A 54,314-nucleotide genomic window follows, 5' to 3' on the forward strand; every position below is an offset into this window, starting at 1 on the left:
CACCCCGACAACCACCTGCCCCCACGCACCGTCATCACCGGCAGCACCACCCCGCCGGCTTACGAGAAGGCTGCGACTCGCCTCTTCCACGCCCCAGACCCTGCCGCCCGGCTGAAAGGTGCCCTCGACCTCTTCACGCTGCGCACGTTGTGGCCGGTGACCCGGCTCTACCCCGACACCCACGCCTCGGGCACCGAAGCAGCCTCCCCATGAGCGGAGGCGCCATCGAAGCGACGGGCAGCCCGGGACCCGCCCCCAGCACGTCGGCCGACAACAGCACACAGGCCGCTCCAGCTGCAGAAACACCTGCCAGTTCGAGTCGCGGAGACTCAGGAGACAGCCCTGCCTCGGCAGGTCAACCAGTTGCCGAGGCGCCATCGCCCGTAGCCGAGGCTACCCTCGAGCCGCCACCGTTTCCCGGCCCGCGATCAGGAACCGACAACACCACCGCTCCGACCCTGGCTGAGGCGGCGATCCCACCCGCCCCGCTTCCCGGCCCTACCGCGATCGCAGCAGGAAGCTCCGCGGTCCACGGCTCCGATAGCTCATCGTCGCTCGACCGCGTCGGCGAAGGCGCCGCATCCGCTGCTACCCAGAGTCCTGTCGCCCAGGTCGTTGCCGAATCGACCTTCGCACCCCCGCCAGTTCGAGACCTGGCCACACCGGATGCCAGCCGGGCCGACACCGGTAGCCGCAGCGAGAACGGTTCCCCATCAGTCGAGGCAACGACCGACGCCCCTACCCACAACGACGTCAGCGGCAATAGCGACACCAACAGCCTGATCGACTCCACTGGCACACAGGCGGCTGACACCGCCGCGACACCCGCGACCGATACCCCGGCTGGCCATGAGCCCGCGGCCGACATCGCCGAGCCAGCCGGAACCGGTGCACCAGGCGGCGACAGTCCGCCTCGCGCTGAGATACCGACAACCGTCGACGGCACTCCAGGCGAGACCAACTCCGCGTCGCCAGAGCCGACCCACGCAGGTGTCGACAGCCATGGCGCAGACCCACACGGAACACTGGACATAGGCGCTGACGGAACAGCCGCAGCATCCGACCGCGACGTCCTGAACGACGACCCAGTCGTGGAGCTGACAACCGGACAGGTGCTGACAGAAACGGCACTTGGTGACGAACACGCTCGCCCGCTCGACCCCACAGCAACCACCGCCGACAGCAGCCTCACACCAGCCGCGTCATCGACACTAGATACAACTGCGGGCGATTCCGCGACGACCGGCACAGCTGTAGATCAGAACACCGGCGAGCACGACAACCAGGATTCTGGCGACACCGATGGCGTAGAGCGGTATAGAGCCGAGGACCTTGGCGCCTTCGTGGCCCACGGAACGGCTACCAACCACGCGCTCTACGAAGGCCCCGACGGGCGGTGGCACGCAGTCGGCGACGCAGTGGGACAAGGCCTGCATCGCGAGGGAACGGGCCGTCTGCGAGACGCCAGAGGATATGTCACAGACGACAACAAGCTTCCGCCGAAAGGCATCGATGCGCATGCCGAACGCGGCCAGTCCCTCGACCAGATGCCTGCACCGACAAGTCCCGACCAACTCGCCGACCTTGAGGCGGTGCGCGCCGCAACGCTGGCCCGGGCCGAGAAGCAGGACACGAAGAACGAGATCTGGGACAACCAGGTTAAGCCGCTGATCGACAGCCTTGAACAAGCCGGGCTGACCATCGACCGCAACACTTTCGGCAGCGCGAACTTCAAAGACGAGCTGCGCGAGGCAGTACCGAACCTGCCCCGTAACCTCCGGAACGCTGCCGTAACCGCCGCAGCCGATTACGCGCAGGCATCGCAAGCCCTTGTGGATGCAAGTGAGACGCTGGGGGTGGCCGGAGGTAGGTTCATCGGCTCGCTACTCCACCCGGACGGGCAGACGATCACCAGCTCAGACGGGACCCGGGGAGTGAAAGGGACCTTCGACCGCACCATCTATGACGGCTCGGCTACCCCCATGCTGATCATCATCGAGGAGAAGGGGGCCGGATCGACGCTCGGGGTGAGCAAAGTCGACGACCCGAACAACTCTGGGCCGAAGATCATCGCCCAGCAGTGCAGCCCCGAGTATGTCCACCATCTTCTCCAGAACGACGATAGCCTGGCAGCGGCGCTCCAAGCCGACCCTCAGCTCTACTACAACGTTCAGAGCACTATCGAGGGAAGCAACGGCGGCGCCGTGAAATGCCTGCTCGTCCACACTTCCGCCGACGGTACCGTGAACGTCGTCCCACACCTGCTCGACCCCGGACGCTTCCGGCGTGACACAATACGCATACCGTCCGATGAAGGAACCCAGTAGCGATGGCCCAGCCGATACTTTCCGACGACGAAGCGAGAGCTTTCTTCGCGACGCTGCATGACACCACGTTTGATTGGACCGTCGAGCAGTTGCCCGCCCTGATGGCCGAACTCGGCTGGACGATCGATGAAAGCTCCGCGATCCCCGGCAAGGCCGCGATCGCAGATGTCGCATGGGACGTTCCTCAAGTCGACGTCTCGATGTCGTTCACCGACGGCAAGGTGAACGAGTTCTCTCTCGGGTTGTCGTCGCCGGCCAAGGATCCCGCCTCGCAACTGGCGGCTGCCGATGCCTTCGTCCGGTTCGCCGACATGGTTCAAGAGATCTTCGGGGCCCCCGGCGGGCGCGTTCCAGGGAAGTACCCGGGGCTCCAGTGGCGGCACCGCGGCCATGTCCTGACGATGAAGAACCTGCCGAGCACGATCACCGTCTACTGGGCCACGGAAGACTTCCAGGACGCTGTCGACAAGACGGGCACGGCATGAGCTCCGCTCTCCGGCAGGCGAGCGCGTGGCTCGCCGCGGATCTGGTACAGCTCCGCGAGCACGATGTGATCGTCGTCAGGCGCGGAGGGAAGTATGTGCACGGTCGAGGGGATGCCGACTGCCTCCTGATCGAAACCAGCAGCAACGTCGACCTGGTGGGCTACCTGCGCCTGACACCCGACGACGAGGCGGCTCTACGGGCACGCGGATGGTCGCCCCCCATTCCAGGGGTGCCTGGATGGTTCCGTACCTTCCCTTGGCCGGTCTCCGGCACCGAGGCGCTGACCGCAGCCGAGATGATGATTGACCTGATCGAGCAGTTGCCGCCTGCAGAGGACGAACCACTCGAGGTCTTTGCCTTCAACCTTAAGACCGACGAGCCACTCGACCTGGAGTCCGTGCGTCGCATTCGCGCGATCTGATACCGAGTGCAGGATGTGATCGCTGTTCAGCGTCGCCTCGGTTGCCAGCCGAGCAGATCCCGGGCTTTGGCGGTGCTCCAGCAACGGCCGGAGCCGTCGTCCCCGACAATATGGAACGCCTCGAAGCCAGGATCGCTGCGATCCAGAGCGGCGAGCACTGCGCTGGCCAGGTCGCTTGCCGCCAGCGAGGGCAGGAGCGTGCCGTCCAAACAGCGGATTTCCGCCGGTGAATCGAATATAGGCAGCGCCCACAGCGGCCACGCCGCTTCGGTCGTTGGCCAAGCGATCCTCAGCGCCGAGACAGTTAACTGGTGTACTGCGGCCGCGGCTTCGGCAACGGTTTCGGCGAGCCGTTTGACCAACCCGTATGCGTCGGCCGAGTCGGGAACGGACCGTTCGTCCAGCAGGCGGTCGGTCACGGGGGTCGGCACATTGGCGAACACCGAGATGCTGGAGATCAGCACGGCTCGCCGTACCCTGGCCGCCCCGGCGGCTGCCAAGGTCAGGTGGACCGCGGCGACGTTGGTCTCGTAGCTGCTGCGCACGTCGAAGTCGCCGTCTGCGCCCCGAGGGCCGAGCGCGGTGAAGACCACGGCGTCGACGCCGGCCAACGCCGAGCTCAAGGCAGCCGGGTCCAAGGCGCTTCCGCACGCCCACTCGACCGCGACGTCACCAGCCGGCTCGACGGGGTCGAGCACCCGTACCAAATGCCCGGCCTCAGCCAGTCCGGGCACTATCAGGGAGCCGACGTAGCCGCTGCCCCCGACAATCAGGACCCTCATCATCCGGCGACCGTAACAGCGCGCCTGCACTCGGTCACAGCGATTTACTCACCCCATTCCCCCGCGGTCCGGGCCTTCCTACGCTGGAGCCGTGAAGCGACGATCCAAACCCGACGAGCACGCCGCGGCGCCGCCTTTGCCGCAGCCGACGCCGAGGCAGTTGGCAGAGGACTGGCTGCGGGCGCTGACGCTCACCGTCACCGCCGACCGCGGCACGACCCTGGAACAGCTGTACCAGTCCATCGCCGAGGCCAACCAGATCAGCGCGGTCCAGGTGGAGCTCGGAACGCCCCTGCCGCCGGCCGACGCTCGCGCCTTGGACGATGCGATGGCGTGGACCTCCAGGATCCGCAGCGACCAGGCCAAGGCGAACATGCTGATCGACGCGCTGCTCATTCAGTGGCTCGCCGAAGCGACCGGTCAGGACCGCGCTGCCGTGGTCCAGCGCCTGGCTCTGGAAGTCGAGGCACTGCTTCCGCCGGCATGATGGCGCGGCCTCGGTCCGACCCGCACGTCGACCGGAGCCGCCCCTGCCCGGCCAGCGCGATGAGGTGGCTGAGACAGGCCGCCGCAGTGTCGGGTGCCGTCCGCCGCTCATCGACATCCGGTAGGCAGGTGGAAGTAGAGTCGATCAGGGTCTGCCTCCACCAGTTCGGCGCCGCAGTTCTCCAGAACGCGGCGGCTGGCGCGATTGCCGGGGCGGACGGTGATCAGCGCCGGATCGATCCCCAGCGCGCCGATGACCGGCAACGCCGCGGTGAGCATCGCGGTGGCGTGGCCCCGCCCGCGTGCTGAGGGACGGATGTCGTAGCCGACGTGCCCTGATATGGCCCGCGTCCCCGACAGGGTGTGCCAGATACCGATCCGTCCCAGGTAATCGGGCCCGTCGACCCACCACAGCTGGGTCATGGCCGACCAGTCCGGCGCCGGATGCCGACGGGGGTCCCCTCGGAGCTGTTCGGCGTATGCGGCAAAGGCGGCAGGATCGTCGATGTCGAGACCGTCGAAGTCGGGGTAACCGCCCTCAGCCTGGTATTCCGTGACCGCGGCCAGGTAGGAGGGGTGGACGGTGACGGTCGGGGGAACGAGCTCCGGCATGACCGGCTCCCATCGCAGAATCTTTTGAGATCGGCGTTCGACGGCCGGCACCTCGTGGGCGCGGCCGGCCTGCGCCGGCGAGCAGCCGCTCCAGATGGTCGCTGCTCTCGACGAACTTCGGCAGCAGGTTCAGCGGATGGTCCGCAGCTAGCCGGTCCGGCGGGGCGGTGGCGGCATGCCAGGTGAACAGCTCACGCAGCGTGAACGTGAGCTGATACAGCCACAGTCGCCCGATAAGGTTCGGGGACGCGAACAGGCCCGGATAGGCGCCGGCCAGCCAGCCCAGCAGCTGCGACACCTCGTGTTCCGGCATCAGCTCCGGCTCCTGGCCGCTCCAGTCGACCGCGCGAAGGAACGGCTCCAGCTCCAGGTCCCGCAGACCGAGCCGGACCCATTCCAGGTCAAGCAGCGCGACCAACCGGCCGTCGTTCCACAGCACGTTGTTCAGGTGTGCGTCGCCGTGCACCACGACGTGCCCTGCCGTGTCGATGTAGGGATCGTGAACGGCCAGACCCCGCAGCCGCTCCAGCAGGTCATCCACCAGTTGAGGCCGGACGAAGGGCAAGCTGCGGGCGTGTCCGGCCAGAGCGGTCGCGCGGTCCAGAGGCAGAGGATTCAACGTCGCGCCGACCACGGCGACTGGATCAGACAGGTCTACCGCCTCGCGGGCATTGACGAGCTGGCTTGCAGGCCCGCGAGGAGTCCATTGGTGCAGCGCCGCCAAAGCCTGCGCGAGTTGGTCCACGGCGCCTGCCCGGTCACGGTCGCTGAGCCGTGGCCAGACCTCGGCCAGCGGCACGCCTTCGACCCATCGCGTTACCGTCCAGGCCAACTCTCCGCTCCGGCCGGCAGCCACCAGCGGCGGGTAGCGCACCTCAGGCGGTAGGTCGGCGGCAACGGATGCTTCACGCTCCAGGCGCTGGACGTCGCCGTTCCAGCAGATCCGTAGCACGTGAGAGCCGAACCGCCAGGTGTCGTTGGAAAAGCCTGACAGCGGCACTGCCGCGGCCGCGTGTCCAAGCTTCGTGTCGGCCAGTACCCGTTCAAGCCGCTCCGCGCGTGCGTCGTGCTCCATCCCGGAAGCGTGTCAGCCGCTATCAAGCGGCGCGAGCGGATTTCCTATTACAAGATCGCCGGATTCCGGCTACCGGAAACCCCTCCCGATCGCGGTGCGGCCGTACGCGGCGATGCCGGGAACGATGTTGCGCATCGGCGGTAGCTTGGGCGCCATGGCCACCGACCCGGGATCGCTTCAATGAGCCATTCCCGGTAGCTGCGTCTCACGCTGTGTGACGGGCGGGTAGGGGTCGGCCGTATTCGAGGTGGAGCAGGACGATTGCGGCCTTGGCGATCGCGCCGATCCGCCACGGGCACACACTGACCCGTCGCAGGGCTTTGAAGGTGGTCTTGAGCAGCGAGTTCGCGCGCTCGGCGATGGCGTGGACGCCGCGGACGAGCAGGTTGTACTGCCGCTGGTCCTCCTTGAGTTCGACGCCTTTGAGCTTCTTGATCGGCATCCGCAGGGCGGGTCCGGCCAGGCCCTCGTAGCCCAGGTCGGTCAGCGTCGGCATCTGCTCGGCGGCGGCCTGCTCCAGCGCGGACATCAGACCGGCCGCGGCTTTGGCGCAGGTGGTGTCGTGCTCCCGGCCGGGCCGGACGGCGGAGATCCACAGCGGCCAGCCGTCGGTGTCGGAGAGCACCTGCAGGTTCCCGCCGTGGTGCTTGTGCTTGCCGGACCACCACAGGTCCGCGCCGTTCGGGCCGGGCGCGGCGCACCGGTCGATGCGGATCACGGTGCCATCCAGGTTCAGGTGGGTGTGGCCTGCGGCTTTGGCGGCAGCGATAGCCTCGGGCAAGCCCGGGGCGGCCGCGGCAAGGGCGTCGATACCCTCGTGCAGCGCCCGGTAGGCCGTGGACTTCCCGATCCCGTTGTCGCAGGCCAGCTGCGCGATCCGGGTGCCGTCCAGGAACCAGCGCAGGACCAGCACCGCCTGCCGGTAGCAGCCAAGAGCCCGCCGTCCCCGGCGGGTGCCCAGTTCAGCCCGCCGCAGGCACAGCAGTCGGGCCAGGAAGAACACCGTCTCCTCCCGGACGTCGAGCACGGCGGTGTATGTCACCATAGAGTCCACGTGAAGCCTCGCGGTATGAAGTTGATCCTTAGACAAGACCTACTTCTACCAGGGGCTTCACGCCGTTTGATCACAGGGTTCGCATACGACTCGACACGAAGTCAGACCCCGGTGCGATCACAGAGAGCTGCCGGCAGTTACCGGGAATGGCTCAATGCCTTGAATGAAGACGTCTCCCATCTCGCCATAGGTGTACAGGCCGTGGGCGCGTTCCCATTCGATGGACAGGATGCAGTCTTCGCGGCAGGCCCAGTTGAAGGCACTGACGGACACCTGGGCTGTGGTCCTTCGGCCCGCCGTGCTCGATGGTCGGCAGGGGTTTGGCCAGGATCAGCAGACCGTACGGGACAGGAAGTCGTGTTAGTGCAGGTTCATGGCCGCTGCTGCCTCTACCCACAAATATCACCGTGACTACGGCCAGGGACCCGTGCGACAGTCAGCGAGTGATCGAACCCCCGAAGCTGGACGAGAAGACCCTTGCCGACGCCATCGCCGACGCCTGGGTCCTGGACGTCACGGGATTGACTTTCTTGCCAGTCGGCCTCGAGGGCTGGACCTACCGCGTGGACACTGTCACCGGCGATTCCTACTTCCTGAAACTGAGGAAAGAGGCCTCGGACGCGGCTGCCCTCGAAGTGCCCCGCGCGCTGGTCAAGCAGGGCATCGACCGGGTCGTGGCTCCGATCGCTGCCGACACCGGCGAACTCAATTTCCCGGTGGCGGGCCACTGGCTTCTGCTCTATCCCTACATCGCCAGCAGCAACCTTTGGGACACGGGCCTCACCGAACCACAATGGATCGAGTACGGCCGCCTCATGGCCGCCATCCACGCCGCGGCTCCTCCGCCGGACACCGCAATGCCGGTCGAGAAGTTCGCCACCACCGCCCCGGACTCTCTGCGCGCGATGGCTGACGTCGCGCCGAGCGTCCCCGACCTCGCCGATCTCTGGGCCGCCCGTGGCACCCGCCTGCTCCACCTGGCCGACGAGACCGAACACCTGGCCGCCGCAGCTGCGGACATCGGCGCCGACCTCGTCCTCTGTCACACCGACATCCACCTGGGCAACTTGCTGGCCGACCGCACGGGCCGCCTCAATACCATCGACTGGGACGCGCCGATACTTGCGCCGAAAGAGCGCGACCTGATGTTCCCGTTCAGCTCGGCCTTCAGCGACGCTCCTCCCGATCCCCGCCACAAGCACTTATTCCGCACCGGATACGGCCCGCTAGACCTCGATCCGACCCTCATGGCCTACTACCAGACCGAACGGACCATCGACGACATCGCCCAGTTCCTGGCCGCTGTCGCCGACCCCGCCGTCGGTGCGGCGACCAGGGCCAACGCCCTGCACTGGCTACAGGTGGCGGTCGGCGAACGGACCTGAAACAGGTCGCGCACACCACATAGAGCCGGTTCACGCGGACGTGCCGAGCTTGGCCGCTGAACACGCGGGGGCAGCCGACAGGCGTGCTTCACGATCACTAGGCATCGAGTCTCGTCACACCCCGTGGCGCCTTCGCGACGCCCGCGTCGCCGCAGAACTGACCGACCTCGGCGACCGTGCCCGGGTCTGGCGCGTCAAGACCGGCGACGGGCCGGTCGTGGCGAAGCTGACCTTCGACCGGCCCGGAGCCGTCGAGCCTGGGCTGCGGATCGCCGAGCTGGTCGAAGCTGCGGGGATCCCCACCGGAGCGCCGATCCGGACAGCGGCGGCAATATGAGCGCGACCGTGGACCGGGCATCCGGGCGGCCGTGGACGCTCCCGCTGCACCGGTTCGTGCCAGGGACCCCGCTGGACCGCGACGCGACCGACGCTCCGGAGCTGGCCGGCGGGTTCCTCGGCCGGATCCGCAGCATCCTCGCGCAGTCACCACAGACCCCGGTGCCGGCCGGTCGGCTGCTGGAGTACTACGCAGGCGAGGCGGCTGGCGGCACCGGCCCCGCAGTACGGCGCTAGCCCCATAGTTCGCACGTCACTGAATCGGGTGTCGTGGCGCGAGACGGGCGCTCGCCGGTTTGAGGTTTTCGTTCCGCGCCAGGGCACGGACAATGCTGGCATTTCGGGCGGCGCGGGCGTAGGCAGGGACGGCAGATGACCCAAAGCGCGTCCACGGTCAAGCGTGCCCCGCACTTGCTGCGTGGGACTCTGGATATCGCCGTCGAGAACGGCGCACTCGCCCGCAATCCAGCCTGGTCAAACAGCGTTCGACCGCCGAAGCACCGAAAATCGGAGCTGACCGTCTTCAGCGACGCCCAACTGCTGGGACTGCTTGACTTCCATCGTGACGGGCTGCGAGCGGTACCCGTGATCGGCATGTCGTGCGGCCTGCGGCAGGGAGAAATCTTCGCGCTCACTGCCGACGACATCGACGGCGAATGGCTGCACGTCCGCCGACAGACTAAGGAGCTTGCCGACGGGCACAGGGTGTTCGCCCTCCCGAAGAACGACAAGACCCGCCGCGTCCCACTACCGCAGGAGGCCGCCGCCACTCTTCGCGCCCACGCCCGGAACGCCAATTCCTGTGCGGCGACGCTGCCGTGGGAGACCGCCGACGGCGAACTGGTGACGTTCAATCTGATGTTCGTCTGGCATGGCCAGTACCGTGGCCCCACGTTCATCGATGCCCGGCTGTACAACGAGCTGGTCTGGCGCCCTGCCCTGGTTCAAGCCAGTCTCGCCCCGCCACCGACCGTCGACGAGCGGGACCGGTGGCGCTACCGGAACTCGCTCCGGCACGGAATGCACGCTCTGCGGCACTACTACGCCAGCGCGATGCTGGCCCATGGCGTACAGATCAACGAACTGGCCGAGTACCTTGGCGACGCCGATCCGATGGTGACACTGCGGACGTACGCACAACTCCTGCCGTCGGCCCACGGCCGGGCGATCGCCGCAGGCTCCAGGATGCTGTCGGAGTTCCGCCTACAGTTCGGCTCCATCGACTGACACTCATTTCGGATCGCCACTTGGGGATCACCGGATCGGTGTTGACCGCCCTGGCCGCGGTACCCGTGTGCAGATCGGTCAGTAAATCCTCACGCCCGATACCAAGATGGACAGAACCCACCGCACCGCGACCAAGGCCTTGCTTCGCACGTAGAGCAGCGGCGACGGAGCAGGGACCGATATCCCCTTGACATCACCCTGGACCACGCTGGACGGCACCCTGGACCATGCCTTAGCTAAATCACGCCGTTGAGAAGCTGGCAACCAAAATCGCGAGTGATACGCCTATCGTGGTCCAGGGATGGTCCAGGGTGCGCTCGGAACTGGGACGGCATCCGGCGTCCTGATACGTATTGACAGGGGTGCAGGAGTCGGACAAGCTGACATCAGGTGGTCGGAGACGGACCGCCATGTTGTGTTCCGGAAAAACAGCAGGGGACTCATAATCCCTTGGTCGTCGGTTCGAGTCCGACACGCCCCACTCCTAACAGAATGAAAATTTGCGGCCTTGACCAGGAGATTGCCAGGTCAAGGCCCTTTTTCTTACCTCAACCTGTTGATTCCGAACGAGACCCCGCCATCACGAGCTACCCGGCTCTGCCCGACTGTTCACGATCGTTTACGGCCGTCCGCGGCACATACGCGGCACACGATCTTGAAGGGCACCGCAGGTCAGCCACGTTCTAGATCTCCACTCGGGACTCCCAGCCACGCGTGCCGGACGGCGCGGGCTGTACCGCGAGGTCAAGACAGGGCCAGCGCAGCCACGACGGCGTACGGAGCGGACCCGCTGGCGTTCACATCGAGGCCGGCGCCCTGGACATACCATTCGCTGGCACGACCGCCTGTCCTTCCCGGCACCCTGGCCACGTAGCGTCTCCGATCCGGACGAGTGGCCCACGGGCGCTCATCGGGCCTGTTCGGCCGCAAATCCACCGCCCAGCCGGCGACGCGCAGCGAAACGACCAGATCGGCCTCGGTGTCGCGCGTCTCAGCGCAGGCAACACGGGAAGCGGCCTGAAGTCCGCCGACTGTCGGGCCGATGATCATCACCGACCACGGGTCATTCACGTCGTCACATTCAAGATCGCAACGGGTCGGCCGCCCGGGTCTGTCGACGATATACAGACGCAAGCGCCGTTCGGGGTGCTTGAAGGTAACCCCGTGCGAGCCCATGAGGAAGTCGTGGACCGGCTGCCCCCAGCCTTCGCCGACCAAAGCATCCTCAAGCCCGGCAGCCAGGACTCCGGCCGGAGCCGGGAGGTCATCGACGACGATGGCGGGATGATCATGCACAGCGCGTTCACCCATCTGTATTCAGCACTTGTCAGGAGGTCGTCAATCAAGCCAACGAAGCAGGTCGACTTTCGTCACGGCCCGCTCCGAGCTTGGACTCGACTCCAGCTCTCGCTGACAAGCATTGCGCAACGCACGCTCGCCTCGACCGCTGCCGCAGGTCAGCCGCCGCCCGGATCTGCACTCGGAGTTCCGGCGCCATCCGCGCCGGACAGCGGGTCGTACATCCGGTCGAGCAGCCCTCGCAGTACCGCCTCGTTGTCGATGACGTTCACGTAGGTCGCGAGCAGCACAGGCACGGAGTTCCCGGCCCAGGAAGCGACGTTCGCCGGCGGAATCCCCCGGTTGAGCCAGTTCGTCAGGCACAGATGACGCCAGTCGTACAGGGTCTTGGCCAGCGTCGAGGCGACTTGCTCCTCGCTGAGGACCTCCCGTCGCGCTCTCTTGAGGGCCTTGTCGAGCACGGAGTAGGCGAGCTCGCCGCCACGAAGCCCACTGAACATGCGCTGTCCCGGCCTGAGCTTCTTGTTTGCGATGTAGTCGGAGAGCCTGCGCTCAAGGACCGGGTGCACGGGCACGCGACGGCGCTCACCGCGGGCACGACCTTTCAGCCCGCGGCGCTGACGGCGCGAACCGTCATCCGTCCAGCGTTTGGCTGTCTCGGGAGCCGCCTCGTAAAGGACGAGTTCGCCCCAACCCCCGGCTGTCTTGGCCCGGATGAAGTCCCCGACTTCCAAAGCCACGATCTCTTCCGGACGCGGCCCAGCCCGGTACATCACCTCCATCGCCAGCTCCAACACCTCGCCGTTTCCGCTGGTGCGGCGTACCGCGGACAACAGGGCCTCGGCAGTGGCCTGGTCTGTGAGGCGCCGCTTGTCGACCGGAACGATCGCCTTGGTCGGCCGGCTGGCTTTGCTGTCGGAAATCTCCATCGCCGCGAGCGGGTTGGCGTCCAGCTGCTTGAGGCGGACGCTGTAGGCGAGGAAGCTGTTCATGATCGCCCGATAGCGCTTATAGGACGACTCCGCCATGGGTTTGCCGTCGAGCTTTCGAACGATCTTCGAGAAGATCTCTTCGAAGGTGTCGGCGTTGTTCAGATCGGCCACGGGCCGAGTGTGCTCGCATACCCAATCGATGATCGCGGCGACGCTTTTCGGCATGTTCTTTCGCTGGGTGACGGTGAACTGCCAGTTCTTCAGAGCCGCTCGCACCATGGGGCCGGTGATGCGCGCGGGCGGGGTTTCGGTCAGCATGGCGACGGTGAACGCCATCATCGCTTTCGCGATGTCCACTCGGTAGGTAGCTGCAGCGTCGTCCCACTTGCGGTCCACGAACGCGGTAGCCAGGTCGAACGCGCTTTGCATTTTCACAGCGGGCTCGGCCAGAGCCTCGGCTGTCTTGTCGTGGGAGAGCGGCAAGCCGGTGATGAACGCGAAGGCTTCGCCTTTGCCCACTGCGGCGACCAACATCGACCGGTGACTGTCAGCGGCTTTGGCCTTCGTGAAGGTCTGATTGAACTCCTGGCCATCGAGGAACCAGCGTGCCTGGTAGTGGGTACCCGTCGCGCGTTTGAGAGGACGGTTGTTCCATACCTTGACGTTGAAGGTGGTGCGGGTGTCTTTCAAGAACAGGCCTTTTCCAACCCGATGAGCCAGGCTTCTATGACGGCGCGGCGAAATCGCCACTGGCCGTTGGGGAGCTTGAACCCTCTCGGCGCGGACCCTTTCGCGACCCAGTCGTCGAAGGTCGAGCGCGGGAGAGGAGTGCCTTCGTCTTCGCCGAGTTCAGCCAGCAAGCACTTGAGCGAGACGAGGCGGTCGGTTGAAACGCAGGCGCACGCTGGCACGCCCGCGAGGACATCGACCGTGTCCCGCTGGGGCCGCAGACCGGCAGCAGTTCGCGAGCTCATCGCGGCATCACAAAGTGGGCGTCCGAGGCGGGGCGGTAGCTGGCCTTCCACGGCACGATGCGCCGTTGAGCCGCGGCCAAGGCGTTGGCGTGCTTCTCGGGCATGTGCAGACCTCCGAACCCAAATGAACGAGGATGACCGGTGAGGCCGACCGTGTTCACAACAGCTAAAACTATGCTCGGCTGTCAGCTAACAAGCGGCAACTTGTGAAGCCTCTATGAACGGCGACGACCCGGGCATCCGCGCCTGCCGCAGGCCGGTCCCGCCAACTGAGAACGGGACAGAGCTGCGGACGGCGCTTGGATGACGTCGGCGTGGGCCTAAAGCAGGTAGGCGCCGCAGTCGGTCACGATGTCGCTGTGGCTCAGCACGGCTTCGGCGACCTGGCGGCACCATCCCTCGCGGCTGGCAGCTTCGGCCGGCGTCTGAGCGAATGCGGCGCGGACTGCCCGAGTCAGCCCGTTCCAGTCGCGATGTGCATGTAAGGCCTTACCGACGGCCTCACGCACCTGAGCGCTGGTCAGGGCTGCGCCCGCTTCCAGGTCGGAGCAGAACAAGGCGTCGGTGATGCACGCCAACGCGAGGTGGCCTTCGTCGAGATCAGACATGACCGTCACCACCCAGCAGTGCGGCGCGCTGCTCCGGCATATTCACGCGGGGCATGACGAACTGAGACACGGGATCCTCCTGTGCAGGGGTGTCCGAGCTCGGCCGGTGCGGTAACACCGGCCGAGCGATTCCTTGATCGGGTCGAGCGCCAACTCGACCGAGACGGCGGGAAGCTTGAAACCGTCAGCGCGGGTCGCTCATCGGCTCCACCACTTTTCGGCATCGATCCCGGCCATCAAGGCGAAGATCACGAGGGTGAAGGTGAGGTCTTTCGAGACGAGCGACAGCCCGAGCGGCTCGATGCCCTCAGCGAGCATCATGTCGTCGAGACCGGGGACGGGTTCGTCCTCCAAGGGCAGGAACTCGTCGTCGGGACTGGCAAAATGGGTCACTGGATTCCCTCCTGTGTAGGGGTCCTGGCCCGGCCGGTGCGGTAACACCGAGTCGAGCGTGTTAGGAGGGGGTCGGGCGCCAACCCGGCCCCCTCTCGCGTTTCCAAGACCACCGTAGCTCAGAACTCTTAGAGTCTTAGACCTCCAAAAGAGTGAATCTTTTTGGATTTGAGCTCATGGCGGACTACAAAGGTAGGAACAACCGCATGCTCCTGACTCGCTCCCGTTGAAAGGTATGAGATGACGCCCCTGGGCCGTGATGCTCCGCAAGGCTCGGATGAACGGCCCAAGACCCGCCCGAAGCAGGCGCTGATCCGCTCCGACCAGCAGACCGGGTTGGATCACTTGGCTCGCCAGCTGCATGACGACCGAAGTGTCAAGGGCGAGAGGATCACTGCCAACACGCTGCTTCGGGTCGCTATCGACGGATTGGTCGAGTACGGCGACCGGCTGCACGGCGACAACGAAGTGGAGCTGCTCGCCTCGTGGCGCGAGTTCCTGAGCCTTGCCGCGTCGCTGGGGAGCCTTGAGGCAGTACTCACGGACCTAGCCGACGATCTTGCTGCTGCCCGGAACGGAGTGAGCGATCCGATCACCGCGAGCTCACTCATCCGGGTGGCCGTGGCCGGCCTCGCCCGGCATCCGGACGCGCTCCACGGCGCGACCGAGGACGAGCTGCTGGCGTCCTGGTTGCAGTTCCTCGACGAGCATGAAGCAACCGCGGGCCGCTGAACACGAAACCCAGACGGCCCCGATGGTGAAGATCTTGGCGGATCCCATCGGGGCCTAATCAGAGGAAGGCACCCCTGATGTCTCACCAGAATACGGCCTGGCTTGTACACCGAACCGCACCGTCGGACGCGCCAACCACACGTACGCCCAACACCCCTCAACCGCCGGCCTGGATCACCAATGGGCTGCTGACGCTGTCCGGAGTCGTGCTGTTCGCCCTCGCATGCGCCTCCGCGTGGCTCTCGTACCACGCACAGTTGGTGTACGTCCTGGCCCACAATGGCGACCTGGCGGCGGAGGCACGAGTCTGGGCCCTACTCCTGGACGCCGGGACGGCTGGCGTCTCCCTTCTCCGCCTCTACGAGACGCTTCAGGGCCGCAGGAATGTGGCTTCCAGAATCTCGCTGCTCGGCTGCATCACCGCGAGTGTCGCGATGAATCTGCTGCACACTCCTTCTCACTCACTGGGCGGATATCTCGTCGCAGCGGTTCCGCCCGTGATGTATGCCGTGTTTCTGGAGCACCTGCTCACCAACCTGCGCGACGTCCTAGTGCGAGACGAGGCGCAGCGCAGCATGTGGCGCACGTCCACGTTGTGGGTCAACTTTCCCCGACTGATGTGGAGCAGGCGGCGCGCTGTGCTGCGCCACGAAGCTGAAGGCGCGCAGAGTACGACGGAGTCCGCATCCCGCGCCGACGACGTCTCGCAACGCGCTACTTCGGACGCGGAAGAAGAAGCGCAGCAGGGGACAGACGCCGAGGGCGCGCCGCGCGCGAAGGCGTCCGCACTAGCGTTCCGCCGCGGTCGAGGCCCAGGCCCGAAGCGCGTCGCCTTCGAAGCCGCGCTGAAGGATCAAGTGCGGTCCGGTGATCTGCGCCTGTTCTCCGAGGACGAGCGCGAGCGGAACGCGGCTGCGTATCAGGCTGCCGCGTCACTTCCTGCGCCACTTTCCCGGGGGACGGCGCGGCGCTACGTGGTGCAGGCACTGCCGCGCTTGAACAAGAGTGGCGCGCTTTACGAGCTACCTGTGCCAGCAAGCTCGACGAAGTCTGGCTGACACACCGACGCGGCGCAGTTCTGCCTACCGGCGCGGATGCTCTTCAATCTCCGGCACGTACGGCCGGCATGGCGGCAGGTACTGCGCCTTCGAAGGCTTCGATATCCGGCTGGCGTCTGCGCCGCGCCAGTTCGTCGGCAAACGGCGCATCCGGTGCCGGCGCATTCGAAGCCTCGTCAGAGAGGCAGTCACGCACTTGGGGCAACGAAAGGCCAGTCAGCCCCGCAATGCCGGCGCGGGTCTCGCCCAGGCGGTCGAGGGAGCGCACAGATTCGCGAATCGTAGCTTCGAACGGAGCAGCTGCTAGGTCGGCGCCTTTGTGTATCCGCTCAACCTCTCCCTGCGCCTGATAGAAGTCCGCCAGAGCGGCTTCGAGCTGCTTCTCCCGCTGGATACGTTCCGCATCTCGCTGCGCCACCGCTTCCTGTGCTTTGGTCAGGGCCAGGGTCCGCGCCGATGCTCCGGTTCGTCGTGCCATGTTCACCAGGGTAAGCAGGCGTCCAATTACTGGCGACTTGGGCACACATCAGCTAACAGCTCGCGACCTCCGAGGCGCCCTCACCCACGCGAGTGAATTGCGCACTCCGGGCCGCCCAACCCCGCATCGCGTGATCCAACAAGGATATATTTGACTTGTCGCCGAGAGATGGAAGCCGACGCGACGAACCAGGTCACAGCCTTGAGAAGGGACACGCATGAACAAGTACACAGCACAGGTCATGCCCAAAAGTGAGCAGAAGGTCGTACTCATGACCCTGCTATCGATCGAAGACCGCGCAGCTGCCGATCGGGTCGTCCTCAGCGAGACCCCAGGCCACCTGGTCAAACACCACCCGTCGTCTGCGAGTCTGCTACGGCGAATCGGCGAGGACGCCGTAGTACGGGACTACCTCGCTACGTTCGCCTCCAGCGAAGAGGGGGCGCGCCGGGTACTGATGCTGACGCTCGGCCTCGCCAAGATGGCTCGCTACGAGGGTCCAGCTGCCGCCGCTGCGCTGGGCGTCGCGGCATGGTGCGCGTTAAGCCTGGGCCGGTGGGAGGGAGCCGACAGCCTGGCACTGCTATCCCTGGACGCGGCTCACAACACGCTCGCTGAACGCGTCCGGGAGATGGTCGCGGGCCAGTGGTTCGCCGAGGTACTGAACATCGAAAGCGACTTCGACACTGCAGCAGTCCAGCAGTGCTCAGCACGCGTTCTGCACGAGCTCACCGAAACACGGGTGTACATCAGACTGTACTGATCCGCCGAGCGAAGCGTGGGAGCTGGAGAGCGATACTCCGGCTCCCACGTGTTAATGCCCTGGTCTTCCAACGCTCTCCGTGATGGCAAGCCACCGGGTGAGGCTGGCTTGTCAGGGTCACCGAGGACCTATGGCCTACCGGCCGCTACCCGGCAAACTGCTGCGCCAGCTTCTCGATCTCCTTCAGCCCCGGAGCGAACAGGTTCGCCACCGGGAAGGAGACGTACACCGGCTTGGTGGTGATCCCGGCCGCCTCGGCGGTCGGCAGCAGCACGCCGTCGACGAAGGCTTCGAACTCGGCGAGTTCGTCCCACAGCTCCACGATGCGCACGCCGCCAGCCGTCGGGCCCGCAACGTGCACATGGATGCCCTCGGCCGGCGTGCCCTGCACCCCCATACGGGAAACGATCCCGAAGTAGTCAGCTTCGCTTTCGTCCCAGTCCATCACGATCAAAACCGCCATGCTGTCTACTCCTGTTTCCGCCGGCCGCCGGTCACGGCCGCGCATTCCAAAACTAGGAGTCATCCGCCACCGCGCCGGATGGCCGGAGGCGACAGGATGGGAACCGAACGCGACAACGCCGACGATGGCGTGCGTCGCCGCAGGCGCTATCCCCGGGGGTGGATCAACGTGGCCGACGATAATCCCGCCGTCGTCACCGGGACTGTCTCCTCCCACGTGACGAATCTCGTTCTGCGAACCGCGCGGGACGCGGGGCTGAATGAAGCCGAAACCGCCCGCCTGCCGGGACTGGCCGACGAGGTGCTGGCCGACGAATTCGCACGGCCGCCGACCGCGTCACTGCTACGTCTGTGGGAACTCTTCGCTACCGCGGCGCCGACGCCGGGCGCCGGACTACGCGTAGCCGCCGGCGCCGACTTGGGCCGGTTGCACGTCTGGGACTACCTGTTCACCGGAGCCGACAACCTCGCGGCCGGTGCGCGGCTCGCCGCCGAGCACCTGCACCTGGTAGTCGACCCCTCGGCCGTGATGACCGTGCAGGACGACGGCGCCCTGCTCACTATCGGCTACAGCTCGGAGGCGTCCTGGACCCAGGCTGCCGACGGAATCCACGAGTTCATCATGGCGCTGATCCTGCGCCGCAGCCGCGAAGCCCTCGGCGTGCCCCTGAGACCGGTCCACGTCGGCTTCGCCCACCACGCGCCACGCTCGCACCAACACCTCACCGACGCATTCGGCACCAGCCACCTGGACTTCGGCCGGCCCGCCAACACGGTGACGTTCCTGGCGGCCGACGCCCAGGCCACGAAGCCCGCCGATCCCGGCCTCACCCGGATCCTGTCCCATTACGCCGACTTGCTGGCGGCAGCCTCCCGACCCGCTCCCGACTGGTGGAAACACTTCGAGCAAGTGCTCGCGCTGGCTATCGCCGACGGCACCCCCTCGCTCGCCCAGATGGCACAGCGCCTGGTCCTCACACCTCGCACCCTTCAACGCCGACTGAACGACCACGGCACCACCTGGCAGCGCGAGCTCGACAAGGCCAGAAGCACGCACGCCACCGCTCTGAAGACCACCGGGTTGCCCATGGCCGCCGTCGCCGCCCGCGTCGGCTACAGCGACCCGCGCTCGCTACGCCGCGCCGTGCACCGCTGGGCCGCCAGCGAACAGAACCGTCCTGATGCACCATCGTCGAGAGCTGCCTCCCCCGACGTCGGAGAGCCGTAACGCCCTCCGCGCGACGTCCGAGATACCAGGTCATCACCAGCGAAGAAGGGAAGGAATCGGGGCCGGCGGAGACGTCCGCTCGCGCGGTGGAAGCTCGCCGACCCCGACCGGTTACAGCCCTTGAGAGGCGCTGTGGTGTTGAGTATAGGTCGGAGCACTCCAGCTGCCCGGAAGCTCGGAGCGGCTCGCCACCGACGCCTATAAGGAAGGACCGTTGAGGGTGATTCCAGCCGGCGTCGAGCCCGTGGACGCAGCCGGCGTCGCTCGCGTCCGCGGCGTCACGCTGGGAACACTGCGCAATACGCAGGTGCTCAAGGACCCTGACTTTCCGAAGCCACTGAATCCACACCGACGGCGGGACCACGTGTGGGATCCGGCCGATGTCGAAGCGCACAAGGCTGGGCAGATTCCTCCCGCGAAACCGCAGCCCTCCCCCGACGACCTACTCGACGACTTCGAAGCTGCGGCCGCGGTCGGCGTATCTGTCGACGTATTCACGGACCAGGCCATCCGGCTCGGCCTCACCGCGCACAGCATCGAAGCGCACAGCCTGCGCTACTGGCGTCGCGGGGACCTGGTGCGACGCCACAAGGAAGCACCTGGCAAGCGTGGCAAGCCGACAGGCGCGAAGGACCTCACGCCAAGAAGGAAGCGAGGAAAGCCGGCTCCCGTGGCCGACAGGGCCAACCAGAAGGCGGCCTCCTTAGTCGCTTACCTCGCCGAGCTCGACGACGCGGGATCCGCGAGGCCGGACACAGCTGAGCTGGCCAGTCGGTACGGCGTAAGCGCACGGACCATTCAACGGTGGCTCGCGCGCGAGGGAAGCTGAGGCGACCGCCCACGCCGCTTGGCGCCCGCCGAAGAACCGCTGACTTCTCACTGGGCATTTACTGGGCAAAGTGCTGGGCATTTACTGGGCATCGGTGGTTAACTGATGCCATGACCAGCTTCTTCACGCTCACAAGGTGCCGCCGGTGACCGCCGCGCCGCGGGCATCAGGAGCGGTCCTGCGTGATCTGCTGCGTGCCGGGCTGCCGCTGTCCGAGTACGCCTCCGTCGATCCGGTCCTGCTCGATCTGCGCGGTGTGGTCGCCCGGGCCGCGTGGCCGGACGACCCCGCCAGCCGACTGCGGGCCCTGGAATCGCTGCTTCGGTGGCAACTCGCCCGTTTCGCCCACCACCGCCTGGCCGTCCCGGCTCGACTGCTGTTCGGTGCCGCTCCCGAGGTCATGGGGCTGACTTTGACCGAGCGGCGAGAGAAGGCCGCGGCGTCGGCCGACTACGAGGTTCATCACTTCCGTAAGCGCATCGAGCCGGAGATCTGCGAGCAGCTCGCGGACATGCTCAACGCCGACAGCGAGGACTTGCGCAGCCGCGCGATCCCTCCGGCGCTCGGCCAGGCTCGCAGACCTCTGCGGCTGCCGGCCGATGTGTTCGCGTGGGAGGCAGCCGAGCACGAGCAGGCGCTGTCCTCACTGTGGTCTGGCGTCTACGCGCTACGGGCCGCACTGCTCGCCGCCGCGGTGGCCACCAGCACCAGCGGGCCAGATTCCGCACAAGCGACTGATGCCGCCCGCACCGCGTTGTGGCGGCTGGCCCAGACCCTGAGCGCGGCCGCCGCTTACGCGGCCGCCTACGGGGCGAGCGTACTCGGAGCTGATCCGCCGACCGAGCCTGAGGAGTTGGCGTTGCTGGCCGGCTGGTACCCCGTCCTGACCGACGAACTCGCCGCGGAACTCACAACAGCGGCCTCCCGGTCCGAACAGCCCAAGCAGTTCTGGGCCGCCGTTCAAACCAGCTCCGCCGCCAGCGAGGCGAACGCCTGGTGCACCAACCTGGCTGTGTCCGCAGCCCCCGCCGAAGAAGGAGTGTCCTGATGGACCTGGCCGCACTGATCGACCCGTCCGGACCACCCCGCCGCTACGTGATCACCGGTGGGCCATCCGCTGGCAAGGAGGCCGTGCTCGACGAGTTGGCCACCCGCGCCATCCCTGCGACCGAGGGCGAACCTGCCCGCGAGATCTACCGAGCGCACCGTGAACGCCTGGGTCGGCACCTTCAGGTTGGAGACCGTCGCGAGTACTCCCGTGAAGTCCTCGCAGCGTTCGTGCAGGAATACACCGCTCACAAGCACGGCCTGCGGTTCTACAACCGCGGCATTCCCGACGGCTACGGCTGGGACGCCTTCTTCGGCCTGTCTCCATATCCGGAACTGGAGGAGTCCGCCAGGATCTACCGCTACGACGCCGTGTTCGTCCTGGACCCGCTGGACTCCTTCACAGCCGAGGACGACCTGGTGTTCGCGCAGGACCGGGAGATCCGCCGCGTCCATGAACTGATCGTCCAGGGCTATTACGACACCGGGTACCGCCCGATCTTCATCCCCGCCGACGAGCCCGCCAAGCGCGTCGAGCAGATCCTCGCCAACGTGTCCGCGCCCACCGCCTAGCAGCGTAGGAGAACGCTCTCATGGCCCTCGAACAGACCGTGGAGATCGTCAGCCCGAACAACGTCCTGGCCAACGCGATGCTGCGCAGCATCGACATGATCCGGCCCCGCCTACAGGCATCCCGGCCCGAGCGCGTCGCGTTCTGCGTCGGCACCCAGATCAACGGCGCCCCGCACCTGGGTACCTCTTTGGTGCAGACAGCCGCATTCCTGCTGGCCAAGGCCGCCAAGCGCACCTTCAACGTCGACGCGATAGTCCGCTTCGGCGCTCTGGACAACGCCCCCTACGACGTCGTGCTAGACCCCGAGACACACCACGCCTACCAGCAGACCTACCACCACGCGCTGGGCGTACCTGCCGTCGACGGCTTGATCGAGCAGTACTACCGGGCCTTCTTCGACTCCCTGGCCGACGCCACCGGCGTCGACTATGAGGTCGAGACCTACACCGCCCAGCAAGCCGACCCGGTGTTCCGGTACGAGTTCCTGGCGACCCTAGGTCATCTAGAGACAATCCGTTGGCCGCTGGCACCCTCCCACGGCCAGGTCCACCTACGCTTCCCATGCCCCGCGTGCGGATGGGCCGAGAAACGGGCCGAGCGCACCCGTCTGGTTACCGCCGGCTCCGGCGGCGCCGATTTCGCAGCGGTCTGCATCGACCACGGCGACTACAAGGTCACGATCACCCCGGACAGCCATGCCTACCTGGACCTGGCCACCCTGTACCGGAACCTCGTCAAGGAGCGTGTGGCAGCCCGCGACGCTGTGACGCTATCTGTGATGATCAAAGGTGGCGACTGGGCGTTCGGTTGCCAACTCGTCGACGAAGCCTTCACCCAACTGCCCGGCCTCACCCCGCCGCCGCGCGTATTCACCCCCATGGTGCTGACTGACACCGGTGCCAAACTGTCCAAGTCCCTCATTCGGGAAGGCCGGATGGCTCCCCCGCCCGGCGCCCGGCCCTGGATGCTGGACGCGACCGCCTGGACCGGCGCCGTGGACGACTACGTCGACGCGATGGTCTGGCTGGTGGGTCGCATGCTGTCGGACCCCAAACACTTCTACCGCTCATACACGACCCTGGAGATCGACCGCCTAATGAACGCCCGCCCCGACACCGAGACCGGCGTGCGCGCCCGCGAGATGAACCTTTACCGCCGCTACTTCGACCTGGTCGCATCCGGCCGCAAGACCATCGAGGTCCGGGTCCAGTACCCCAACCTGCGCAGCCTGGCCGCCGGCGACCACATCCGCTTCATCTGCGGCACCGACGACGCCCTGACGCGCGTCAAGCGCGTCGCCCGCTACACCTCCTTCGAGCAGATGCTCGACACCGAGGGCCCGGCGCGGGTCAACCCTGACAGCCCGCGCGAGCAACAACTCGCCAACATCCGCCGGATCTACGGCCCGGAGAAGGAAGCCCTCGGCGTCCTGGCCATCGAGATCGAACTCGTCTGAGACAGGTCAACCTCGCCGCAGCTACCAGTACGTTCTCTGCACTTCGCTCGATTGGGTGAGGGCAGTCCGGACCCGAGCTCTTCTGATGTAGGCGACAAGCGGGGCAGCGATCCGTAGCCCGCGAAACCCTGTGCCGGACGGTCTATAGGACTTGAACTCGCGAACCGGCACCGCATTCTCGAACCACACCGCCCACGCGTCAGCCAGCGGCCGACGCAGTTCCTCACCTGACGGCTCGATGTATCCGACCTCGAACCCCACCGCCGGAGAGCTCGTAACTCTTCCAGGCACGACGCTCAACACGCGCGACATGACCGGCAACCCCACCCCTTGATGCAAGGTCACCGTGACCCGGGCAAGATCGAATGCAGCATAGCGCCGATCGACGTGGAGTTGATCAAACCACTCAATGCGTGATCGTCAACCAACGGCGACGAGCCGCCTCGTATGTTCGCCGCGAAACGCTTCGTCAGTGGCCTGGCGCAAGCACGGCAGCAACGGTGGCGAAGTCGTCCAGAGGCAACTCGACCAGACTGTGACATCCGCGCTCACCACATTCGCAGGCGAACGGGTAGCCCGCTGGCTGTGAACCGTCTCGTTATTCTCCTGGGCTCGCGTCACGTAATGGGCCGGCCCCGGCTAGCATGGCGGCCTATGAGCGATCGTCCGAACGCCAGTCCGGGTGAGGTTCTTGCTCAGGTGGTGAGCTGTGACCACGACGGCTATGAGCCGGATCTCAGCGATGGCCGCCGGGTTGAGTACGTCGTCACCGCAGTGCGGAGGGCCTTCGCGCATGCCCATGCCGTTGACGATCCGAACGACAAGCATCGCGAGCTTGCCGACGTCCTCGCTCGGAAGTTCAAGGTCGGCATTGAGACGCTGCCTGGTCGCCGTTTCAGCTATCGCGTCGTCCCTGCCGAGCACGGCAAGTTCATGGTCGACTTCGAGCTGGTCGGCGGACCGGAGGCTCAAGTCGTTGAGTGAGAGCTCTCGTCGGGTAGTGTGCCGACGAGAGCATCGATGCGGCGTGTCTAACTGGCCTTGGGCGAGCCTTCCCTGATCGCGCTCTTGGAGCGCTTGTTCGGCCGGCAGCTGGGGCCGTTCATGATGACCTGATGACTGTTGTTGATCACTCTGTCCAGGAGGGACTCGGCGACGACGGGGTTGGGGAACAACAGATACCAATCGACGCCACGCCGTGACGTCGCGGTATCCGGGCAGGTGGTCCGGCAACGGCCGACCGAAGTAGTGCCACTGTCCCCACCGCCGACGCCAAGGCCCGAACGAACCGGACTACAGCCAACAGCGTGCTCACAACCGGTGCTCTCCTTCCCGTTCCCCCTTCTTCGCCGCTACAGGCTGAGTACAGCGGTTTCAGGCCTGGCGGTCGCGTCGGCCGTCATGGCAACCGAGTCGATGCCGACGATCGGCAGGATCCTGGCTGCGGCGAACACCGTCACCGAGGTGCTGGTCGCGGTCACGGTACCGGTGGGCCGCTGGCCATCGAAAACATCTGCTCGACGCGGCCTTGGCTTGGTCTGGTTCCAAGGCCTTGATCTGGCCTCGATGCACGGCGGCGACGCCAAGTTGCTGCGCCCCCGTGCACGCAGCCTCACGCCGTCTCCGCCTCGGCCAGGTAGACCCTGGCCGCCTCCTCCTCCGGAGCGCCGATGCGGCGGTAGATGGCGATCGCCTCCCGGAACCCGGCCAGTGCGGCGGGGCCGGCGCCGGCACGGATCTCGCAGCGGGCTGCGCCCTCGGGGGCCTGCGCCTCGTAGATGAAGCTGCGGACCTCACGGGCGAGTCGGAGCGCCTGGCGGTACAGGGGCAGCGCCTCGTGCGGTCTCGCGGTGCCCGCGAGGATGCCGGCGAGGCTGTTGAGGATCTCCGCCTCGCCCTGCCGGTCCCCCACCACTCGGATGAGGGCCAGCGACTGTTCGTGGAGGTCGGCCGCGGCCGCCGTGTCGCCAGTGGCCAGGCGGAGGCGGCCCAGGTCGTAGAGGGCGATCGCCTCGCCGTGCGGGGTGCCGAGCTCCCGGCACAGCGCCAGGACCTGTTCGTGGAGGTCGGCGGCGGCCGGGTAGTCCTCGGCCGCCAGGCTGATGGCCCCAAGCCGGACAGGGCACTGGCCTCGCCGTGGCGGTTGCCGATCTCCTGGAAGATCGCCAGGGCCCGCTCGTGCAGCCGGGCCGCCGCCGGGAGGTCGCCGATCGTATGGTGTGCGCGGGCCATGTCGTTGAGGGTGTTGGCCTCGCCCAGGCCGTCGCCGAGCTCCAGGTAGATCGCCAGCGCGCGGTCGTGCATGCCGGCCGCGGCCGGGTACTCGCCGCGCATGCGGTGGACGCGGCCGATCTCGAAGACCGCGCTGGCCTGGCCGCGGCGGTCGCCGAGTCGCTCGAACAGTGCCAGGGCCTGCTCGTGCATGCCAGCCGCGCCCGGGAAGTCGCCGGTGTGGAACCGTGCCCGGGCCATGTTGTTGAGGGCGTTGGCCTCGCCCTGGTGGTCACCGAGGTCCCGGTAGATCGTCAGCGACCGCTCATAGAGATCGGTCGCGGCCGAGTAATCGCCCATCATGTGGCAGACACGGCCCAGGTCCCAGAGGGCGTCGGCCTCGCCCCGGCGGTCGCCGCCGCGGTGCGCGGCCTGTGCCGCGGCGCCGTGCAGGGCGGCGGCCTGCGGCCACAGCCCCTCCTGGATGAGGAAGGCCGCGAGTGTGGGCGATCACGAAAATCCGCACGATCTCATGATCGCGATCACGTAATTCCCCAGGTCGGCGTCGTTCGTCCCTGCGGGGTCGAGGTCTGACGTCTATCGGTCTTCGACGGGCTGCGTTCCCGCCTGCGGGTGGTTTCAGTGGTTTGTCATACTTCGTAGCGCTCGTTCTTCGGTCCCCTAGGTAGCACGGCCTCGGGTCGGGAGGGACGGGGTCGCGAAGTACGCGTTCTTCATCCCCCTGCACTCACGGTTCGACGGACCGATGGGCAGCTGGATGGGAAGGAGGACGTCCACTGTGGTCGACATCATGGAGATCTTCGTTCACTGGTATGCGGGCCGCTCGAAGACGGAAGTGGCGATGTCGCTGGGTGTGGATGCGAAGACCGTCAGGAAGTACCTCGTGCCGGCCGAGCGGTCCGGGACCGTGCCGGGCGGGCCGCCGATGAGCGAGGAGGACTGGTCCAAGCTGATCAAGAGCTGGTTCCCGGAGATGAGCGACCGGCGGCTGCGGCAGATCACCTGGGGTGAGATCGACCCGCACCGGGAGTTCGTCAAAGAGCTGCTGGGGACGGTGAACATGTCCACGATCCATCAGCGGCTGCGGGACGAGCACGGTCTGACGGCGTCGGTCGCGACGTTCCGGCGCTGGGTGCGGGCCACGATGCCCGAGCAGTCGGAGCGCTCACGGGTCACCGTGCTGCTCGATGAGGTCGAGCCGGGCTCGGAAGCGCAGATCGACTACGGGTTCCTCGGCCAGTGGACGAACCCGCGCTCCGGCAAGCGCCACCGGATCTGGGCGTTCGTGATGGTGCTGCCGTGCTCGCGGCACATGTTCGTCCGTCCGGTGGTCAGCATGGACCAGCACTCCTGGACCGAGTCGCACGTCGCCGCGTTCGACTACTTCGGCGGTGTCCCGCGCCGGCTGGTGCCGGACAACCTGAAGACCGGCGTGGACAAGCCCGACCTCTACGACCCGAAGATCAACAAGGCGTATGCGGAGCTGGCCAGGCACTACGGGACCCTGGTGGATCCCGCTCGGGCTCTGCATCCCAAGGACAAGCCAAGAGTCGAACGTCAAATGCCTTATATCAGGGACTCCTTCTGGGCCGGGCGGGAGTTCGTCTCGCTGGAGCACATGCAGGCCGAGGCGATCGAGTGGGCCCAAGTAGTGGCCGGGCGCCGGCAGTGCCGGCCGCTGGGCGGAGCGGGTCCGGCCCAGGTGTTCGCCGCCGTCGAGGCCGAGACGCTGCTGCCGCTGCCGGAGACGCCGTTCACGCTGGCCCGCTGGTCGACCGCCGTCGTGGGCCCGGACATCCACATCCGCGTGGGCCGCACCCTGTATTCGGTGCCGTGGGCGCTGATCGGCCGCCGCGTCGACGTCCGCTCGACGGCCACGATGGTCCAGGTGTTTCTGGACGGCGACATGGTCAAGACCCACACCGCACTTGAGCAGGGCAAACGCACCGACAAGAACGACTACCCGCCGGAGAAGATCGCCTTCCAGATGCGGACCCCGGTCTGGTGCCGCACCCAGGCCGCCGCGGTCGGCGAGGCCTGCGGCCACGTCATCGACGGGCTGCTGGAGGTCAACGCCCTCTACCGGCTGCGCGCCGCCCAAGGCGTGGTCGGCCTGCGCAAGAAGTACGGTGACCAGCGCCTGGAGGCCGCCTGCGCCAAGGCCATCGCCGTCGGCGACCCGTCGTATCGCACCGTCAAGGGAATCCTGATCGCCGGCACCGAGACCGAACCGGAACCGGAGACCGGGGACGCCGGGGCCGCGGCGTTCCTGCACGGCCCGGCCGGACTGTTCGCGGCCGCCGCGGCACCGGACCCGACGAACGACGCCGCTCACCCCGAGGTCCCCGACGACGACGAAGGCGGTGCCCGATGAACCCGGTCAACAACGCCCTGCGCGAATCCCTCAAGGCCCTGCGTCTGTCCGGCATGCTGGACACTCTGGACGCCCGGCTGATGCAGGCCCACGGCGGCGAGCTCGGCCACCTGGAGTTCCTCCAGGTCCTCTGCCAGGACGAGATCACCCGTCGGGAGACGGTCGCCTTCCAGCGCCGTCTGCAACGAGCCCGGTTCGAGCAGCAGGTCACGCTGGAGGAGTTCGATTTCACGGCCTCCTCCAAACTGCCCGCCGCCCAGATCCGCGACCTGTCGGCGCTGCGCTGGCTGCATGCCGGAGAGTCCGTCATCCTGTTCGGGCCGGTCGGCGTCGGGAAGACGCACGTCGCCCAGGGACTCGGGCACCTGGCCGTCCGCCAGGGCGCGAACGTCCGGTTCGCGAAGACCAGCCGCGTCCTGGCCGACCTGGCCGGCGGGCATGCCGACCGCACCTGGGATAAGCGGGTCCGTGAGCTGGTCCGTCCCGACGTGCTCATCCTCGACGACTTCGCGATGCGCCAGATGACCGCGCCCCAGGCCGACGACCTCTACGAGCTGGTCAGCGAACGCCAGGGCAGGAGCCTGATCGTCACGAGCAACAGGGCACCATCCGACTGGTATCCGCTGTTCCCGAACCCGGTCGTCGCCGAGTCACTCCTGGACAGACTGATCAACACCAGTCACCAGGTCATCATGAACGGCCCCAGCTACCGGCCGAACAAGCGACCGAAGAACCCCGCCGCCAAGGCGGAGGAGCCCACGATCAAGTAGGGCAACCGGTCACGGGCGATCATCGGGCGCCGCATACTCTGGCCCGATGATGCGTGACCTGATCAGCGCCTTCCGTGCCGCAGCCAAAGACCGGATGACCGCGGCCGGATGGCGCAAACGCAGCGGCGACATCTACACCCTGGATCTCGGCGACGGCTTCCATGCCTGGCTCGGACTGAACAAGGCCACCCGAGCACTGCCGCTGCAGGTGAACCCGGTCGTCGGCCTGCACTACGAGCCGCTGGAACAACTCGTCGCCGAACTCCTCGGGACCCCGCCCACCACCGGCACCTTGAGCCGCCCGGTCGGTTACCTCACGCCGGAGAACCGTTTCCTGCAGCTCGAAATCGCCACCTCAGAGCAAGCTGAGCCGGCGGCCGGCCGCCTTCGAGACCTGGTCGATGCCTACGGTTTGCCGTTCGCGCGCCGCTACGCCGATTCCGACGCCCTGCTGGCGGCACTGCGCACGACGCATTTCGTCGCCAACCCCGACCGCAAGAACCTGCTCATCCCGGCCCTGCACCTGCTCCGTGGTGAGCTCCAAGAGGCCCGTGACCGTCTCGCCGACGGATTGGCCGCCTACGGGAACGACGCGACGATCCCCATCGCAGCGGAGTACCAGCTCTTCGCGAACCACCTCACCGAACGCCTCACCGCGGCCTCCCCGCAAGCCTAGATCCCTTGGACGCCCAGGGAATTACGTGATCGTGAGCCTCGGGAATTACGCGATCGTCCACAGGGATCACCTCGTCCTGGCGGCCCAGCCGCAGCTCGGCACCGATCCAGCCCTCGGCGGTACGGCAGCGCAGCTCGTCGAACCGGCTGGCCTCGTCGGCCAGCCAGCCCTCGGCGACCACGTCGGCCAGGAACGGCCCCCGCCACAGGTCGAACGCGGCCCGGTAGCCCCGGCCGGGGTCCGCCCAGCGGGCCGCATCGAAAGCTCGAACCCGTCCTCTGGCCATCCTCCCCCCCGCAGCGTGGAGACATTCAGTGGTGGGCGTCGTCGTCAATAGACTCGCCTTCCAAGCCCTCGACCGCAACGGCATACACTCATCCGCGAGGGTGCGGAACTACCCACCGCAGCACCGTCAACCACCAAGACCGCTTGGTGTAAGGCGGCTCAACGGCGCAAGGTTCAGGAGGGCGCGGAATGGCCCGAATGACATTTATGTCGGATTCTTTCAAACCCAAGGATTGCTGCACTGCGTTCAGGTAGGTCGGCAGGTCAGGCAGTGCGGTCCCCGCGCATACGGGGCTGGTCCCGGCACGCACGCCTGGAGCCTCCAGACCCAGTCGCGGTCCCCGCGCATGCGGGGCTGGTCTGCCGACGGCACTGTGACCGCGTCGTTCAGTCCTCGTCCGTGCACGCCAGCACGAGATCGACTCCGCTCCCCCGTGCGACGACCGCGCGATCGAAGGTCGCTGTGGTGATCGGCCGCCAACCCTGCGACTTCCCGGCAGGGACGAAGCCGGGCAGCGGATGGTCGCCGTTGGCGTGCCACCGCGCCTCCGGCCCGAGCGCCGCGATCACGTCGGCCTCAAGAGCGCACAGCTTGGGATCGGACAGCGGGTCGGTGGCTGCCGGGTAGGCCAGCGAGCCGCTGAGGATTCCGGCGATCCAGCCGGTGGCGGCGGTCGAGTCGAAGGCGGGTAGCCAGGTGAACCGCTCGGCTAGGGCATCGGCGTTGGCGATGTCGAATAGATCGGATCGCCTCAGGGCGTCCCAGGCGACGTCGAAGAGCGACCGGTCTTCGACGGTCGGGGCCAGCAGCGCGGTGTACACGCTAGAGTGCCGGTCGGCCTGATGCCGCGCCAGCCGGTTCCGGAGCGGGGAGGGCTTCTTCGCCATGGTGCGGTCGAGACTACTCGGTCCTTCGGCGCGTCTCTTCGACCCGCCCTGACAAACCTGACAGGACAGCTCCGGACTGAAGTGCCCGGCTCGTGGTTCATCAGATCAAGCGCCGCACAAATGTGCGCCCGAAAGCCGCCCGGTTCGAGACGGGGAGTCTGCCTCGGCACGTACCCCGCCGAGCTCATGGCGGAAGTCGTCAGCCGACCCCCTGCCTCGGCCATGCGATCCCACACCGTTGGCGCAAGATCAATCTGACCTGCGCAAGATCACGTGCAAACTATCTCTAACCAGTGCATAGACATCGCGGCGTTAGCCCACGTGAACAGAATGCCCTATATTTCTGCTAACACACCTTTTGCAGACAATCTGAGCATGGGTTCGCTGCGCGTGACGAGCTGACGCAGCCGCTCGCGAAGGACGGTGATTCGGTCGTGATGACGATCCACAAGATCACCGCTGGCGACGGCTACACCTACCTGACCAGGCAGGTAGCCGCAGGAGACACCAGTCCTGAACGGGGCAAGGCCGCAGCGAGGTATTACACCGAGACCGGCAATCCACCGGGGATCTGGATGGGTTCGGGACTGACCGACTTGGGGTTGGCCGGGCAGGTGTCCGAGCAGCAGATGACGGCCCTGTTCGGTCAGGGTTTGCACCCGAACGCCGCGAACATCATCGCCGACTACCAGCGCGAGCACGTCGAAGCCGGCATGTCGGAAGGACAGCTGGAGAAGGTCAACCAGCTGGCGCTGAAGGCAGCACGCCTCGGCCGCCCGTTCCCCGACTACAAGCATCTTGAGCCGTTCGACGAGCGAGTATCAGGCCGGTTGGAGACGATCCGCACCGAGGTCGGCCGTGCCCCAACCGCAGCGGAGGAGAAGAAGATCCGTCGGGAGGAGGCGCGACGCCAGCGGCGGGCCGTGGCTGGCTTCGACCTCGTGTTCACCCCGGTTTCTTCGGTCTCCCGGCTCTGGGGTCTCGATCCGCGCCCATGGGTACGCGACGCGATCGAGCAGTCCCACTACGCCGCCCGAGACACCGCACTGAAGCTGCTGGAAGAGAATGCCGCGCTCACCCGCACGGGCTCCTCGGGCCAGGCCCAGATCGAGACTCACGGCCTGATCGCCGCCGTTTTCGACCATGCGGACAACCGGTTGGGCGAGCCGAACCTCCACTCCCATGTCGCGGTTTCCAGCAAAGTCTTGGGGACCAACGGAAAGTGGCAGGCACTCGACGCCCGCAGCTTCTACCGCATCACTGTGGCTGCCTCCGAGCTCTACAACACGGTGCTGGAAAACGAACTACACGCCCGCCTCGGGCTCGAATTCGAGCCCCGACCAGACACCCTGGACAAGCGCGAGCCGGTGCGCGAGATCAAGGACTTCCCGTCGAGAGTACTGTCGCACTTCACCCGCCGGCGCTCCGACATCGAGGCAGAGTACAAGCGGCTGGTGGACGAGTTTCGCGCCACGCATGGGCGTGATCCGTCGCTGCCAGCGGCTCACGAGCTCGCCCAACAAGCGACGTTGGCGACCCGCAATGGCAAGAAGCCTCCGCGAGCGTGGTCAAAGATGCGAGATGAGTGGCGCGCCGACCTGGCAGAGACCTTCGGTTCGAAGGCCCTCACCAAGGTGACGGCGATCGTCCCCATAGGCGGCAGGCGCAAGTCGAAGCCGATCAACTGCGCCCAGCTGGACGTCGCAGAACTTACCAGCCGAGTCGTGGCCGAAGTACAGGAACAGCACGCGACATGGACCCGCTGGAGCGTCCTGGCGCAGGCGCAACGAGAACTCCGAGGAACGCGGTTCACGACTCCGACTGAGCAGGAGAGTGCGGTCTCGGCGATCGTGGACGCGGCGCTGTCCACGTGGTCGATCTCCACCGAACCGCCGGAATCGGTGGCCGAGCCGACCGCACTGCGCCGCTCGGACGGATCGTCGGTGTTCACGCAACACGGCGCCGAGCGATACACCAGCCAAGCCGTGTTGGACGCCGAGGCCCGGCTGATCGAGGCCGCCAAGTATCAGACAGCGGTCGCGGTGGACGGGCAGACCACCGACTTGGTGGTGGCCGACCGTGAACACCGGGCCGGCGAAAGTCTCGACCCAGGCCAGCGTGCGCTGGTGAAGGCATTTGCGTGCGACGGACGACTTCTAATGGCGGGAATCGGCCCGGGCGGAGCCGGCAAGACCACGGCTATGAAGGCCCTGTCGGAGGTGATCGATGCTGGCGAGAAGCGACTCGTGCCGCTGGCCACCTCCGCGTCCGCGGCAAGCGTGCTGGCCGCGGACTTGGGGGCCGATGCCGAGAACCTGCACAAGTTCCTGTGGGAATGGACTAAGGGGCCACACGCCGAAGCGTTAGCACGAGGGCAGAACGTGCCGCGTGAGGTCGGGTTCTTCGCCCTGAACCCGGGCGACGTCGTCTTGGTCGACGAGGCCGGCATGGCCGGCACTATGAACCTCGATCGGCTCGTGACCATCGCGGCCGAACGCGGTGCGGTCGTGCGCCTGTTGGGCGACTACCGCCAGCTCGGTGCCGTGGAGTCGGGTGGCGCGCTGAGGCTCATAGCCAACGAGTGCGGGGCTGTGGAGCTGTCCACGCTCTACCGCTTCGCCGACCCGATCGAGGCCGAGGCAACACTCAAGATCCGCGTCGGCGACGCGGCCGGGCTCGACTTCTATCAGGACGCGGGACGGATTCGGCACGGCTCCCGCCAGGGCATGACCGAGCAGGCGTACGCAGGCTGGAAAGCGGACATGCTGGCCGGGCGCAAAGCACTGATGGTCGCCACGTCCAACGCGAACGTCGCCGAGCTGTGCGCCCGAGCGCGAGCCGATCGAGTCGCCGCGAGGCAGGTCGAGGCCGAAGGCGTGCGTCTCCACGACGGCAACCTCGCAGGGGCCCGGGACCTCATCGTCACCCGGGACAACGACCGGCGGCTCCGCTCCGGGGTGCGCGACTTCGTGAAGAACGGCGATGCCTGGGAGGTAGTCGAGCGCCACGAAAACGGCGCCTTGACCGTCCAGCACTTGGAGCATCGCGGCCAGGTGCTGCTCCCGCCGGGGTACGTCGCAACCAACGTCGAACTGCTCTACGCCACCACCGCACACCGCGCCCAGGGCTCAACCGTGGACGCCTGCCACGCTCTCATCACCGAAGAGATGGGACGGGAGAACTTCTACGTCATCGTCTCCCGCGCCCGCCAAGGGACGGTCTTGTACGTCGCCACCCACGAGCTCGCGAGCCTGGATGAGGACGAACACGTGGACGCTGTGAAGTTCGACCAGGACGCCTATGCCGCTCGCGAAATCCTCGAGCATGTGGTCGCCCGCGAAACCGCGGAGCTCTCCGCGACCGAGCAGATCCGGACCTCGTTCGCCGAAGCCGAATCTCTGTCCAGCCTCGTGCCCCGGTACGACCACGCGCTCGACGTGGCCACCGACGCCCACTACCGGCAGATGGTCGAGAGAGTACTGCCCGACGTTGCCGAGGAGATCACCAGCGACTCGGCATGGCACGCCGTGCTGCGAGCTCTGCGCGACGCCGATGCTGCGGGATGGGACGTTCCAGCTCTCCTCAACACCACGGTGCGCCGCCGCGAGCTGCACACTGCGGAGTCCCTGGCTCAAGTCATCTCGTGGCGTCTGCGCCGAGTGATAGATGCGGAGCCGACACCGGTGGCCGACGCCGCCGACGAGATTCGCTACCGCTTGTTGCTGGGCGAGCTCGCCCCCACGTTGGCGGCTGACGCCGGGCCAACCCGCTCGTCGACCGTCTCTGTCCCGCGAGCCCACTCTTATGACGACCACGAGCAGTTCTACGAGGACGCAGTGAGCGCGGTGCTTGGATCCGTCCGTGCAAACCAGGCTCGCGAGGACGCCGCGTGGCCGACGCTGGTACTTGCCCTGCGGCGCGCGGACGCCCTCGGGCTCGACCCCACCACGTCGCTCGACGCCGTGATCGATCAGAGAACGTTCCGCGCTGGGACCTCGGTCTGCCAGGCTGTCGCCCTCGCCGTCCACCACTACCTTGACGCGCAAACCGCTGGCACGAGCAACAATTCGCGCTCTATATGGCGACGAATCACGCGTGCGCTGACGCAGTTGGAACAGGCCGGCACTGAACCCGCCGCTGCTCTCGCCGACGCCCTTGAGTCCGCCGAGACCCGACCAGGTCGGATCACGCTGGCGTCGTTGGCTGCGCGGTTGCAGGTCGCTGCTCATCGCGCCGAGGATCCGCTTCTTCCTCCTTGGCTGCGCACCATACGGCGCGGTGCCGACCTACAGTGGCAGCCATACCTGGACACCCGGGCCGAGCTGATCCGTCGTCGCGTTGGCCAGCTAGCACAGACGACCGCATCCGAAAGACCAGCGTGGACCGCGTGCCTCACCGCGGAACCCACCGATCCGGCCAGCCGCGAGGTCTGGCTAAGTCACCTCGCCGTCATAGCCGCCTACCGCGACCAGTACCGAGTCGCCGACGACGACCCAGACCACCCCCTCGGTCCATACCCCGAGAGCGGACGGGTCGGCCACCGCGCCTACTGGGTGGCCGCCGCATCCCTCCTGGCGCTACGCGGGGCGCGCCCGGATGCCAATCCGGCCTGGGGGAGGCTGGCGGCTGACCACTACCGGACCCTGGGCGTCGAAGAGCAGAACCGCATCGGCGTCGAACTCGCCAAACGACTCGGCCAAGACTGGCTCGGCGACGTACGCGAGCCCTCTGTCGACGCAGATCAGCCCGTCTACCTCCACCAACTCGCAGCCATCCTGGCCGAGAATGGGCACCTGGACGTTCCAGAGTCCGACCCCGCCGGACGACGGGGTCCGAGGCCTCCGAGTGCTCGCGGTCGGGCAAAGCTGCACCGCACTCAGCCGGTCCATACAAGTCAGCAACCGGCGCCCAGAGTCCGCAGATCTGAGGCACCGAAGCACACGCCAAACCCCGACGGGCAGCCCCCGCCCCGGATCCCGCCGAACCCACAACGCGGGCCCAGGCCCGGGCAGTGAGGCTCATGCCAAGGCGGGCTTCCCGACGTCCAGCGACAGGCCACGCAGGGCGGCACGGGCCATCGCCACACCTCGGGCGAGCACGTGATCTTCCGTTGCAGCCCCGACCTCCGTCGGCCGAGCTTCCCGGCAGGATCGGCAAAGGCCAGCAGCAGGAACAGGAATGCCGCACCCGCCGCACTCCAACTGCTCCGGTGCGGCGCACCGCTCCACTGGCATCTTCGCGATCAGCCGCGTCTCGATGAACCGCGCCGGGTGATACACCCCGGCCCGCGGCAGGCCAGACGTCAGCGAGCCCACGACGTGAAGCTCTGAGGCACCACGCCGCCGCCACTCCGTCACCAGCGGCGCGAGGCGCACCACGTCGGCCCGCCCCACCGACAGCTGCGGCTCCGTACGTGCCACGCGGGCAAGCAGCTCGACGCTCGCTCTCGTCTCCTCGTCGCATTCCCCCTCCCGCCCGTCTTCTCCGTCCTCCGCAGAAGGCGCCGGGTGGGTGGGTTCTTTCCCCCGATCTTTCACGGGTTGATCGCCGTCTGGACCGGTAGTCGGCCCACCGGAGGCCGGAAGCTCGGTCTCCGGGCTGAGCTGGGACGACGGCCCGCCTGGACCGTCGAACACCTCTACCTCGGTGTAGATGTGCCCTTCGGACGTACGCTTCTTCGTCCTCTTGAGATAGCCATGCCTCTCCAACTCCCGCATCGCAGAAGCTACGCGCTCCCGTCCCTCCGGTGTCCGTTCCGCCAACGTCCGGATGTCGTCGCGCTTCCCGTCAGGTTGCGAGAGCAGGTAGGCGAGGATGCCGCGAGCACAGAAGCTCAAGCGGCTGTCTCGAAGGACTTCGTTGCCCAACGTCGTGAAAAAGCGCACTCGCGCGCTACGATGGATACGCATTCGGGAGCCCTTTACTCCTGGTGCCACGCCCCGGCGGTGTTGGTAGCACCGGCCGGGGTATCTTCTTTCTCAGCTGCCGAAGATACTACCCGCCAAGCACCTTTAGTCGCAGCTAACCGCGCTGCTTCAAGGAAGCACGCTGAGATTTCACCCGATCGCATGAAGAGGCTCAAGCCCGGCCGACCATCGAACGTGATGTCGCACGGGTCGGCCGGGAGCACGTTCAGCGACTCGACAGGACCTCGTCCCTCGCGACCGCGAGCGCGGAATAGACCTGAGCCCACGGGAACGTGGCAGCCCCCGGCCTGCCTGATGCAGGAAGTGGAAGGGCAGCCCGGTCGAGCACGAAGCGTACGCCGGCCTCCGCAAGCAGCTCGACGCTTCGAGGAAACGCCGGATGCTTGACCAGCTCCTGGTTCGGCCAAGGTGCCAGGATGACAGGCTTCCCCATGCCGATTGCTTCATTGACCAGGCCAAGGGCCAAGTTGTCAGAGATACCGCCGGCTACTTTGTTGACGGTGTTGAATGTCGCGGGCGCTACCACGAACGCATCCGCATCCGGCAGGACGTCAGGTTCATTAGGATTCTTATAGTCGTCACGAACGGGATATCCGGTTAGCTCTCGGAGCAACTCGGTATCAAGAAACCGCATCCCCATACGGGTCCCGATCACACAGACGTCCCATCCCTCACCCTGTGCGTGCCGTACGAGCTCCGGCATGAACTCCGACGGGTAGCCACCACAACCGATGGCGTAGAGAACGGGCTTTTCGAGCAAGACAGTATCCTTCCAACCGCACGGCCGTAAAGAAAAACAGGGCACGAGGGTTCCGGGGCGGACGTCGCGCATCGTAACATCGGTACCACTTACCGTTATCCATGCCCCGGGTGGTGTCCGATGCCGTCGTCCGAAAAGCGTAGCGCTGACCCACTCACGACTGGCGAACGAGTGAGTTGGCACCGGCAAAGACACGGCATGTCACGCAGGGCACTAGCCGAGCTCGTCGGTCGATCTGAGGAATGGCTCCGACTTCTTGAAGTCGAGGGACGGGGCGCTGAGCGGCTGTCCAATTTGAGCAACCTGGCACACGCACTCGGTATGAGCGACGCCTCGATGCTTGTCGGGTTCGACCTGCGTCCTCTCCGCACAACCGGAGTGCCCGAGCATCCTGCGGTCGCTGAAGTACGCCTCGCATTGAGCCTGGCCGTCCTCGCGCCGGCCGCCGACGGCCCTCGGTGCACTGTGGAGTCGCTACAGGAACGCGTTCAACATGCGTGGACGGCATGGCGAGTATCACGAGCCCAATACATGGCTCTTGGTGCCCTGCTGCCCGACCTTCTCACTGACTCGATCGTGCTAGCCCGCTCGGCGCCGGACAACGAACGGCGAGCAGCGCACAAACTGCTCACACACGTGTATCTACTAGCGCAACGATTCGCATTCTGCGTCACCGCCCCGGCACTCGCCACGCGATGTACTGATCGCGCGCTCTTGGCCGCGGACCAGGCCGACGATCCCGAACTGTTGGCACTCGCGGGGTGGGCCTCCGCCATGACCTCCCTCGCCGCCGGTGAGCCGGGCGAAGCGTCGGAAATCGCGCTGTGCGCGAAAGAGCACCTTCCAGTCGCGACGACCCCACGCTCGGCGGCATTGCGGGGTTCTCTGATGCTGTTCGCAGCGATTGGCGCGGCACGCGCCCGCCAGCCTGCCGATGCATGGCGGTACTGGGATGAAGCAGCCACGATCGCGGGACGGTTGCCCCACGGATATCAGCACCCACACACACAGTTCAGCGACGCGAACGTAGCGGTCTATGGCGTCGTCCTGGATGTCGAGACCGGCAACGCGACCGTGGCCACCGATAGAGCCGCGAGCCTCGATCCCAGCGAGATTCCATCGACCAATCGCCGCGCTCAGCACTTCATCGACGTCGCACGCAGCCACCACCAGGCCGGCGACGGGGCACGAGTACTCCCAGCGCTGCTCGCTTCCATCGCCGAGTCCCGAGAGACCATTCTCTACAGCCCAGATGCCCGGGACCTTGTCCTAGCCCAAGTCCGCGCTTGCCGGACCGACCCGGCGTCGCAGCTCGCACACCTCGCTCGACTACTCGACATCGCATAGGGCCGCATTGTCAACATTGAGAGACCGTCGCCCGGGCCGATGATTGACAAACGCCAAGTCCACCCGTCGCGATTGCTCCCGGCATCGATCGATGGGCAGACACAGGGCGCAGTTTCAACGGCCGCCTTGGTCACGGTGGCCGCCGCAGTCACGGCAGACACGAGGTGCGCCGCCGCCCAGACACGCGAAACCATCCTGCCCTGTTCCGTTGTTCGTACGAACTCTCATATACTCGCCCCTACCGGCCGACAGGGGGACGTGGTGCACGAGGGCGCACATGGAACGCACGCAGAGGTATCCGGCCGGAACCACCGCACAGCATCTGCACGGGACATCAAGGGCAGTTCGCTGTCGTTCGGCGACACCATCAATCACTACCATGTTACCCACGCCATGCCTCGAAGGCCCTTGGCTATCCCGGCAGACCTTGGCGACTTCCAAAATCGCAAGAGCGATCTCGCCAAACTGAATGGCTTTCTAGAATCAGACAAGCTTGTCTGCCTGATCGCTGGAACGGCCGGCGTCGGCAAGACAGCCTTGGCCATCAAGTGGGCGCACCGAGTCAAGAGCCATTTTCCGGACGGGCACCTCTACGCCAACCTCGGCGGGTTCACAACCCAGCCACCAGGTGACCCCTATGCCATCCTCGGCGAGTTCCTACCCGCAGTCGGCATTCCAGCAGGCGAACTGCCAGACTCTCTAGACGCCCGTTCGGCGCTGTTCCGTTCGGTTCTAGCAGAACGCCGGATCCTGATCGTTCTGGACAACGCAGTCGCGGCCGAGCAGGTCCGGCCGCTACTGCCAGGGGCCGGCACGTCTCGCGTGGTGGTCACGTCTCGAAGCCTCATGGACGGGCTCGGGCTCCAAGAGAGCGTCGTCCGGTACGGCATCGACGTCTTCCCAGCAGCTGAGGCGATCGCGATGATCAGAGCGATTGTCGGCAGCGAGCGCGCCGTGACGGACGGCTCCAGTATCGAGGAAGCATCCAGGCTGTGTGGATCGCTACCGCTGGCTATCCGCATCTTCTCCGAGCGGGCGAGAAACCGGCCGTTGACTCCGTTGCCGGATCTTGTCGACACCCTCCGAGACCCCACGACCCGATGGCGGACGCTCAGCGCAGGAGACATAGCCGTGTCAAAGGCATTCAGCGCGTCTTACGACGATCTTGACGAAACGGCCCAGCAGGTGTTCCGCCGACTGGGTTGGTTCCCCTCGCCGGAGTTCAGCATCGGAGCTGCCGTGGCGTTAACTGGGCTCATCCGCCGAGATGTAGCCCAAGCTTTGGATGATCTGGAGGCCGTCACACTCGTACGCCGTGTAGGACCAGACCGCTACCGTACCCACGATCTGCTGCACGGTTTCGCGGCCGAGAAGGCAGCCGAGGAACCACTGCAGGAACGCCACACGGCAGTCAGACGCCTGCTGAATTGGTATCTGGAATGCGCTGCGCAGCTACGGTCCATCGCGCCTTACGAACAAAGCGCGGTTCACGTCACGGTGGACGTACGGCAGTCCGAAATCGCGCAGCCTGCCTTCGCCTCCTACCGAGACGCGCTGTCGTGGTTCCAGAACGAACGCGCGGATTTGATAGCCGTGGTGAGCTTGGCCGACTCCAACGGCGAATACCGCTTCGCATGGCAAGTCGTTGCGGCGCTGAGCTTCGCGTACGCCCACATCGGCCACTTCGACGACTGGTTGACGTTGATTCGCCTGGGGACGACCTGCGCCGAACGGGATGGCGACCCTGCGGGCTACGCCGCCCTCATGGCCTTTCACGGGATGGCCTGCAAACAGAGAGGCAAATACGACGAGGCCTCGGAGCACTACCGCACAGCCCTCGACCAGTACCAGACGTCGAACGATGTCCACGGTCAGGCCTGGGTACAGAATCTGCTCGGCTATCTGTGCCTGGCCGCTGGTCGTCTCGACCAGGCCGACGAAGCGTTCCACACCTCGCTCACGCTGTGCCACCACAATGGACTCGAGCAGCTTGCCATCCTGCCTGCCGAGGGCCTGGGTCGCACGGCCCGGGCCCGCGGCTACGGCGAAGCCGCTATGGTCGCGTTCGAGGCCGCCCTCGCCGCCCACCAAGCCGGAAGCGACGTCGCCCAGCAGTTCGGCGTCCTGGTGGAGATGTCAGGTACTGCCACGGAACTCCACCGCCCTGATGACGGCGTTGCTTACGCCACACGGGCACTGGAAATCGCCACCCGTGACGAAGTCTCCAGCAGGTACTTCGAAGGGCTCGCCCTGGCCGCCCTCGGGGACGCACTGCATGCAGCCGGCCGCCTGGACGAGGCACGGGTGCAGATGATGCTCAGTGAGTTCGCAGGTAGCGCGGTCCCGCGAAACCGTGGCGAACCGGGCAATCGCAGGCCCAAGCGACGCTCCTCGGTGCAGTGATCGGCACAGCGCGAGTGCATCGTCACAGGTCAAAGATGCGCGCGATGGCTGGGTAGCGAACTCACTGAGCATCATCTGCACCCTGGGTGGCCTGCAAGACACGGGGCACCGTTTCACCCGACTCATCCGTGACCGCGACGCCAAATTCACCGCCGCGTTCGACGCCGTCTTCGCCTCCATCGGCGTCGAAACCTTGCTCACCGCGCCGCAGGCCCCGCGGATGAACGCCATCGCCGAACGCTTCGTACGCACCGTCCGCGCCGACCGGATGCTCATCTTTGGCGAACGCCACCTGCACCCCCGACGATGCTCCAAACGTCGTCCCGTTTCCAATACCCGCACAGCGGATACGTCGCAAAACAGTCCTCGCAGGACTGATCAACGAGTACCAGAAAGCCTCCTAAAATCCCAGGTCACGATACCAGTGGCCAAGTTTCAGAGGTACTACAGGGATCACGGCGGAGTTCCCGATTCGGCTTCGGACCGCTGTGCCACCGTCGAGCGGCATCGACCGTGGCACAGCGGTCCGTGTCCGGGTTTGATGATCTGTTGCGGATGACCACCGCGGGTGTGACGCACATCACGGGAACCACACCCGGCCGAAACGACAGGCCATGGCATGGACGACGAATTCCGGGCCCGGATACGGGCTGGTGACGAAGGCGCGTTCGCCGAGCTGTTCCGAAAACACGGCAGGTCTGTGTACAACCACTGCCTCCGGTTGAGCGGCGACTGGTCGGTCGCCGAGGACTGCACGTCGCTGACGTTCCTGGAAGCGTGGCGGTTGCGCGGCAGGGCCGACCCCCACGGTGGCAGCCTGCTGCCCTGGCTGCTGGGCATCGCCACCAACGTCATGCACCAGCGCCGGCGCGCGGCGTGGCGCCACCACCGGCTCATGCAGAAGATCCCCACGCCCGAACTGGTCCCCGACCTGGCCGACGAGATGGTCGAGAGGCTGGACGACCAGGAACGCATCGCCGTGGTCAAACAGGTCCTGGCCGGGCTGCGGCGTACCGACCGCGAGGTGCTGTCGCTGTGCGTATGGGCCGGCCTGGACTACGCGGCCGCGGCCGCCGCGCTGGGCGTGCCGGTGGGCACGGTCCGCTCCCGCCTATCGCGGGCCCGGCGGCGCCTGGACCAGCTCGCTGAAAAAACTCTCGCCCAAACCGGGAACCCAGCCCGCCCAGACAGACAGCTACCGGATGACCGCACCGATGCGGTCCGGCCCACGAACAGGAGATCACGATGACCGGGAACCCCGATGACGACCTGCGCGCCCTGCGCCAGATGCTCCCGGTGCCCCCCGACCGTGACTTCCTGCCCGGCCGCCGACACCTCCGTGAGGAGCACTTGATGACCAGCTGGACGTCCATGAACCGCCGCAACCAGCCACGCCGCCTGGCGGTCCGTGTGGCCACGTCGGTCGCCGTCTCCGCGGCCGCCGTCGGGGCGTTCGCCGCCGTCGCCACCCACGAAAGCCACTCCGCCGCCGGCCACGCGGTCGCGACGAGCACCACCCCCGGCGACGACACCGTCGCCGGCGACCAGATCAGCACCGTGGCATACAGCCTGACCAAGGTGGTTGGCGACAACAGTGTGCACATCGTCTTCCACGCCAGCGCGGCCGTGAACCCGGCCGAGTTCCAGGCCGACCTGTCCAAGCTCGGGGTCGAAGCCACGGTCACCGCGATAAGCCCCGACCAGGTGAAGAACGTCAAAATACACATCGGGGACAGCATCAGCGTGGCCTTCCGGCAAAGCAACGGCGACTACTCCACCTCCGTCGCCAACGGCCAGTTGGATCTGCTCGGATTCGGGACCGGCGACCCGATGCACCACGACTTTCTGGTGATCACGCCCGTCCATCCGGTGCCGAATCCGATCATTCCCACCGACACGGCACCGATATCGATGTACGCAGGGCACTGACAGCACACCCTCACGCGTGGCGCCGGCCGGCGCCACGCGGCGGCGCGACCGCATCCGGTTGCCGGATGCGGTCGCGCCGCTCGAATCAGTTCTCTGGCGCGGCGCTGCACGGCGCCATGTGCAGTATGCTGAGGGTGCCGACAACCTATACGACCTGCCGATATTCATGGAGCAGGCCTCCGGCACGGTCACGTCGCCTGTCTGCGGCGGTTTCATTCGGATCTGGATCTGCCCCACATTCAGTGATCGAACTGGTCAAGAGCTCAGCAGGACCCGTTTGCGGAGTAGGTCGAAGTCCGCGCGGCCGTACATTTGCTGTTTGTAGACCTTCAGTCGGTCCATGACTCCTTCCACAGCACCGGAATTGTGTTCGAGGGTAAGTCCGTTGATGACGGCGTCGCGGTCGTGGCGGATGCCGTTGGCGAACGTCTTCAGCTGCGGCAGGCCGCTGGCCTCAACGTCGGCCAGCCAGGCTTCGAGTTTGCCGCCTTCCAGCTCGGTGAGCATGTGGGCGAACCGCCCGACAATCTTCGCCGTCGCCTCCAAGTGCGGGCACGCGGCCTTGACCTACTTGAGTTTCACCGCCTCGTCCCCATCGAGATTGTCGGGACGGGTCAGCAGCCACGTCGTCGCCTCGCCGACCTCCGGCGCTGCGGGCCTGCCCGGCGGCGCGACACCGACCTGGCGGAACGGCTTCATGTAGTCCCGCAGCGTGCCGTAGGCGGCAGAGCAGCCCATCTCGTGGATCTCGGTCCATATCTGCTTGATGTTGGTGACGCCGGCGTTGAAGCGCTCGTGGATGTAGGGCTTGTACTCGTCCAGCACGCTCGACTTGCCGGTGCGTGTGGCGACCAGGAGTTCCTCGACGGTCTCGGCATGGCGGTAACGCGCGATGGTGCCCTTGGCCAGCCCGGTCGCGCGTTTGATCCGCCGGATGCCCAGCCCAGCGGCCTTCAGCTCCTGGACCTCGGCGAAGGTGCGCCCGATCCGCTCCGGCGATCACCGTTTCGTCGATGCGCCGAGCGGCGGCGGCCGCGGCCAGCTGCTCGGCATCGGGCCGCTGCTCCCACGCCTGTCGCGCATCCCGCAGCACGTCGTCCGAGGCCTGGCACAGACAGCCGTAGTGTGCGGTGACGGTCTTCTTCACATGCTCGCCGAGGTTCTTCCACAAGTGGAACCGGTCGGCGACCTGGATCGCTTCCGGCGCGCCGCGCCGGGCGCCGTCGGCGTAGGCGCCGCCACGGTCACGGCACGACCTCTACGCCGGGGTGTGCTTCGAGCCGTGCGGCCAGGTCGTCAGCCTCGCGTCCCTCGAACAGGTCTATCGGCCGGTGGTCGGCCATGTCCAGCCCGATCGTGCCGTAGACCCGGCCGCGCCGGATGGCGAAGTCGTCAACACCGAGCACTTCGACCGCGCCGATCGGTGGGTCCGCAAGCGCCCGCACCGCGCGGATCAGCGTGTTCCGCCCGACCGGCAGACCGAACACCGCAACCATCCGGGCCGCCGACCGACCGGCCAACATCAGCCCCAGCTGCGTGACCAGGCCAGCCGCCGGAATACTGCGACGGGCATAGCGTGAGGTCAGGACCCCGACCCGCTCGGCGAACGTGCGCAGAGGACATGGTCCGTCGCAGAAGAACCGGCGCACGGTCAGCTCGACGATCACCGGCTGCGCGCCGATCGGCAGGTCCCCCAGACGCCGCCGGTAATGGCTGTGAACCCGCTCCGACCTCGCTCCGCATCGTGGACAAGTCGCCGTCGGGCCTACCGCGCACGTGCCGAGCATCACGATGCCGTCGCGGCGATCTATGCTCTCTACCTGCACGAACGCTAGGTGCGGCAAGAGTAAATCAATAGTCTGTGATGACCGCCGACGTCATATTGGCAGGCGCGCCCACCCCATGTAGCCAGTTCGATCACTGAATGTGGGCCAGATCCGTTCACCGAGGTGGGTGCGACGCTGCGGCCGCGCCTAGAGTCCGGTTTTTCCTGTTGCCCAATACGGCCTGGTGGTGATCGCGTTTCGGTCGAGGATCGCCGCGCCGACGAGTGCTTGCCTTTGGCCTTGGATGGACTGGGCATGGCCGAGGAGAAGTGCGCCATCGACATCGGCGAGGTCTTCGCGGCGGAGCGTCTCATCGAGCCAGGCGCGGGTCATCGCCCCGGGATCGTCTGCGAACGCGGGGACGAAGCGGTAGTGGGGCCACCTACCGCGGAGCCGGTCGACCGACGCTGACGGGGCCTCGATCACCACGGTCGACGGGTGCCGGCCGGCGGTGGCGTATGCGTCGAGGGTGCCGAGTGCGGAGCCGTCGCCGATGAGCAGCCGGTGGGTGCCGGTCAGTCTCATGGACACGTAGCGGCTGGCCAGAAGTGTGGTCTCCGTTCCTGGGTGAAGGCTCTGCAGCCATCGCGCACCCGGTCCGTCGCCGTGGAGAACGGCGAGGACGGTGATGCGGTCGGGTGCGTCGACGGTACGGACGTTGTAGCGGCGCCCTTGTGTCGGGGTCGCGCGAACCTGCACCTCGTGGCCGGGCTGCCAGCCGCCGGCCGGCGGGTCGGCGCGGAACTCGAGTTCAAGGAAGTCGGGTGCGATCCGCTCGGTGCGAAGTACGCGCGCTCGACGGCCCATGAGAGTTTCGGCGAGCTTGCCGACGAGGGCCGGTGCTTTGGGCATGAACGTCTCTCCTTGCGGCGGCTCAAGGCTTCCGCGGATTGATGGGGCTGGTGAGTGGGGTCGTCATTCGGCGGCGGGGCCGAGCTCGTTCGCGTCGAGCACGGTGTCTTCTTTGCGCACCTGGTTGTGCTTCCTGGGGATGAGGAAGGCGAGGGCGAGCGGGATGGTGCCCAGGCCGAAGGTCCACCAGAAGGCGTCGGCGAACCCGGAAAGCACTTGGCTCGGGGTGTGGGCGGTTTTCAGGTGGTTCTGCAGGATGACGGCGATGACGGCGACGCCGAAGGGCGCTCCGACGCGCTGGACGACGCTGAAGGCCGCGCTGCCGCTGGGGGTCTCCTCGTGGCTGAGGCTGCCGAAGGCGAGGGTCATGACCGGGTACGTGGCCGCACCGAAACCGATGCCCTGCAGAAGTTGGCCGGCCAGCAGCAGAAGCTCGCCGCCGTGGAGGTCGGCGAAGGTGAAGGGCAGGATGCCGATCATTGTCAGGGCGATTCCGCCGGCGACGACGAGGCGTCCATCGAGCTTGGCCACCAGGGGGCGTGCGAGGAGGAAGAAGAGTGTCGTACCGGCGCCCTGGGGGATCAGCAGCAGGCCCGTGGTCAACACGCTCTCGCCGCGAAGCTGCTGGTAGAACAGCGGCAGCAGCAGGGTCAGGGCATAGGTGGAGAACCCGGCCATGAATGTGATGATGCTGCTGAGGCCGAAGCTGCGCCGAGCGAACAGGCGCACGTCGATGAGGGGCTTGCGCCGCGAGGCCAGCGAATGCCGGACGAAGGCCGCGATGAGCACGGTGCCGATCAGTAGCGGCAGCCAGGCGGATACGGCGGCGAAGCCGTTGGCGCCGGCGGCCTCGGAGACGCCGTATGCCAATGCGATGACGCCGGGGGTCAGCAAAATGAGGCCGAGTACATCCAGCCGGTCGCCGGGACGGCCGGGGACTGCGGGAAGGAACCGGACGAGGGTGAGGGCTGCGATGCAGACCGGGACGTTGACGAGGAACATCCACTGCCAGGACCAGTACTGGAGGATGAGCCCGCCGAGCACCGAACCCAGTACCGGGGCCAGCTGCGCTGGGAGCGCGATCGCGATCATGGCTTTCCCGATCCGCTCGGGGCCGGCGGCGCGGGTGAGCATCGAGAAGGAGAGCGGGATCAGCATGCCCCCGCCGGTGCCCTGGAGCGCGCGGAAGGCAATCAGCATCGGCAGCGAGCTCGCCGAGGCGCACAGGGCCGAGCCGACGAGGAAGGCCGCGACCGCGAAGGCCCAGACGTTGCGGGCGCCGAATCGCTCGGAGGCCCATCCACTGACGGGGATCACCGCCACATAGAGCAGCAGGTAGGCGGTGGCGACCCACTGGGTCCGGGCAACCGAGGCGTTGAAGACGGTGTGCAGGTGGTCGATCGCGATGTTCACGATCGTGGCGTCCAGCAGAGTCGTGAAAACCCCGAGGACTAGAACCACGCTGATGAGGTTCAGCCGCCGCTGCGGCACGAGCGCGCCCGTAGGGGCCGGTATTGTCGTCGTCATAGATTCAAACTAAACCGTTCAGTTCAGTAGTGCAACACTGAACCGTTCAGTCTGATTCGTGTATCGTGGAGGGATGAATGAGCCCAAGCCGGTGCACCTGCTGAGTGCGGGATCGGCGGCGAAGCGCCGGGCCGTCCTGGCAGCGGCACGCGACCTGTTCGTCAGTCAAGGCGTGGATCGCGTCAGCATGGACGCCGTGGCTGCCAGGGCCCAGGTCTCTAAGGCCACCGTCTACAGCCACTTCGGTGACAAACAGCGGCTGTTCCGCGCGATCCTCGCTGACGCCGCCGAGTCTCTGGACGCATTCGCTCGGCAGGTCATCGGCGCGCATCTCGGCGACGGTGCCGGCATCACCAGCTCGGCTCGACTGGAGGAGGCGCTGACGGAGACCGCCATCGACTTCGGCATCGGGCTCGTCGGTTCCATCGAGTACTCCGCGGTCTGGGCGTTGGTCGCGCAGCGACGTTGGCAAGACCCGGACGCGGATGACGACGTGGAGACCACGGCGATCGAGAATGCCATCGCCGAACGTATCGCGCACTTCACCGAGCTCGGACTCCTCGATGCCGAAGATGCGCGGCGCGCGACGGATCACTTTTTCGCTCTCACAGTTCTCTTGGCCTTCAACGAGCAGCCGAACCCGCTCGCTGTAGACCAGGAACGACTCCGAGCGACCATGATTGACGGCGCGCGCGCCTTCGTCCGCGCATACGGCGCCCGCTAATGCCGTGAACCGAGTCTTGAGGACTTCTTGGAGCGGCTCCATCGCCCCTCACTTACGCGAGCACGTCGCCGACGCCGGACTCGGCGCCAGCGAGACCGAGACGGTCGAAAAGGTCCGCACCTACCTGGAGAACAAGAGCCCCTACCTCGGCTACGCCGCCCCTTCAAGCGCGGCTGGCCGATCGCGACCGGCATCGGGGACCGGGACGACGCCAGCGAGAACCGCCATCGCTTTGTCTGACGGCTACAAGCCCTAGCGGTGGTTTGTTAAGGCGGGAGGTAGAGGTTGAGTCCTCGTCCTGTGCCGACTGCGTTGATCAGGGCTTGGAGGTCTGGTGGCGGGGGCTCGGGCGACCATGCCTGCCACCAGCGTTGTAGCGCGATCCATGGGGCCAGCCAGGCCCGGACGGCGCGGATCGCCTTCGGCCAGGACGGCGGGGAGGGCTGGCGCCCGGGTTCGGGACCCCCTCTCTCCGGCGGCGGCATCGGCCGTCGTCGGCGGGTCCGGCGATGCCGGTTGGTCGAACCAGGTGTCCCAGCAGAACGAGAACGCGCAGTTCACTAGGGTCTGGTGGCGGCGGATCGCCGTGTCGGAGCGGTCGGCCCAGCCCAGCTCGTCTTTGACCTGCTTGTAGCTCTGCTCGATCCCGGCAGCGTGGCCGGATCGGCGGTGGCCACCACCAGGCGGGTCGTGCCGTCCGGGCCCCAGAATCCCAGCCGCGCGTCGGCGGCCCACCAGGTCTCGGTGTGTCCGTCGTGGAAGGTGCAGGTGACCGGCGTCCAGTCCCCGGGCTCTTCTTCGCTGGTGAAGGTCAGGATGCGGGCGGCGTCGGCCGGGGTGTAGGCGTCCGCGCCGTAGGCCCAGGTGCCGTGCCGGGGTTTCAGGGCCATGACAAAAGGCAGCCCGGCGGTGCGCAGCTCGCCGCGGAACCCGTCCTGGTCACCGTAGGCGGCATCCGCAGCCACGGCCCGGAAGACGAAGCCGGCCTTGACAGCGCGGGCCGCCAGTTCGGCGCCGATCTGCAGCTTGGTCCGGAAGTCGAAGTCGGCCTTACCGCGTAGGAAGTACTTGGCCGGGGTGTAGGGCACGGCGTGTACCGGGTAGTAGACGCGCTCATCGGCCCAGACTGTGGTGACGGTGACGATCGGCGTTGTCGGTCTTGCCCAGCCGGCCCAGCCATTGCCGGCCGATGTGGGCGGTCGCGGTGCCGTCTTTGCGGTCCCCGGAATCGTCGATGACCAGCACCCCACACTCGTGCGGGGCGGTGGCTGGATCCGCGAGCAGCAGCTCCAGCCGCCGGGTGTTGATCGCCTCGTGGTCCCAGCGGGACTCGGACAAGAAGAACTGCAGCCGCTGCACCGCCGGATGCTGCGCCCCGACGACCGGTTCGGCCCCGGCCAGAGCCGTCAGGGTCTTGTTCCGATCGCGCGGCGCCAGCAGCCCGGTGAGGTACTCCCGGAAACCCCTGCGCTGGGCCAGCGAGGCGAACAGCGGATCGAACATCGCCGCGTAGTCCTCCAGCGGACCCGGCACCACCGGACACGGCCGTCTCGCCGTCACGCCTACCACCTGCACAAACCCAGCCCCGCACCACTACCCTCTCTAGGTACGGATACTGCGAAACCAGGCCAGAGCCAACAAACCACCGAATAACGATGCGGCCTTCATGGTACTTCTCGACCACACAGCCACCAGGCAGGATGATCCACAGGCCATGGCACGCCGCCACGACTTCCTCTCCATGATCGGCGACCGCGCTCGAAGGAAGCCTGATCGACGGAATCAAGGCGTTTCCCTCTACGATGACGACGACTTCCGACGGTTCGCCGAACAGGCCCAAAACCTCGCGGATCCGCTGTGCCATCGCACGATCCGTGCCGGGATTCCACTTCCCGGCGACGTCCGCCTCGGCCGTGTCGATCGCACTCCACCTCGTCATGGGAACCGTACTGAGAGCAGCAGTCTCAACTCGCTGGCTCTCGGCCGCATCAAGAATCTCGACTGTCTTGACTTCCTCGGGACTGAGATCCACGAAGAGGTCGTCCACCAGCCGGCGAGTGTATCCGTAGTCTTTTGTGCTCATGTCCCGCATTCAACCCTTGCCCGCCCTACTCCTTCAGCGTGATGCTCCGGAGACCGGCGAGAAACGGTAGCCGCCCTCGTGGTGCACGACATGCCCGGCTGTGGGCGGCGCGAAGTGCGTGCCCAGGACCAGGGTGTCCGTTCCGACGAGTCCGGCAAGCAGGGTACGGCGCGAGGCCTCGGACTGTCGCGGGTCGATGTCGACGCAGGCACCGATGCCAGGGTCTGCGAGCTGGACGGGGTGGTGGACGCAGTCGCCGGTGATCAGCGCCGTCCGGCCGTGGCTGGTCAGCTCGACGGCGACGTGGCCGGGGGTGTGACCGGGAGTGGGGAGAAGCCGCAGCCCCGGGGCGACGTCGGCGCCCTCGGCGGGTACGTTGACGAGATCGAGCAGGCCCGCCTCCTCCACCGGGATCACGGAGTCCCGGAACATCTGCTCACGCGCCGGCTCCATCTCATATCCAGCCCAGAACTCCCGCTCGTCGCGGGAGGTCAGGTAGCGGGCGCGGGGGAAGGTGGGCACCCACGTCCCATTCACGTTCCGCGTGTTCCAACCGACGTGGTCGGCGTGCAGGTGAGTGAGGATCACCAGGTCGACCGAGTCCGGGTCGAATCCGGCGTCGGCCAGGCCCCGGAGGTAGTCGGTGTCCAGGTTGTGCCACGCGGGGTTGGCACGCTCCTTGCCGTTGCCGATACCGGTGTCTACCAAGACGCGCAGCCCGCCGAGCGCGAAGGCGAAGCTGTGGCTGTGCAGGCGCAGGAGGCCCTCGTCGTCGGCGAAGTGGGGATGCAGCCAGTCCTGCGCGGCGACGAGGTCCGGGGTGGCGTCGGGCAGCAACCACGGTCCGGTCGCGGGCGACAGCAGGACCTCGTCGACGCGGTGGACGGTGACATCACCCACGGTCCAGGACGCGGCGGCGGTCGGATTGGAGGCAGTCAGGTCGGCAGCGGTCGGGTCGGTGACGGGCGCAGTACTCATGATCGGTCTTTCCTTCGGTCTCGTTACAGCAGGTCGTTGAGTACGTGGCGGACGAGCCTGCTCCTCGGCACGATAAGCGCTGCCAAGGCCGCGACGGCCAGCACGGCGGCGCCGACGGCGTAGGCGTAGGCGGCGGTGCGCAGTCCGTAGTGCTGGGTGGCGGCGCCCGCGGCGATGGCGGGCAGGCTCATGGAAAGGTAACTGAGGACGTAGTACGCGGCGAGCGTCGCGGCACGGTCCCACTCGTCGAGTGCAGCGAGTGTCATGCGCAGCGCCCCTTGCGAGACGGCACCGAAAGCGATCCCGGCCAGGGCCGCACCGCCATAGACGGCAGGCAGCCCGACTCCGTGCAGACCGCTCAGCGTCAAGGCCGTGGCGGGGACGACGGCCAGGGTTCCGCCGATGGCGGCAGTGCGCGGCACCGAGTGTCGCAGCATCCACACGGTCAGCGCGGCGGTGGCGCTGAGTGTGAAGAAGACCAGGCCCCCGGCGGCTTGCGGGGCGCCGGGCGACACGAGGTGCACCAGCGCCGGCCCGAGGGAGGAGTAGAAGCCGCCCAACGCCCAGACGGCCACGACACCGGTACCGACCACCAGCAGGGCGCGGCGCGCCGCGGGCGGCACCGCGAGTCGGGGGCGTAACGAACGCAGGGCGCCGGCATGCGGGCGGGCCGTCTCCGCGGTGCGCATGACCGCTACCGCCTGAGCTGCGAACACGACCGCCAGCACGACGTACACGGTGACCGTCGGTGCGGGCGCGAAGCCCACGAGGAGGGTGGCGGCCAGGACACCGGCGGCCATACCCGTCACCGGGGCGATGCTGTTGGTCAGCGCGGATCGGCCCGGACGCCGGGGATCGGCCAGGTCCAGCAGGGCCGCGCCCGCGGCGCTGGTGGCCACGCCGGTAGCCGCTCCCTGCAGGACGCGGGCCGCGATCAGCGCACCGGCGCCGTCCGCCGAGGCCAGCAGCATCATGGCACAGGCCTGCACCAGCAGGGCACCCACCAGTACAGGACGTCGTCCCAGATGGTCGGAGAGCGCTCCGGTAGTGAGCAGGGCCAGCAGCAAGGCCAGGGAGTAGGCGCTGAAGACGACGGTGACGGTGAGCGAGGTCAGGTGCCATATGTCCTGGTAGCGCGGGTAGAGCGGGGTGGGCGCGCTGGATGCGGCGAGGAGAGCGGCCAGGATCGAGGCGGTCAGGGCGAAGGCGGCCGGTCGGTCGGCCGTGCGGGTGCGGACGGTGCGGACGGCCTGGTAGGGACGGGGGGCAGGTGCTCGGCGGGTGGCGGTGGCCATGGGGCCCTCTCAGCTAAACGCTATGGGTTTGCTTTAAGTCACTGTAGGCCCTACCGTAAGCTAAAGCAAACTCTTAGCTTTTACCTGAAGGGTGCCGCGCCACTTCAGCATGAGGAAAGAAGGAAGTCCGTGTCCGCCGCACAACCCACCCCGCCGGAGGTGGCCCGCTGGGCCGCCCGCGCCGGGCTCCACCTGCCCGCCGACCGCCACACCGAGGTCGCGGCCGTCGCCAACCACATCAGCTCCGTCGTCGAGATCCTGCGCGAGTTGGACTTCGGCGACACCCCACCCGCCATCGCCTACCGCGCAGGACAGGAGATCCCTGATGCAGCCGTATGAACTGTCCCTGGCCGCGGCCGCCGACGCGATCCGGGAACGACGACTGTCCCCTGTCGAGCTGGCAGACTCCGTCCTTCAGCGCATCGCGCAGATGCAGCCGCGCCTTCAGGCCTACGTCACCATCAGCGCCGAGCGGGCCCGCAGGGCCGCGCGTGAAGCAGAACGCGAGATCGTGGCCGGCCGCCACCGCGGTCCGCTGCACGGCATCCCCATGGGTCTCAAAGATCTGATAGACGTCGCGGGCACGCCGACAACGGCCAGCTCCCAGGTCCGCGCCGGCCACCTGGCGCGAACCGACAGCACGGTCGCCACGCGTCTGGCGCAGGCCGGTGCGGTCCTGCTCGGCAAGACGCACACGCACGAGTTCGCCTACGGCCTGACCACCCCGCAGACCCACAACGCCTGGGACACCGACCGGATCGCGGGCGGATCCAGCGGCGGATCCGCCGTAGCCGTAGCGGCCGGCATGGCCACGTTCGCTCTGGGTACCGACACCGGCGGGTCCATCAGGGTGCCCTCCGCGCTCAACGGGGTGGTGGGCCTCAAGCCGACCTACGGCCTCATCCCTCGTCACGGCGTCACTTCTCTGTCCTGGTCCCTGGACCACGTCGGCCCGATCACCCGCACCGTCGAAGACGCGGCCCTGGTCCTAACCGCCCTGACCGCCCTGACCGGACACGACCCCCAGGACGCCGCCTCCCTGGACTTCGCCTCCCTGGACGCGGCCTCCCCGACCACACCCGCCGCGGACTACCGGCCGACCGCCGACCCGGACCTGACGGGGCTTCGGGTCGGCGTGCCGCGCAACTACTACTTCGACCACACCGACCCCGAGGTCGAAGACAGCGTCCGGCAGGCCATCAACCGGCTGCAAGCCCTGGGCGCACGCCTCGTCGAGGTGGAGATCCCCATGACGCGCTACATCCAGGCCACCCAGTGGGCTCTGATGGTGCCCGAGGCCACCGCGTACCACGAGGGCACCCTGCGCACCGTCCCCGAGCTCTACCAGGCCGATGTCCGCACCCTCCTCGAGGCCGGCGAACTGATGCCTGCCGGGGACTACCTGCGCGCTCAGCGTTCGCGAACCCTCATGCGGCAGGAATGGACCCGCCTGCTGCGGCAGGTCGACGTGATCGCCGCCCCCACCATCCCGGCGACCGCCGTCAAGGCCGGCCAGGAGACGATCACCTGGGCCGACGGCACCGTCGAGGGCGTCTCCGACGCCTACGTACGCCTCTCGTCCCCCGCCAACATCACCGGAATACCGTCCCTGTCCATACCGGTCGGCCAGGACACGGCGGGACTGCCCATCGGCATGCAACTGCTCGGGCGGCCGCTCGGTGAGCGAGTGCTCCTGCGGATCGGCCACGCCTACGAGCAGACACTAGAAGCAATGATTTCGCTTTAAAGTAGATCTATGAGCAGACAGATGGTACGCCCCGGCGGACGCAGCGCCCGCGTCCAAGCCGGGGTGCACGCCGCCGTGCGCGAGCTCTCCGCCGAGGTGGGCCGGGACGCCCTGACGGTGCCGATGATCGCCCAGCGCGCCGGCGTGACCCCGTCAACGGTCTACCGACGGTGGGGAGACCTGCAGGAACTGCTGTCGGACGTGGCGGTCGAGCGGCTACGCCCCGACACCACACCCGGCGACCACGGCACACTCCGCTCCGACCTGACGGCCTGGGCCGAGCAGTTCCTCGACGAGATGTCCTCCCCCTCCGGCCGCGCCTACATCCGCGACGCCCTGCTCGGCGACCCGGACGGCGGCAACGCCGGCCGCTGCTCGGCCTACGCCGCCGAACAGATCGACGTCATCCTCAGCCGCGCCGCCGAACGCGGCGAGGAGACACCGGCCGTCGAGACAGTCATGGACCGCGTCGTCGCCCCCTTGATGTACCGCATCCTCTTCCGCCCCGACGGTCTCGATGCCGAGTATGCCCGCCAACTCGTGACAGGGATCTTCGACAACGCCGGAACAGGCGCGGCCAACTAGGTAGACACCGTGCAGTTTGAGAACGCCCGCCAGGCTGGAGGAAGGTCCGCAAGGCGAAACCGGTACCGGGTCGGGTCGGGTC

At 66.9% G+C, this 54,314-nt stretch carries 56 protein-coding genes, 1 tRNA gene and 5 pseudogenes; 31 read left to right on the top strand and 31 right to left on the bottom strand.

Annotated features, from left to right (window positions below):
* The 4 genes from IZR01_RS16585 to IZR01_RS16600 form a co-directional block, all read left to right on the top strand.
* The coding region (locus IZR01_RS16585) for a hypothetical protein (RefSeq protein ID WP_194924377.1) at window positions 1–213 on the top strand (213 nt) is incomplete at its 5' end.
* Window positions 214–1,091: 878 nt separating this feature from the next.
* A complete protein-coding gene (locus IZR01_RS16590) occupies window positions 1,092–2,327 on the top strand; it encodes a hypothetical protein (protein ID WP_194893754.1) in 1,236 nt (411 codons plus the stop codon).
* A gap of 2 nt (window positions 2,328–2,329) precedes the next feature.
* On the top strand, window positions 2,330–2,812 hold the full coding sequence (locus tag IZR01_RS16595; protein WP_194893753.1) for a DUF6301 family protein: 483 nt from the start codon (window positions 2,330–2,332) through the stop codon (window positions 2,810–2,812).
* Complete coding sequence (locus IZR01_RS16600) at window positions 2,809–3,234, top strand: TY-Chap domain-containing protein (protein ID WP_194893752.1); 426 nt, start codon at window positions 2,809–2,811, stop codon at window positions 3,232–3,234. Before IZR01_RS16595 ends, IZR01_RS16600 begins: the two co-directional genes overlap by 4 nt.
* A 26-nt stretch (window positions 3,235–3,260) precedes the next feature.
* Here the strand turns inward: IZR01_RS16600 and IZR01_RS16605 are convergent, their stop codons facing one another.
* Window positions 3,261–4,019, bottom strand: a complete 759-nt coding sequence (locus IZR01_RS16605; RefSeq protein ID WP_194924378.1) for an NAD-dependent epimerase/dehydratase family protein — start codon at window positions 4,017–4,019, stop codon at window positions 3,261–3,263.
* An 88-nt stretch (window positions 4,020–4,107) separates the two neighbouring features.
* Between IZR01_RS16605 and IZR01_RS16610 the strand changes: the two genes are divergently transcribed.
* Complete coding sequence (locus tag IZR01_RS16610; RefSeq protein WP_194893750.1) at window positions 4,108–4,503, top strand: hypothetical protein; 396 nt, start codon at window positions 4,108–4,110, stop codon at window positions 4,501–4,503.
* Between the two features lie 107 nt (window positions 4,504–4,610).
* Here the strand turns inward: IZR01_RS16610 and IZR01_RS16615 are convergent, their stop codons facing one another.
* From IZR01_RS16615 to IZR01_RS16630, 4 genes are all read right to left on the bottom strand, one after another.
* Window positions 4,611–5,114: a GNAT family N-acetyltransferase gene (locus tag IZR01_RS16615; protein ID WP_194893749.1), complete on the bottom strand. Its 504-nt coding sequence runs from the start codon at window positions 5,112–5,114 to the stop codon at window positions 4,611–4,613.
* Entirely contained in the window at window positions 5,041–6,189 is a 1,149-nt protein-coding gene (locus IZR01_RS16620) for a phosphotransferase family protein (protein ID WP_194924379.1), read from the bottom strand. The genes IZR01_RS16615 and IZR01_RS16620 overlap by 74 nt, the downstream gene beginning before the upstream one ends.
* A gap of 205 nt (window positions 6,190–6,394) precedes the next feature.
* Window positions 6,395–7,234: an HARBI1 family protein gene (locus IZR01_RS16625; protein ID WP_194924380.1), complete on the bottom strand. Its 840-nt coding sequence runs from the start codon at window positions 7,232–7,234 to the stop codon at window positions 6,395–6,397.
* A gap of 126 nt (window positions 7,235–7,360) precedes the next feature.
* A complete protein-coding gene (locus tag IZR01_RS16630) occupies window positions 7,361–7,516 on the bottom strand; it encodes a hypothetical protein (protein ID WP_194924381.1) in 156 nt (51 codons plus the stop codon).
* Window positions 7,517–7,686: 170 nt separating this feature from the next.
* Here IZR01_RS16630 and IZR01_RS16635 point away from each other — a divergent pair, with 170 nt between their 5' ends.
* From IZR01_RS16635 to IZR01_RS16655, 5 genes are all read left to right on the top strand, one after another.
* A complete protein-coding gene (locus IZR01_RS16635; protein WP_194924382.1) occupies window positions 7,687–8,628 on the top strand; it encodes a phosphotransferase in 942 nt (313 codons plus the stop codon).
* Between the two features lie 49 nt (window positions 8,629–8,677).
* Window positions 8,678–8,965 (top strand): hypothetical protein, encoded by a 288-nt coding sequence (locus IZR01_RS16640; protein WP_194924383.1) that lies wholly within the window; start codon window positions 8,678–8,680, stop codon window positions 8,963–8,965.
* On the top strand, window positions 8,962–9,201 hold the full coding sequence (locus tag IZR01_RS16645) for a hypothetical protein (RefSeq protein WP_194893746.1): 240 nt from the start codon (window positions 8,962–8,964) through the stop codon (window positions 9,199–9,201). Before IZR01_RS16640 ends, IZR01_RS16645 begins: the two co-directional genes overlap by 4 nt.
* Window positions 9,202–9,336: 135 nt before the next feature.
* Window positions 9,337–10,191 (top strand): tyrosine-type recombinase/integrase, encoded by an 855-nt coding sequence (locus IZR01_RS16650; RefSeq protein WP_194893745.1) that lies wholly within the window; start codon window positions 9,337–9,339, stop codon window positions 10,189–10,191.
* Window positions 10,192–10,602: 411 nt separating this feature from the next.
* A tRNA-Ile gene (locus tag IZR01_RS16655) sits at window positions 10,603–10,672 on the top strand.
* A gap of 263 nt (window positions 10,673–10,935) precedes the next feature.
* On the opposite strand, the gene IZR01_RS16660 is transcribed toward IZR01_RS16655, so the two are convergent.
* From IZR01_RS16660 to IZR01_RS16680, 5 genes are all read right to left on the bottom strand, one after another.
* Complete coding sequence (locus IZR01_RS16660) at window positions 10,936–11,487, bottom strand: hypothetical protein (protein ID WP_194893744.1); 552 nt, start codon at window positions 11,485–11,487, stop codon at window positions 10,936–10,938.
* A 161-nt stretch (window positions 11,488–11,648) separates the two neighbouring features.
* Window positions 11,649–13,112: a tyrosine-type recombinase/integrase gene (locus IZR01_RS16665; protein ID WP_194893743.1), complete on the bottom strand. Its 1,464-nt coding sequence runs from the start codon at window positions 13,110–13,112 to the stop codon at window positions 11,649–11,651.
* A complete protein-coding gene (locus tag IZR01_RS50610) occupies window positions 13,109–13,396 on the bottom strand; it encodes a helix-turn-helix transcriptional regulator (protein ID WP_228554434.1) in 288 nt (95 codons plus the stop codon). Before IZR01_RS50610 ends, IZR01_RS16665 begins: the two co-directional genes overlap by 4 nt.
* A gap of 320 nt (window positions 13,397–13,716) precedes the next feature.
* Window positions 13,717–14,004, bottom strand: coding sequence for a hypothetical protein (locus IZR01_RS16675; protein ID WP_194893742.1), 288 nt, complete (start codon window positions 14,002–14,004; stop codon window positions 13,717–13,719).
* Between the two features lie 198 nt (window positions 14,005–14,202).
* Window positions 14,203–14,397 carry a hypothetical protein gene (locus IZR01_RS16680; RefSeq protein ID WP_194893741.1) on the bottom strand — a complete coding sequence of 65 codons (195 nt, stop codon included), beginning with the start codon at window positions 14,395–14,397 and terminating at the stop codon, window positions 14,203–14,205.
* A 240-nt stretch (window positions 14,398–14,637) separates the two neighbouring features.
* On the opposite strand from IZR01_RS16680, the gene IZR01_RS16685 reads away from it, so the two are divergent.
* Window positions 14,638–15,129, top strand: coding sequence for a hypothetical protein (locus IZR01_RS16685; protein WP_194893740.1), 492 nt, complete (start codon window positions 14,638–14,640; stop codon window positions 15,127–15,129).
* A gap of 77 nt (window positions 15,130–15,206) precedes the next feature.
* Window positions 15,207–16,187, top strand: a complete 981-nt coding sequence (locus IZR01_RS16690; protein ID WP_194893739.1) for a DUF2637 domain-containing protein — start codon at window positions 15,207–15,209, stop codon at window positions 16,185–16,187.
* 43 nt (window positions 16,188–16,230) lie between these two features.
* Here IZR01_RS16690 and IZR01_RS16695 read toward each other — a convergent pair whose 3' ends face one another.
* Window positions 16,231–16,665: a hypothetical protein gene (locus IZR01_RS16695; RefSeq protein ID WP_194893738.1), complete on the bottom strand. Its 435-nt coding sequence runs from the start codon at window positions 16,663–16,665 to the stop codon at window positions 16,231–16,233.
* A gap of 217 nt (window positions 16,666–16,882) precedes the next feature.
* Between IZR01_RS16695 and IZR01_RS16700 the strand changes: the two genes are divergently transcribed.
* Entirely contained in the window at window positions 16,883–17,428 is a 546-nt protein-coding gene (locus IZR01_RS16700; protein ID WP_194893737.1) for a hypothetical protein, read from the top strand.
* A gap of 145 nt (window positions 17,429–17,573) precedes the next feature.
* Here the strand turns inward: IZR01_RS16700 and IZR01_RS16705 are convergent, their stop codons facing one another.
* Entirely contained in the window at window positions 17,574–17,891 is a 318-nt protein-coding gene (locus IZR01_RS16705) for a hypothetical protein (RefSeq protein WP_194893736.1), read from the bottom strand.
* A 168-nt stretch (window positions 17,892–18,059) separates the two neighbouring features.
* Here IZR01_RS16705 and IZR01_RS16710 point away from each other — a divergent pair, with 168 nt between their 5' ends.
* The 6 genes from IZR01_RS16710 (at window position 18,060) to IZR01_RS16735 (ending at window position 24,008) form a co-directional block, all read left to right on the top strand.
* Entirely contained in the window at window positions 18,060–19,118 is a 1,059-nt protein-coding gene (locus tag IZR01_RS16710) for an AraC family transcriptional regulator ligand-binding domain-containing protein (RefSeq protein ID WP_194924384.1), read from the top strand.
* Between the two features lie 214 nt (window positions 19,119–19,332).
* Window positions 19,333–19,947, top strand: coding sequence for a helix-turn-helix domain-containing protein (locus IZR01_RS16715; protein WP_194893734.1), 615 nt, complete (start codon window positions 19,333–19,335; stop codon window positions 19,945–19,947).
* 145 nt (window positions 19,948–20,092) lie between these two features.
* A complete protein-coding gene (locus tag IZR01_RS16720) occupies window positions 20,093–20,995 on the top strand; it encodes a hypothetical protein (protein ID WP_194893733.1) in 903 nt (300 codons plus the stop codon).
* Window positions 20,995–21,567 carry an AAA family ATPase gene (locus IZR01_RS16725; protein ID WP_194893732.1) on the top strand — a complete coding sequence of 191 codons (573 nt, stop codon included), beginning with the start codon at window positions 20,995–20,997 and terminating at the stop codon, window positions 21,565–21,567. Before IZR01_RS16720 ends, IZR01_RS16725 begins: the two co-directional genes overlap by 1 nt.
* 1,097 nt (window positions 21,568–22,664) lie before the next feature.
* On the top strand, window positions 22,665–23,024 hold the full coding sequence (locus IZR01_RS54255) for an ASCH domain-containing protein (protein WP_194893755.1): 360 nt from the start codon (window positions 22,665–22,667) through the stop codon (window positions 23,022–23,024).
* 654 nt (window positions 23,025–23,678) lie between these two features.
* Window positions 23,679–24,008, top strand: coding sequence for a hypothetical protein (locus tag IZR01_RS16735; protein WP_194893731.1), 330 nt, complete (start codon window positions 23,679–23,681; stop codon window positions 24,006–24,008).
* Between the two features lie 47 nt (window positions 24,009–24,055).
* Here IZR01_RS16735 and IZR01_RS54260 read toward each other — a convergent pair.
* The 5 genes and pseudogenes from IZR01_RS54260 to IZR01_RS54265 all read right to left on the bottom strand — a co-directional run.
* Window positions 24,056–24,217: pseudogene (locus tag IZR01_RS54260) on the bottom strand (ATP-binding protein); the annotation flags it as partial.
* Between the two features lie 159 nt (window positions 24,218–24,376).
* Window positions 24,377–24,505 carry a hypothetical protein gene (locus IZR01_RS52385; protein ID WP_267254829.1) on the bottom strand — a complete coding sequence of 43 codons (129 nt, stop codon included), beginning with the start codon at window positions 24,503–24,505 and terminating at the stop codon, window positions 24,377–24,379.
* A gap of 131 nt (window positions 24,506–24,636) precedes the next feature.
* A complete protein-coding gene (locus IZR01_RS54885) occupies window positions 24,637–24,936 on the bottom strand; it encodes a tetratricopeptide repeat protein (RefSeq protein WP_194893730.1) in 300 nt (99 codons plus the stop codon).
* Window positions 24,937–24,951: 15 nt separating this feature from the next.
* Window positions 24,952–25,128 (bottom strand): annotated as a pseudogene (locus IZR01_RS54890) (tetratricopeptide repeat protein); the annotation flags it as partial.
* Window positions 25,129–25,220: 92 nt separating this feature from the next.
* A pseudogene (locus IZR01_RS54265) lies at window positions 25,221–25,721 on the bottom strand (tetratricopeptide repeat protein); the annotation flags it as partial.
* Window positions 25,722–26,034: 313 nt separating this feature from the next.
* Between IZR01_RS54265 and istA the strand changes: the two are divergent.
* The 3 genes from istA to IZR01_RS16765 are packed head-to-tail and all read left to right on the top strand — an operon-like array spanning window position 26,035 to window position 29,076.
* Window positions 26,035–27,630 carry an IS21 family transposase gene (gene istA, locus IZR01_RS16755; protein ID WP_194893729.1) on the top strand — a complete coding sequence of 532 codons (1,596 nt, stop codon included), beginning with the start codon at window positions 26,035–26,037 and terminating at the stop codon, window positions 27,628–27,630.
* Complete coding sequence (gene istB, locus IZR01_RS16760; RefSeq protein ID WP_194893728.1) at window positions 27,627–28,400, top strand: IS21-like element helper ATPase IstB; 774 nt, start codon at window positions 27,627–27,629, stop codon at window positions 28,398–28,400. Before istA ends, istB begins: the two co-directional genes overlap by 4 nt.
* A gap of 46 nt (window positions 28,401–28,446) precedes the next feature.
* Window positions 28,447–29,076 (top strand): hypothetical protein, encoded by a 630-nt coding sequence (locus IZR01_RS16765; RefSeq protein WP_194893727.1) that lies wholly within the window; start codon window positions 28,447–28,449, stop codon window positions 29,074–29,076.
* Here IZR01_RS16765 and IZR01_RS16770 read toward each other — a convergent pair.
* Window positions 29,051–29,362 carry a BTAD domain-containing putative transcriptional regulator gene (locus tag IZR01_RS16770; protein ID WP_194893726.1) on the bottom strand — a complete coding sequence of 104 codons (312 nt, stop codon included), beginning with the start codon at window positions 29,360–29,362 and terminating at the stop codon, window positions 29,051–29,053. The two genes, IZR01_RS16765 and IZR01_RS16770, sit on opposite strands and share 26 nt — an antisense overlap.
* Window positions 29,363–29,748: 386 nt before the next feature.
* Window positions 29,749–30,249: a hypothetical protein gene (locus IZR01_RS16775; protein WP_194893725.1), complete on the bottom strand. Its 501-nt coding sequence runs from the start codon at window positions 30,247–30,249 to the stop codon at window positions 29,749–29,751.
* Between the two features lie 437 nt (window positions 30,250–30,686).
* On the opposite strand from IZR01_RS16775, the gene mobF reads away from it, so the two are divergent.
* Window positions 30,687–35,264, top strand: coding sequence for a MobF family relaxase (gene mobF, locus IZR01_RS16780; RefSeq protein ID WP_194924385.1), 4,578 nt, complete (start codon window positions 30,687–30,689; stop codon window positions 35,262–35,264).
* 3 nt (window positions 35,265–35,267) lie between these two features.
* Here the strand turns inward: mobF and IZR01_RS16785 are convergent, their stop codons facing one another.
* Together IZR01_RS16785 and IZR01_RS16790 are read right to left on the bottom strand one after the other, a co-directional pair.
* Entirely contained in the window at window positions 35,268–36,158 is an 891-nt protein-coding gene (locus IZR01_RS16785; protein WP_194924386.1) for a helix-turn-helix domain-containing protein, read from the bottom strand.
* 223 nt (window positions 36,159–36,381) lie between these two features.
* Window positions 36,382–36,936 (bottom strand): flavoprotein, encoded by a 555-nt coding sequence (locus tag IZR01_RS16790; RefSeq protein ID WP_212008556.1) that lies wholly within the window; start codon window positions 36,934–36,936, stop codon window positions 36,382–36,384.
* A gap of 321 nt (window positions 36,937–37,257) precedes the next feature.
* On the opposite strand from IZR01_RS16790, the gene IZR01_RS16795 reads away from it, so the two are divergent.
* Window positions 37,258–38,283 carry a hypothetical protein gene (locus IZR01_RS16795; protein WP_323747026.1) on the top strand — a complete coding sequence of 342 codons (1,026 nt, stop codon included), beginning with the start codon at window positions 37,258–37,260 and terminating at the stop codon, window positions 38,281–38,283.
* A gap of 258 nt (window positions 38,284–38,541) precedes the next feature.
* A complete protein-coding gene (locus tag IZR01_RS53305) occupies window positions 38,542–40,686 on the top strand; it encodes an ATP-binding protein (RefSeq protein WP_194893720.1) in 2,145 nt (714 codons plus the stop codon).
* 61 nt (window positions 40,687–40,747) lie between these two features.
* Here IZR01_RS53305 and IZR01_RS16805 read toward each other — a convergent pair whose 3' ends face one another.
* A complete protein-coding gene (locus tag IZR01_RS16805) occupies window positions 40,748–40,984 on the bottom strand; it encodes a hypothetical protein (RefSeq protein WP_194893719.1) in 237 nt (78 codons plus the stop codon).
* A 321-nt stretch (window positions 40,985–41,305) separates the two neighbouring features.
* On the opposite strand from IZR01_RS16805, the gene IZR01_RS16810 reads away from it, so the two are divergent.
* Both IZR01_RS16810 and IZR01_RS16815 read left to right on the top strand, forming a co-directional pair.
* On the top strand, window positions 41,306–41,935 hold the full coding sequence (locus IZR01_RS16810) for an RNA polymerase sigma factor (protein WP_194893718.1): 630 nt from the start codon (window positions 41,306–41,308) through the stop codon (window positions 41,933–41,935).
* Window positions 41,932–42,615 carry a hypothetical protein gene (locus tag IZR01_RS16815; RefSeq protein WP_194893717.1) on the top strand — a complete coding sequence of 228 codons (684 nt, stop codon included), beginning with the start codon at window positions 41,932–41,934 and terminating at the stop codon, window positions 42,613–42,615. Before IZR01_RS16810 ends, IZR01_RS16815 begins: the two co-directional genes overlap by 4 nt.
* A 255-nt stretch (window positions 42,616–42,870) precedes the next feature.
* On the opposite strand, the gene IZR01_RS16820 is transcribed toward IZR01_RS16815, so the two are convergent.
* The 6 genes and pseudogenes from IZR01_RS16820 to IZR01_RS16840 all read right to left on the bottom strand — a co-directional run bounded on the left by IZR01_RS16820 (window position 42,871) and on the right by IZR01_RS16840 (window position 46,820).
* On the bottom strand, window positions 42,871–43,122 hold the full coding sequence (locus tag IZR01_RS16820) for a transposase (protein ID WP_194893276.1): 252 nt from the start codon (window positions 43,120–43,122) through the stop codon (window positions 42,871–42,873).
* A gap of 60 nt (window positions 43,123–43,182) precedes the next feature.
* A complete protein-coding gene (locus IZR01_RS50630; protein ID WP_228554304.1) occupies window positions 43,183–43,440 on the bottom strand; it encodes a hypothetical protein in 258 nt (85 codons plus the stop codon).
* A gap of 235 nt (window positions 43,441–43,675) precedes the next feature.
* Window positions 43,676–43,849 (bottom strand): annotated as a pseudogene (locus IZR01_RS54795) (transposase); the annotation flags it as partial.
* Window positions 43,850–43,859: 10 nt separating this feature from the next.
* Window positions 43,860–44,402 (bottom strand): transposase family protein, encoded by a 543-nt coding sequence (locus tag IZR01_RS16830; RefSeq protein WP_228554307.1) that lies wholly within the window; start codon window positions 44,400–44,402, stop codon window positions 43,860–43,862.
* Between the two features lie 186 nt (window positions 44,403–44,588).
* Entirely contained in the window at window positions 44,589–45,293 is a 705-nt protein-coding gene (locus IZR01_RS16835; RefSeq protein WP_194893278.1) for an SIP domain-containing protein, read from the bottom strand.
* A gap of 63 nt (window positions 45,294–45,356) precedes the next feature.
* The gene (locus tag IZR01_RS16840; protein ID WP_194893279.1) at window positions 45,357–46,820 is read right to left on the bottom strand and encodes an MDR family MFS transporter; all 1,464 of its coding nucleotides are present in this window, start codon (window positions 46,818–46,820) and stop codon (window positions 45,357–45,359) included.
* Window positions 46,821–46,893: 73 nt separating this feature from the next.
* Here IZR01_RS16840 and IZR01_RS16845 point away from each other — a divergent pair, with 73 nt between their 5' ends.
* On the top strand, window positions 46,894–47,544 hold the full coding sequence (locus IZR01_RS16845) for a TetR/AcrR family transcriptional regulator (RefSeq protein ID WP_194893280.1): 651 nt from the start codon (window positions 46,894–46,896) through the stop codon (window positions 47,542–47,544).
* A gap of 252 nt (window positions 47,545–47,796) precedes the next feature.
* Here the strand turns inward: IZR01_RS16845 and IZR01_RS54800 are convergent.
* The 3 genes and pseudogenes from IZR01_RS54800 to IZR01_RS16860 all read right to left on the bottom strand — a co-directional run bounded on the left by IZR01_RS54800 (window position 47,797) and on the right by IZR01_RS16860 (window position 51,900).
* Window positions 47,797–49,104: pseudogene (locus tag IZR01_RS54800) on the bottom strand (IS701 family transposase).
* Between the two features lie 556 nt (window positions 49,105–49,660).
* Window positions 49,661–50,605 carry an MBL fold metallo-hydrolase gene (locus tag IZR01_RS16855; protein ID WP_194893281.1) on the bottom strand — a complete coding sequence of 315 codons (945 nt, stop codon included), beginning with the start codon at window positions 50,603–50,605 and terminating at the stop codon, window positions 49,661–49,663.
* A gap of 23 nt (window positions 50,606–50,628) precedes the next feature.
* Window positions 50,629–51,900: an MFS transporter gene (locus tag IZR01_RS16860; protein ID WP_194893282.1), complete on the bottom strand. Its 1,272-nt coding sequence runs from the start codon at window positions 51,898–51,900 to the stop codon at window positions 50,629–50,631.
* Window positions 51,901–52,029: 129 nt separating this feature from the next.
* Here IZR01_RS16860 and IZR01_RS16865 point away from each other — a divergent pair, with 129 nt between their 5' ends.
* From IZR01_RS16865 to IZR01_RS16875, 3 genes are read left to right on the top strand one after another with little or no spacing between them, the layout of a single operon-like run.
* The gene (locus tag IZR01_RS16865) at window positions 52,030–52,239 is read left to right on the top strand and encodes a hypothetical protein (protein WP_194893283.1); all 210 of its coding nucleotides are present in this window, start codon (window positions 52,030–52,032) and stop codon (window positions 52,237–52,239) included.
* The gene (locus tag IZR01_RS16870; protein WP_194924388.1) at window positions 52,226–53,647 is read left to right on the top strand and encodes an amidase; all 1,422 of its coding nucleotides are present in this window, start codon (window positions 52,226–52,228) and stop codon (window positions 53,645–53,647) included. The genes IZR01_RS16865 and IZR01_RS16870 overlap by 14 nt, the downstream gene beginning before the upstream one ends.
* Before the next feature lie 9 nt (window positions 53,648–53,656).
* Complete coding sequence (locus tag IZR01_RS16875) at window positions 53,657–54,232, top strand: TetR/AcrR family transcriptional regulator (protein ID WP_194893285.1); 576 nt, start codon at window positions 53,657–53,659, stop codon at window positions 54,230–54,232.
* Window positions 54,233–54,314: the final 82 nt, after the last annotated feature.

Origin of the sequence: Catenulispora pinisilvae (genome assembly GCF_015356865.1) — a bacterium.
GTDB classification, from domain to species: Bacteria; Actinomycetota; Actinomycetes; order Streptomycetales; family Catenulisporaceae; genus Catenulispora; species Catenulispora pinisilvae.

Coding starts and splice junctions, on each gene's coding strand:
- IZR01_RS16595 (WP_194893753.1), top strand. CDS start 2,330: ATGGCCCAGCCGATACTTTCCGACGACGAAGCGAGAGCTTTCTTCGCG.
- IZR01_RS16600 (WP_194893752.1), top strand. CDS start 2,809: ATGAGCTCCGCTCTCCGGCAGGCGAGCGCGTGGCTCGCCGCGGATCTG.
- IZR01_RS16605 (WP_194924378.1), bottom strand. CDS start 4,019: ATGATGAGGGTCCTGATTGTCGGGGGCAGCGGCTACGTCGGCTCCCTG.
- IZR01_RS16615 (WP_194893749.1), bottom strand. CDS start 5,114: ATGCCGGAGCTCGTTCCCCCGACCGTCACCGTCCACCCCTCCTACCTG.
- IZR01_RS16620 (WP_194924379.1), bottom strand. CDS start 6,189: ATGGAGCACGACGCACGCGCGGAGCGGCTTGAACGGGTACTGGCCGAC.
- IZR01_RS16625 (WP_194924380.1), bottom strand. CDS start 7,234: ATGGTGACATACACCGCCGTGCTCGACGTCCGGGAGGAGACGGTGTTC.
- IZR01_RS16645 (WP_194893746.1), top strand. CDS start 8,962: ATGAGCGCGACCGTGGACCGGGCATCCGGGCGGCCGTGGACGCTCCCG.
- IZR01_RS16650 (WP_194893745.1), top strand. CDS start 9,337: ATGACCCAAAGCGCGTCCACGGTCAAGCGTGCCCCGCACTTGCTGCGT.
- IZR01_RS50610 (WP_228554434.1), bottom strand. CDS start 13,396: ATGAGCTCGCGAACTGCTGCCGGTCTGCGGCCCCAGCGGGACACGGTC.
- IZR01_RS16675 (WP_194893742.1), bottom strand. CDS start 14,004: ATGTCTGATCTCGACGAAGGCCACCTCGCGTTGGCGTGCATCACCGAC.
- IZR01_RS16685 (WP_194893740.1), top strand. CDS start 14,638: ATGACGCCCCTGGGCCGTGATGCTCCGCAAGGCTCGGATGAACGGCCC.
- IZR01_RS16690 (WP_194893739.1), top strand. CDS start 15,207: ATGTCTCACCAGAATACGGCCTGGCTTGTACACCGAACCGCACCGTCG.
- IZR01_RS16695 (WP_194893738.1), bottom strand. CDS start 16,665: ATGGCACGACGAACCGGAGCATCGGCGCGGACCCTGGCCCTGACCAAA.
- IZR01_RS16700 (WP_194893737.1), top strand. CDS start 16,883: ATGAACAAGTACACAGCACAGGTCATGCCCAAAAGTGAGCAGAAGGTC.
- IZR01_RS16705 (WP_194893736.1), bottom strand. CDS start 17,891: ATGGCGGTTTTGATCGTGATGGACTGGGACGAAAGCGAAGCTGACTAC.
- IZR01_RS16725 (WP_194893732.1), top strand. CDS start 20,995: ATGGACCTGGCCGCACTGATCGACCCGTCCGGACCACCCCGCCGCTAC.
- IZR01_RS54255 (WP_194893755.1), top strand. CDS start 22,665: ATGAACGCCCGCCCCGACACCGAGACCGGCGTGCGCGCCCGCGAGATG.
- IZR01_RS16735 (WP_194893731.1), top strand. CDS start 23,679: ATGAGCGATCGTCCGAACGCCAGTCCGGGTGAGGTTCTTGCTCAGGTG.
- istB (WP_194893728.1), top strand. CDS start 27,627: ATGAACCCGGTCAACAACGCCCTGCGCGAATCCCTCAAGGCCCTGCGT.
- IZR01_RS16765 (WP_194893727.1), top strand. CDS start 28,447: ATGATGCGTGACCTGATCAGCGCCTTCCGTGCCGCAGCCAAAGACCGG.
- IZR01_RS16770 (WP_194893726.1), bottom strand. CDS start 29,362: ATGGCCAGAGGACGGGTTCGAGCTTTCGATGCGGCCCGCTGGGCGGAC.
- IZR01_RS16775 (WP_194893725.1), bottom strand. CDS start 30,249: ATGGCGAAGAAGCCCTCCCCGCTCCGGAACCGGCTGGCGCGGCATCAG.
- mobF (WP_194924385.1), top strand. CDS start 30,687: ATGACGATCCACAAGATCACCGCTGGCGACGGCTACACCTACCTGACC.
- IZR01_RS16785 (WP_194924386.1), bottom strand. CDS start 36,158: ATGCGTATCCATCGTAGCGCGCGAGTGCGCTTTTTCACGACGTTGGGC.
- IZR01_RS16795 (WP_323747026.1), top strand. CDS start 37,258: ATGAGCGACGCCTCGATGCTTGTCGGGTTCGACCTGCGTCCTCTCCGC.
- IZR01_RS16810 (WP_194893718.1), top strand. CDS start 41,306: ATGGACGACGAATTCCGGGCCCGGATACGGGCTGGTGACGAAGGCGCG.
- IZR01_RS16815 (WP_194893717.1), top strand. CDS start 41,932: ATGACCGGGAACCCCGATGACGACCTGCGCGCCCTGCGCCAGATGCTC.
- IZR01_RS16820 (WP_194893276.1), bottom strand. CDS start 43,122: ATGCTCACCGAGCTGGAAGGCGGCAAACTCGAAGCCTGGCTGGCCGAC.
- IZR01_RS16830 (WP_228554307.1), bottom strand. CDS start 44,402: ATGCTCGGCACGTGCGCGGTAGGCCCGACGGCGACTTGTCCACGATGC.
- IZR01_RS16835 (WP_194893278.1), bottom strand. CDS start 45,293: ATGCCCAAAGCACCGGCCCTCGTCGGCAAGCTCGCCGAAACTCTCATG.
- IZR01_RS16840 (WP_194893279.1), bottom strand. CDS start 46,820: ATGACGACGACAATACCGGCCCCTACGGGCGCGCTCGTGCCGCAGCGG.
- IZR01_RS16845 (WP_194893280.1), top strand. CDS start 46,894: ATGAATGAGCCCAAGCCGGTGCACCTGCTGAGTGCGGGATCGGCGGCG.
- IZR01_RS16855 (WP_194893281.1), bottom strand. CDS start 50,605: ATGAGTACTGCGCCCGTCACCGACCCGACCGCTGCCGACCTGACTGCC.
- IZR01_RS16860 (WP_194893282.1), bottom strand. CDS start 51,900: ATGGCCACCGCCACCCGCCGAGCACCTGCCCCCCGTCCCTACCAGGCC.
- IZR01_RS16870 (WP_194924388.1), top strand. CDS start 52,226: ATGCAGCCGTATGAACTGTCCCTGGCCGCGGCCGCCGACGCGATCCGG.
- IZR01_RS16875 (WP_194893285.1), top strand. CDS start 53,657: ATGAGCAGACAGATGGTACGCCCCGGCGGACGCAGCGCCCGCGTCCAA.